The organism is Synechococcus sp. JA-2-3B'a(2-13), from assembly GCF_000013225.1.
In the GTDB taxonomy this organism is placed as follows: Bacteria; Cyanobacteriota; Cyanobacteriia; order Thermostichales; family Thermostichaceae; genus Thermostichus.
The window spans coordinates 2617369-2674850 of the sequence record NC_007776.1 but is presented as its reverse complement, the minus strand read 5'-3'; the positions used below and the strand labels follow the sequence as shown (position 1 = coordinate 2674850).

Here is a 57482-nt window from a genome sequence, read left to right as displayed (position 1 = left end):
GGCTCATGTCGGAAATGCCTCCTGGAGCTGTGCCCAAGATGGCAGTCAAGCGCTCGATCCCCAGCCAACGGGAGATCAGGTACCCCGACAAGACCCCTGTGCTCACCGCAATCACCGTACAGAGCAGGGCCGGTCGCCACAGATCTTTTAGGGCCAGAAGCGTATCGGCAGTGAGCTTAGTACCCAAAAGAATGCCCAACACCACCTGCATGGCAAAACGGATCCCGGCTGGGGGAGCGGGAATTGGGATCGCCCCCCAGACATTCACCAAACCCACCGCCACCATGGAGCCCACCAGTGCTCCCGCCGGAAGCCTCAGCTTGACCCCGATCAGGGCGCCGGCCAGCCCGATCAACACCGTCCAGAGATAGCTCATCATTTGGGCTTAGCTTTGAGAAAAGAGGAACGCCGTGAGTCCGGGCTTGGCCCAACCCCTCTACGGCACTGGGCACAGACGCCGTAGAAGTCAAGCACATGGTACTCGATCGCGAATTGGTACTGACTGGAAAGCTGTGCCTCCAAATCTTCCACCGGACAATCGGGCAAAGGCACCACCCGCCGACATTCGGTGCAGATCAGGTGGTGGCGGTTGTGGCCATTGCTGGGCAGAACCTGGTAGTAGGTCTGCTGGTCTCCCAAGTTGACCGCTTGCAGCTTGCCCTCATTGCGCAGAGCATCCAAAACTCGATAAACCGTGGCCAGACCGACGGTGTGGTTGGCATTGCGCAACTCCAGAAAGATCTCTTGCGCCGAAAGGGGCTGCGACTGCTGCTCTAGCACCTCCAGAATCAATTTCTGGTTGCGGGTCTGGCGGGAAGAAGACATGATCCTTCGTGTAGGTCGTTCTTGGGGGTCAACGCTCAGCGTCTGCCTCAGCTTTCATGCGCTCTAGGGTCTGGTGCATCTGGTCAAACATTTGGGTCAGGGAGAGCCCAAACCCCCCAAGCTGAGTTTGCAGTTGTTTGATGGTCATTTGAGCCATAAAGTCGTCGGAGAGTTCCAGCCGCTTCATGAAAATGCGCTGGCGCTCCAGCAACTCCTCCATCTGCTCGATGAAGATTTTTTTGCCTTCCCGGTCGAATTGGCCGTACCGTTGACCAAGCTGCATCAGGTTTTGGAAATCCTGAAACAGTTGCTTGGCTTCCTCTTGGACGATCTCAGAGTCGAAGAAGCTCATGGCCTTCCGTTTGCCCTGAATAAACTGCATTGGGTATACCCATCCTATCCGAATCCGATTGCCTCAGCAGGAGGCAACCCCTCCTGCGAGTACGGGATCCCGCCCTTCTGGCTCAGGATAGACTCTGGCTTGTTTGCCTCGGTGTCCGGTATGCTTCCGTTTCCTTGCGTTAAGGCTTACACTCAGCCGGCTGTGGCCCGGCGGTGGTGCGAACGGGTGCAGGGATCCCGACCTCTGTTTCTGGCCTGCTTGGGGTTTACCGAAACGGCTCTTGTTCCGGGCATTTCGGCTGCCGGCGCTACCCCCTCCTTGCGTCGCTACACAGCTCTTGCCGATGGGGAAGTGTTGCTGGCGGGCCATTCTCACCGCTTGCCCACCTCTCCGGATGGCTATCCTTCCCCAGTGGTGATCAGCTGCGCCATCCTGAGGGAGTTGGGGATCCCGTGCCGAGTGTTCGATTGTGGCTTGCCGGAACCTTTGCCGGGGGCAGAAATGGTGAGCTCTGGGGGAGTGGCCCGCTGCTTGAGCACAGGACAGGCTCTGTCTTTGGAGCAGGTGGGATCCCTTTGGCAAGAAGGGTACGACCGCGGATCCCGGCTGGAGCAAGGCTACTGTGTGATTGGGGAGTGTGTGGCAGGGGGCACCACCACGGCGCTGGCGGTGTTGTTGGGACTGGGGTGGGCAGCAGAGGGCATGGTAAACAGCAGCCACCCGGTCTGCAACCACGCCCAAAAGCTGGCCTTGGCCCGGCAGGGATTGGCCCGTCTGCCAAGGGGAGCTTCTGCTGCTGAGGTGGTGGCGGCAGTGGGGGATCCCATGCAGCCCTTTGTGGCCGGGTTGGCGATGGGCGCAGCGCAGCGGGGAGCGGTGCTGCTGGCGGGGGGAACCCAAATGTTGGCGGTGCTGGCCTTGATGCAGCGCTGGGGGGAAGAGCAGGGGATCCCTTGGCCCCCAGAGAACGTGGTGGTGGGAACCACCCGCTGGGTGGCAGAGGATCCCTCGGGCAATACGGTGGCCTTGGCAGAGTTGTTGGGGGTTGCTCCCCTTTTGGCCACCCAACTGAGCTTTGCCAATAGCCGCTATCTGCCTCTACAGGCTTACGAGCGGGGCTATGTCAAGGAAGGGGTGGGGGCGGGTGGGCTGGCCATTGCCAGCAGCCTTTACGCCGGTTGGGGCCAAGCGGAGCTGTTGGCAGCAGTTGAGCGCAGCTACGAACGCCTGGTGCTTCAGGCCGGCTCCAAGGGGGCCATGGTCAACCCCTCCCGCAGCAATTGCTGATGGTAGAGCTCCGCCTGTTCTTGAGGGCCGACCCAAACAACTGCTTGCCCTTCGGCATCCACCTGCACGGTCAGTTGCCGCGCTAGGGGCAAAGTCATGCCGGGGATGTATTTCAGCAGACATTCCGTAACGTGCTGAAAGGTATTGAAATCGTCATCCAAGACGATCACCTTGAAGTGGGGGTAGGGCTGGCGAACCTGGGTTCTCGAGGGCGAGAACTGCTGAGCAGGTCGAGTTGGAGCTTCCGTAGTCATAGCAGAAGAGATCGACACAACTACCGAGTAACTTGGGTCTCTCAGGGGTGAGAAACCGGTCGCTTCTGATGATCTATCTCTATCTAGTTTCTAGTCTAATTGGCATCTTGTTGGCAGCTTGTGTCTGTATTCGGATCCCTTGTCGGTCGTTGGCGTCAGCGATAGAGCATGGTTCCTCTAAAGCTCTTCCCGCAGCGGGCGGCGGGGCTTTTGCCCGCCGAAGTGGCGCTCGAAATACAGGGCAGTGGCCCGGCGTAGAATCCCGGCTTGGGCAAGGGCCTGACACAGGGATCCCCCTGGCGGCAGGTGCTTCTGGATCTGTTCGATTTGGGCGGCGCTGACCAACCCAGAAGCCTTGAGGTAATCGGCCACGTGGCGTCCCCCCGCCAGTTGAACAGAGTAGCCCCCTTCGCTGAAAAATTTGACGGTCTCCGGCTTGAGGCCGCTGTGGTGGGCTAGCACATCCGTGAAGGTGCCCCCTTCCTTTTCCCAAGCGTGAATGACGGTTTCGATGCCGGCATTGTCGATTAGGCCAGCCGCCCGCAATTGGGTCAATACCCGCTGTACCCAGGGGGTAGCCCGCTGTAGAGCTTCCAAGTCCTCTTCCCCCAAATACTGCTGCGGGGGCAATTCGCTTTCTGGGGCACTCAGCTCCGCTGCCCAGTCGGCTACGGTCAGGGCCTTGAGATCCTCTGCCTCTGGCCGGGCTTTCTCCGAAGCTGGGGTCGGTGCGGCTGCAGGTGGGGAAGTTCGTCGGGCTTCGGCTACCGCTGCGGCTAGAGCACGGTTTTCCGCTTGGGCCGCCTGCAGTTGGGCCTGGAGCTGGCTCACTTGGGCTTGGGCTTGCTGCAAGCGATCTTGAGTTTCTCGCAGTTGGGCTTGGGTTTCTTGGAGCTGCACTTGCAGGCGGTGGGTGGCCTCGGCAGCTTCTTGGCGAACGTGGGCCAGGTCGGCAGTTAAGCGCTGTTTCGTGGACTGGGCCAGTTGGAGTTGGTGTTGGTGCTCCTGCAGCGACTGGTTCAGGGCAGCCACTTGGGCTTCCATTTGCTGCAGAGTATGACGCAGGTGGGCCTGCTCTTGGAGCTGCTGTGCCTGATCCTGCTGTATCTTCTGCTGCTCCTGCAGTTGGGATCCCAGCTCTTGCAGCTTGTGTTTGGCTTGAGATTGCCATTCTGTCAGCTCGTGGCAGCGGCGCCGCAGGGTCTCCAGCTCTGCTTGGGCGGCTTGCAGTTGCGCGGATCCCTGAGTTTGCTGGGCTTGGAGTTGCTCCTCCAGTTCCCGAATGCGCTGTTGGGCAGCCTTTTGTTGTTCTGTCTCCTGTTGAATTTGGGCTTCCAATTGGGCAATGCGCTGCTGCTGTTCCTGCTGGCGGGCTTGATGGTCGGCAACCTGCTGCAGCGATTGTTCGACCAGGAGCTGTTGCTGCTGCCGCTGCTGCTCCAGTTGCGCTTCTAAGATGGCAATTTGCTCTTGGTAGCGCTCCAGCTGGGCTTTGTATTGCTGGGTAACTCTGTAGGTCTCTTGGGCTACCTGTAGAGGGGAGACATAAAGAGGGGGCTGATCGGGAATGGTGGACCACTGCTCCACCATCACTTCCCAACTGTTGGCAGCTCCTTTCTGGCGCCGCAGCCGCTGTTGCTTGTCCAAGGCCCATTCCAACCAGTGGGGTTGCACCCAGCCCTGCTGCACCAAGATCTCCCCCAGCTTGCGCTCCGGGTGCTGCCGCTGCTGAATCAGAGCCTGATGGATGTGCTCCAGCTCCAGATACCCATGCAGCATCAAGATCTCGCCGATACGCACCAGTTCGACCGGGATCAACGGATAGAGATCTTGGGGGGCAATCCAGCTGTGCTGCATACACAGCTCCCCCAACATCAAGGGGTTGTCGGCCTTTTCCCACATGGCCTGAGCCAGTTGGGCGGGGGTGAGCAGTCCTGCTCGATTGAGGGCTTCTCCCAAGCGGATCTCAAACTTTTCCTGCTCGATGGCGGTTGGGGTGGGGCTGGTCGGCGGATTCATTGGGCCTCTCGGACGGGAAGAGTAAGCTCTGCTACAACTATCGTAGTGGAAAATCCTTAGAGAAGTAGCATGCCGCAACCGAAACGCATTTTGTCAAGCCGAGGATCCACGGATTTTGCCGGAAGGTCGCTTTTTAAGTCCTAAGAGGGGCGCTGTTCTTGGCTTTGGGCAAACTGTTGCAGCCGCCGCAGCATCAGCAATTGTCCCAAGCCCAAGGGCAGGAGAGAGACGGCCTCTACCCGCAACTGCACCCAGCCGTTCCCCCACAGCCAGTCACAGTAGCCATCGGCTCCTCCCCACATCAGCAGGCGCAGCCGTTCCGGCAGCAGGGTTTCCACCTGGTGCATGATCGAGAGGGGGCCCCATTGGGCGGCAAAGGTGCTGCCCAGCTCCAGCCTTTCGGGAAGGGATCCCTGCAGTTGCTGGGGCCAGATCCACTGCTGCAGCAACCCCACTTCTGTCAGACAGCGCTGCATCGTCGATGCACTGGCCTCGACTTCAACCCGGATGGTGGAGGATTGAAATGTCCCTAGCATATCCATTCCGCGTGGGCGCTCTGGTGACCGGTGCCACGGTTCCCCCGGCGATGCCTGACTCTATTCTGGTCAATTTGTAGGGTTTGCCCACCCTTTCTCAGCAATCTTGTCTTTGAATCGTCCCCATTTGGTAGCTATCTTTGCCCAGAGCTTGGATGGAAAGATCGCAGCCCATCGAGCGCAGAGGCCCTCCTTCAGCAGCCCTGAGGACTATCGGCACTTGGAAACCCAAGCTGCCCAGCAACAGGCTTTGATCATGGGGGCCGCCACTCTGCGGGCCTACGGCACCAGTCTGCGTATTCGGGATCCCGAGTTGATCCAACGCAGAACCGCTCAGGGCCTCTCTCCCCAGCCCCTGACGATCATCTGTTCCGACAGCGGGGATATTCCTGAGGATTTGCCGTTTTTTCGCCAGCCCCTCACCCGTTGGCTGTGGACAACTCCCAAGGGATCCCAAATTTGGCAGAACCGAACCGGCTTTGAGGATATCTGGGTGGCTGCCGATTGGGATCTGCCGGCACGGCTGGCGCGCCTGCGCAGCTTGGGCATTGAACGGGTGGGGTTGTTGGGCGGGGGGCGGCTTTTGGGGGCATTTCTCCAGGCAGGGGCCTTGGATGAGCTGTGGGTTACCCTCGCTCCGGTGCTGCTGAGTGGATATGCCGATGCGCCTGCCAGCATTGAGGGTTGGCAAGTGCAGGGATCCCTGCCCCAGTTGGAGCTGCTGGAATGCCGCCGCGGTTCCAAGGAGCTGTTTTTGCGCTACCGAGTCGAGTGGCCCTGAGAAATGCTCTATACAAACACAAAAATTTTTGGACAAATTCAGATTTCCCAAAAATCCACAGGTTTTCCCCAGACTTTCCACAGGCGGGTGGGCTGTTTTCCACAGGGCCTTTCCCTCAGGGGGCGGCATCGGGGGTTTCTGTGGAAAAGTTGAGGTCGGTAAGGTTCAGGCAATTACACCCTGAGAAACGTAACGGGATCGCGCCGTTTTTTCCGATCCCATCAAGGCCAATGGAGAGCTTTTGTCCTGTTGGATCCCTGGCTTGGGATTGACATCCCCCATAGGGCAGAGGGCAGAATAGCCCCACCTGAGGGCGAGTGGTGTGGAGATTTTCCCGAGCGCTCTCCTTAGAAAGAAAAGACTTCATCTGTTCTACGGCCCACGACAGGCTTAGGAACAGTTGTGAATGCCCTCCCTCCCATCCGCTGGGATAGGGGCAAGCTATGAACCTATATTGCTTGCTTTTCTGCTTGCGAGCCTGCTGAGGCTCTTGGCCTATCTAGGTTGGGTTTTGATGTTGCGGGTTCGCTCTGTTCGAGCTGCCCAAGTTCTGGCTGTGGCCGCAGGTTTTGCGGGATGCCGTTTTCTCCCCTCTTGACCCCGAGTGAGTGGTTGGACTATGAGTTCTCACAGCGTTAGCATTTTGAGTGAAATTCCCGAGGAGCTGCATGACACCCTCCAAAACTACCTCTCCCGCCATCCCGACTGGGATCAGGATCGGGTGGTGACGGCAGCGCTCTCGTTATTCCTGCTCCAAAGCGGGGAGAGCGACCGGCGGGCGGCGCGCATCTACTTGGACAGCCTGTTTCGCCGCAACTGAGCCCCAAGGATGGCCCGTGAAAACCGGGGCAGTGGGAACCTTTTGTTAGCCTGGGTAGGGATCCTGTCCCACTGCTGTCATTTGGACACTGGGGGGAGGGCGCTAAGAAGTGAAAAGGATCTCAAAAGAGGCAAAAAAGAGCATGACTCTAGTCAATAATAAGCTCAACTATACTGAAAATAATGTATAATATGTTCAGTACGGATTACTACCAGTTGATCTTTCTGTTTACTTTCGAGTCTGCCAACATGGTAGCCAAAGCAAAGCAGAAAATTGGTAGTAAGACGACACGGAAACTGCGCTTTGGGTATTCTACTCAAAGCTTTGCGGGATACCGCCACTCTGTTTGGAAACAAACAGAATGCTATCGCTGCATAGTTGAACAGTGATGTTCAGCAGTGTTCAGCGTAAATGTATCAGGCAAAGACGTGCCACGGGGCTTTGGGCGAGGGAAAGACAATCGGCAAGCGGCTAAGTCACAGAATCCAGAGCGGGGATCCGAGATCCCATCCTCTTCGCAGGCGGCTCTGGCGTTGGTTCAACGCTACCGACAGGCGGGGGATCTGAAGACTGCTCTGCACCTCTGCCGGCAGCTTACCCGCACCCAGCCGCGTTTGTTCGCTGCTCAGGCGTTGCTGGGATCCCTTTATCTCCAGATGGGGGATCCCCGCCAAGCTTTGACCCCCTTGCAACTGGCTCTGCACCTGCGGGGGGATTGGGTGCCGGCCTGGCAGGATCTGGGCGATGCCTGGATGCAGCTTGGCAACCCAGAGGAAGCGGCGCGAGCCTACGAACAGGGCCTGGCCTTTGCCCCCGGTGATGGGCAATTGCTTTTCCGATTGGGCAGTTGTTGGCTCACCCTGGGGAAATTGGCCCAGGCAATTGAGGTGTTGCAACAGGCAGCAGCAGCCCAGCCTCCCCAGGTCTATGCCTTGGCAGCTTTGGGGAATGCCCTGATGCTCGATGGCCAAGCTGGGGAAGCCGAAAGCTGGTTTCGCCAAGCTCTTGCCCTCGCACCCCAGGAGGGGCGAATTCTCGTTAACCTCGGCCATTGCCTGCACCTGCAAGATCGCTTGGAGGAGGCCGCCGATTGTCTGCAACGGGCCATCTCGCTGTTGCCGAGGGATGCCCAGCCCCACAACAACTTGGGCACCATCTTGCAGGAACAAAACCGGTTGGAAGCGGCCATTGAAGCCTATCGGCGCAGCTTACAACTGGCCCCCCACTGGCCGGAGATCCACTACAACCTGGGCACGGCTTTGCTGACCCTGGGCCGCTACGAGGAGGGGTGGCGGGAATACGAATGGCGGCTGCAGCGACAAGAGGCGGCCTACCCGCGCTTTCTTTCGCCTCTGTGGACGGGATCCCCCCTGAGCCATCAGACCCTGCTGATCTACGCCGAACAAGGGTTGGGGGACACGATTCAGTTTGTGCGCTACTTGCCGCTGCTGGCCGAGGCCCATCCCCAAGCGCAAATCTGCCTTCGCTGCCAGGGATCCCTCGTGGAGCTGTTCAGAGGGTGCTTCCCCCTTCCCCAGGTGCAGGTGATCTCGGAAACGGATCCCTTGCCCTCTTTCGATTGCCATCTGCCCTTGCTCAGCTTGCCACAGCGGTTGGGTACCACCCTGGAGACGATCCCGGCCCGCATCCCCTATCTTGTCTATCCCGTTCATGCCGGCGGGCCGCAGATCCCTTTGAGCCTCTCCTGGCGGGAAGACTGGCCGGAGCTTTCCCAGGAGCGGATGAAGGTGGGGCTGGTGTGGGCCAGCGGTCGGCGTGCCCATCCTGAGCTCAACCGCGTACAAAGGCTGAAAAGTTGTCCTCTGGATCTGCTGCTCCAGCACTTGCATGGGCCTTCCATCCAGTGGGTTAGCCTGCAGGTGGGGGAAGATCTGTCCGCGCCACTCGGACAGAGTCCTCACCCGGTGGGAGCCTTATTGGAGCAGTACCAGGTGGTGGAGCTGGGATCCCGTTTCCGCAGTTTTGTCGATACAGCCGCAGCCGTTGCCCAGTTGGATCTGGTGATCAGCGTTGATACAGCCGTTGCTCATTTGGCCGGGGCGATGGGCAAGCCGGTATGGGTGCTGCTCCCCTTTGCCGCCGATTGGCGCTGGCTGCTCCATCGAGAAGATAGCCCCTGGTACCCTGGGGTGATGCGCTTGTTTCGACAAAACACACCGGGAGACTGGGTTGGCGTGTTGAGGCGGGTGCAGGCCGCTCTTGAAGAGAGGTTGCGAGGGATCCCCTCTCAAGACCGTGCCTGTTCCTCCCCCTGAACGATGCGCTGAAACAGATAGCCGGTGCCTCGGGCCGTCAGGATCAGCTCTGGGTTGCTGGGGTCATCCTCCAGCTTGGCCCGCAGCCGCGAGATGTGGACATCCACCACCCGCGTATCCACATGGCGCTCCGGGGTATAGCCCCACACCTCTTGCAAAATCTCGGAGCGGGAAAAAGGCTCCCCCGACCGACTGACCAGCAGCTCCAGCAGACTAAACTCCATCCCCGTCAGGCGAATGCGCTCGTCCCGTTTGTAGACCTGCCGCTTGTTGGTATCGATGCGGATGTCCCCCACTTGAATCACCCCGGAACTGGGGATCCCATCGTGGGCCGACCGCGCCACCCGGCGCAACACCGACCGAATGCGAGCTTCCAGCTCCTTGGGCGAAAAGGGCTTGACCACATAGTCGTCTGCCCCCAGCTCCAGCCCTGTGATACGGTCGGCTACATCTCCCAGCGCCGTCAGCATGATGATGGGGATGTCCGATTCTTTGCGCAGCTCCTGGCAGACCCCATAGCCATCCAGCTTCGGCATCATCACATCCAGCACCACCAGGTCGGGATCCTGCTTGTGGAAAACCTCCAGCGCCTCCTCGCCGTCCGAAGCTGTGACCACGTCGTATCCAATCATGGACAGACGGGTTTCCAAGATGCGTCGAATGCTGGCCTCATCATCGACCACCAGAATCCGTTCCTTACGCTGTGCTTCCACGGTGCTGCAACTCCTGAACTTCTAACGGTACTCGGTAAAAGAGAAATCTGAAAAAGAACTGAGGTGGGCGCTAACTTGAGTTGGGCGGATACAGGAACCTCAGGGGCTGCTCCTCAGTTAGGCAGACTCACCGAGTGAAATTGAACACTCACAAGCAATCATCTGCAATTAACCAAAGCCGCACCCCAGGGATGCAGCTCCGGGAAACAAGCACCAAGCAGAAGGCCCTCTCAGCAGTCGATTCAATCTTGTTAAAAGCTCCAACTTCAATCCCACCTGATGATGCTGTCCAGTACCTGGTGCAAGGCACTCCTCCCCCCAAACCATTGCTCAAACCTGAGAGGCCTTCGTAAGAAGTTACTTTCCATAACCTAATTTATCATCCAAAATCGGCTGCCAACCCGCCTCGATGCTCTATTTTGCGGCTATTGGGCCGGACTTGATACATACCTTCACAACTTTTTCAGGCCGATGCCCATTTTTCGGGATGTCCCTCAGGAAAAGCTGGGGATCCTTGACCGTTTGCGGTGGGAACAGCGTAGCAACTGGCCAATAGCTCGGCGGAACGGATTTCTCGATCCGTATGATGCTCCAAAACACGCCGCAACAGACGTTCTGCCTCCAGCCAAGCAGCCAAAGGCAGGGAATCCTCCGGCAGAGGCAGTGTGGAGCTGGGCAGGGATCCCAAGGCACGCAAGGCAGAGGCTGAGACCCAGGCAATCGGGCTGGGCCGCTGGGCCACCCGGCAGGGATCACAGATCAAGCCACCCCATTGGGGGCTGAAAAAAACGCTGCCGACCAACCCCCCTTGACAGAAGTAACAAGCCTGCACCTGAGGGGCGAACCCCGCCAACGCCAGGAGGTGGTACAACCCGTGGGTGAGCAAGGGCAGAACGGCCTGTTCCGAAGCAGCCCGCTCGATGCGTTCCAAGTGTTCGACCAACACCACAAACAGCTCTTCCTGGGCTTGATCGGGCAAGGCCAACAGCAAGGCCACCTCCGCCAAATACTGCGCTGCTGTGAGATGGGCTAAGCTGCGGCTGAGGCGGGGAAAAGTCTGGAGGGTTTCCGCTTGGACGATGCGCTGTAGACGCTGGGAAGTCTCTGTTTGGGCAGACCAACGCCCCCGCACCATCAGCAAGTCGTTGATGACAAAAGGCTCCATCCGCCCGCCCAGCTTGGAAGGCTGCTTACGGGATCCCTTGGCCACCGCCCGGATCAACCCTTGCTCGCGGGTCAAGATGGTTACAATCCGATCCGCCTCTCCCAGTGGGATCCCTTTCAGGTTGATGCCCGTAACCCGGTAGGTGCGGCCACTCATGGGGTTCCTCTGGCTTTCAGCTCTTGCATCAGCTCCAGCCCCCAAGAGGTGCCAATACGGCTGGCCCCCGCCTGGATCATGGCCTCTGCTTGAGCCACTGTGCGAATGCCGCCCGACGCTTTCACCCCCACTTTGCCGCGGCTGAGTTGCCACAACAGTTGCACATCTGCCGGCGTCGCCCCCCCCATCCAGCCGGTGGAAGTCATCAGAAAAGCCGCCCCCGCATCGATACAAATCTCCCCGGCCAGCTTTTTCTCCTCCTCGGTCAGCAGAGCCGTTTCCAAAATGGCCTTGACGCAAACCCCCGTTTCTTCCACCAGTTGGGCAATCTCGGCATGGAGGCGATCCAGCTCTCCCGCCTTGAGCCAAGCCAAGTTGATGCGGACATCCAGCTCCCGGCACCCCTGCTCCACCGCCAGTTGGGCCTCGTAAAGCTTGGCCTCTGCAGTGGTTGTGCCCAGGGGAAACCCCACCACCGTGCTCACCTTGACCGGGGATCCGTGCAGCCGCTCCACCACCCGCGGCACGTAGCAAGGAGGAACACAAAAAGTGGGGAAGCCATAGCGCAAGGCAATCTCACACCCCTGGTCAATCTGTTCTGGAGTAACCATCGGCAACAGCAGAGTATGGTCGATGTACTCCGCCAAATTGAGCGAGCTATCCGCTATGCCCTTGCGCTCCAGAGAGAGCATTGGTCGATCCCCCAGCACCCATCTTTACTCTAGCTTCAGCTAGAAATCGCAGGAGCCCCGCACTGTACCCGTAGGGTCAGTGCCGGGAGGAATGCGGAAGTTATGATAGAACCATGACCCAAGTCCTGACCGTATCCTGCAAGCTCAAGGCGTCCCAGTCGCAGGCCGCCAAATTGGACGCGACTTTGGAGGCTTTTGGCCAAGCCTTGAACTGGGTCAACCAGAACACGCCGGAGAAAGTCGCCAACGCCGTTAAGCTCCAGTCTCTGTGCTACCGCGAAATCCGCGCCCGGTTCGGCTTATCCAGTAACTTGGCTCAGCAGGTCTGCAGGCGGCTGGCCGGCGCCCGTAAAGTTGCCCAACAGAAAAACCGCCCCGTCAAAGCGTTCAAGGGTGGCTTCGCTACCTACGACGCTCGTATCTTTTCGTTCCGCGAGAAAGACTGGACGGTGTCGCTGACCACGGTGGAGGGTCGGGAGCGCTTTGAGCTGGCGATTGGCCGCTACCAGAGAGAACGGCTGGCGGGCTCCAATCCCAAATCTGCCACTCTGGTCAAGCGTAAAGACGGCTCCTACTCCATTCAAATCTGTGTGGAAGCGGAGCCATCCCCACCGCAACGCACGGGTAGAGTGCTGGGGGTGGACTTGGGAAGGACAGATATTGCCCATACGTCAGAAGGGGATAACTGGAATGGACAGCAGTTGAACCGAATCCGAGACCACTACTCCAAGCTGAGGGCGGCACTCCAACGCAAAGCCAGTAAGGGCACACGCAGTTCGCGGCGCAGATGCCGTCAACTGTTGCAACGGCTGTCTGGCAAGGAGAGACGCTTTCAGTCGCGTCAGCGTTGCGTAGCAAAAACGTGGGTCAATCATCGCATCTCCAAAGCTATTGTCTCTAGGGCAAAGACCACAAACAGCGCTATTGCCCTGGAAGACTTGACAGGGATACGGGAAAGGGTCAATCAACAACCCCGCAGCAAAACCGAAAGGCGCAGGGCCAACAGTTGGGCGTTCTACCAACTACGTCAGTTTCTGGAGTACAAGGCGAGGGTTGCAGGGGTTTCTCTGATTCTTGTGCCGCCTGCTTACACGTCGCAGACCTGTCACAAGTGTTTACACATCCATCCCGATCCTGCGCAATCCTACCGCAGTGGTAAGTCGTTCAAGTGTGGGCACTGTGGATGGGAAGGGGATGCGGATTTGAATGGTGCGAATGTGATTGCGCTCTTGGGGGCTGTCGTAAACCAGCCTAGAGGTTCGGGCCTGTTTTGTTCTCTGGTAGGGCAGAGCAGGCTCAGGGCTACTGAAAGCCCGCTCCGTACCGCTTAGCGGTCGGAGTCGGGTAGTTTACGCACAAATGCGGGGCAAAGGTGCAGGCGCCGAGGTCACCTGCAGCAATCGGGGGATGCGGCTGCTGTCGTAGATGCGAAATTCTTTTTCCAAGATGGCTTTTTCGTCGCGCACCGCCTGGTTCAATACGATGGATCCCTCTGGATTGGAGACGGAACGGTGAAAAGTGCCGGGAGGAATGCGCAAAATGCCTCGGTTCGCTTCCAGGCGCACAATATGGAAGGGATCCCTCCAGCTAAAATTCACCAGGTAAAACGTCCGTCCGCCCCATAGAGCCAGTAGGTTGTCCTCTTGGTGTGGATGCATATAAAACTGCCAATAGCCCTGAGGATTATTGGGGGGACTGATGGCCGGCCCATCGTGGTAAACCAAATCGCGGGCGTTGGATCGCGCAACCGTGATGTCAAAAAAACGCACGCCGGGAGTATCTCGAAATTGATGGAATGGCAGCAGGGCAAACATGGATCTCGACATAGGGACACTTGACCAACGACAGGAAGATAAAGAGGTTTTCACACTGTTTCCCGCTGTTTCGCAGTGTGAAGGGGAAGCTATGTCGTAGTTTAGTCAGGTGCGGCGGAGGGTTCAAACCTGAGATAGCATCACATCTATGCGCAGATCGAATAGATGGGATCCATGAACATCTCGCAACTGCAAACCCTGGTGGCTGTGGTGGAGCGGGGAAATTTCAGCGATGCCGCTCTGCAATTGCACATTTCCCAGTCGGCGGTGAGCCGGGCCATTGCCAGCCTAGAGGAAGAATTGGGGGTGACTCTACTGGTGCGCGGTCGCTTTGGGGCGCGCCTGACGCCGGTGGGGGAGCGACTGCTGCGCCATGTTCGCAAAATGCTGCAACTGCGGGAACAAATGGATTATGAGGCCAACCTGGAAAAAGGGTTGCGGGGGGGAAATGTGCGAGTTGCCGCTTTTCGCAGTGCTGCAACCCATTTGCTGCCGCCGGTGATCGCCCGCTTCCGCCAACAATTTCCCCAGATTACCCTCACCCTTACAGAGGAAGATCCGGCCACTGTTGAACATCTGTTGCGATCGGGCCAGGTGGATATTGGTCTATTGCCTCTGCCGCGGGCTGGTGAGGATCTACAGACGTGGGAGATTGCCCGCGATGAGTTCATTGTGTTGGTTCCGCTGAGTTTTGGGCCCCTGCCGGAAACCCTGACCTGGGAGGATCTTTCCCGTTTTTCCTACATTCTCTACAACTACGCCGAATGCACCACCGCGGTGCGGAACCACTGGGAAGCCGCTCACCAAACCCTCAAGGTGGCCTACTTGGTGAAGGAAGACTCCACCATTGTGAACATGGTGGCACAGGGTCTGGGGGCTGCCATCTTGCCCCGCTTGGCCGCCATTCCCATTCCCGAAGGGATCCAGATCCGCCGGCTGCCGATCCCACTGGAGCGGGTGATCGGGGCTGCCGTTCTGGCCTCTGCGCTGCACCCGCCTGCAGTATTTGCCTTCCTGGAAGCCTTGCGGGGAAACCCATCCCAGTTGCCAAGTTAACATTGCATCGGGAGTACAAGGCAGCTTTGTTGACACCACGCTCATCCATCCAGTGACGCAAGCATTGGTTGCGGACAAACTGGGCAGGGCCTCATCCAAGGCTTGGTATGGCGCTGGAGCGGCGTTGAGGAGTTTGGCTTCCCTGACCAGCATGGGTTTATTTCATTGCAGGTCTATATCATTAGGGCAAAAACTGTCCTGGAAGGACGGGGCTTTAGACCCAGTTTTTGGGTAACGCAGTGAAAATCGGCGGCCAATGTACGTTGGGGCAAGGCCAGCAGATCCTCCCCCGCCAATTTTTGAAAAGACTTGCCCACCCCAGTTACCTTGCCCTTCAAGTGCGATCACTACCCTATCTCCAATCGCGCCGAGGAGATAGAGTTCTCCAGCCGTTGAAAGGGGTGGCGGGAATTACAACGGTTTTTTGCCCAAACCACTTTCTATTGCCCAGCGGGCCAGTTCTGTGCGGTTGTGCAGGCCGGTTTTGCCCAGCATGTTGCTGACGTGGCTTTCAACGGTGCGCTGGCTCACCCCAAGAACTTCGGCAATCTCGCGGTTGGACAGGCCCCTGGCCACGTACTGGATCACCTTGGTTTCTGTTGGCGTCAGCTCAATTTCCCGATCCAGTTTTATGACCGGCTGAATGCCCACATTCTGCACTTGTAACAGGCGCTCGGTATGTTTGAGAGAAGATTCCACCTGCGCCACCAATTCTTCCGGCTCAAAGGGCTTGACCATGTAAACATCTGCCCCTGTGGTCAGGCCGCGCACCCGATCCGCCGTCTGCCCACGCGCCGACAGAAAAATCACAGGTATCCAGTCTGTAGCACTGTTGGAGCGAATGGTTTCCACAAAGGTATAGCCATCCATCTCCGGCATCATCACATCGCAGATGATCAGGTCTGGAGTGAAATGGCGCATCGCTTCCAACCCCTCCAGACCGTTGCTTGCCGCCACCACTTCGTAGCCGCGAAACTCTAGGTAGTCCTTGGCCAGCAGGATTAAGTTCGGATCGTCATCGATGAGCAACAGTCGCTTCGGGTTGTCCACAGCTCACCTTTTGAGTGCTAAAAAGTTGAGTGCTAAGAAGCTCTAGGGAAAAAACACAACCCCTCCTGCTTTGAGGATCTTCACCGCAGGAAAACAATCCGTAAGTGCCCGATTCTTGTTCGCTAGATCAGGCAGCAGTCCGTGATAACTGTGCCTTACCCCTAGTCTCTAGGATATCACACATGGAAGTGGAAGCACATACTTGGGAAACGTTGGCAATAGTATCTCTACGCAATTTAGGGACTTCAGTTGGTAACCTCATCCCAGGAACTTGGCAGAGCTGGCCTCTGCTTGAGACTCGCAGTACCCAATACATAGCCGTAATCTACCTGAGAACCCGTATCTCATCTATATGTCATATATCTATATGCTTAAGTACCCATGTATCTGACATCTGCTACCTGTTCATAGTGTCCGTATGTCTTCTGGCCGGGGTTTCCACGTAGGCAGGCGGGCAGAGCTGATGGAGAATGGAAGAAAGCCTGCGCTTTAACGACAGCCGACATGGGGAGAACGGGTGGAAAAGGGCACACTGGTGGAGTTTCGTTACAATAACGACCGTGTGTTGGCAGTGGTTCAGGGCACCGAGGGCAAGAAGAACCTACTGCTGGGGGTGCCTTCTGGGCAGGTTCACAGTGTTCACCCTCGCCAGATTACCTTTGCTTTGAACGGGGGATCCAGCTTCACGGCTTCCGACATTCCCGGCTTTTGGCAGGCGGTGCAAGCAAAGTTGGATCCCGAAAGCTTGGCGCTGGCCTGGGAACTGGTGCAGGAGGAGCGGCGGTCTCTGAGCTTGGCCGAAATGGCTCAGCTGTTGTTTTCTGATGATTCCCCGGTCTCCACCTATGCCGCCTACCGCCTCTTGAGCGAGGATCGCACCTACTTCAAGCAAAAGGGGGAAAGCTACGAACCCCGCACTCCGGCTCAGGTGAAGGAGATCCTCCATCAAATGGCCGTCGCCCAACAACGGCAGCAGGAACAAGCAGAGTTTGAGGCCCACCTGCGGGAGGCTCTGGCTCATCCCGGTCAAGGGTATCCCTGGACTCCTGCCGAACGGGCCCGTTTGGAGTTGCTGGAGCGCCTGGCCCTGCAGGGAGCAGCAGCAGCCATTCGCAGCCACGAGGATCTCTCTTCCAATCTCAACCCGTCGGATCGGGAACGGGCCTCGCAACTACTGGAGCTGATGGGGTTTCCTGACACTCCGCAGGGGGCTTTTGAAGCTTTGGTGGCCCTGGGCCTGTGGAGCCGCCACGAGAACCTGGCCCTGCGCCTCACCGGGATCCCAACCCAGTTCCCGAAGGCGGTGGAGCGATACACCCAAGCCCTGCTCAGCCAGCCTCCCTCTTTCTGGGATCCCCACCTGCGGCAGGATCTCACCCACCTCCACACCTACACCATCGATGATGCCAGCACCCGCGACATTGACGATGCCCTCAGCGTCGAGTTCTGGTCGGATGACGCGGTGAAGCTCTGGATCCACATCGCTGATCCCAGTTGTTGGGTGCAGTGGGGGGATCCCCTCGATTTGGAAGCCCGCAAGCGTGGCACCAGCGTCTATTTGCCGGAGCGGGTGATCCCGATGTTCCCACCGGAGTTGTCCACCGGCCCGATGAGCTTGGTGCAGGGAGAGGTGCGGCCTGCCCTTAGCTTTGGCATTCTACTGGGATCCGACGGCCAGATCCGGGATTCCGAAATTTGCCTCAGCCAGATCAAAGTCACCTACCGCCTCACCTACGAAGATGCCGATGAAATGTTGGAGTTGGGGGCAGAGGCTCAACTGACAGCCATTGCCCGGGCAGCCCAGTGGCGTTATGGGTGGCGCATGGCTCAGGGGGCCATTCAGATCGGCCTGCCGGAGCAAGATATCAAGGTCATCGACGAGATCCCCCACCTCCGGGTAATCGAGGATACTCCTGCGCGGCAGATGGTGGCGGAAATGATGGTGCTCACCGGCGAGGTGGCGGCTCGCTTCGCCAGCCAAAATGGGATCCCGGTGCCCTATCGTCTGCAGCCGGCTCCCGACTTACCCCCACCCGAAGTGCTGGATAGGTATCCCCAGGGGCCAGTTCGGTCTTTTGCCATCATGCGCTGTCTATCGCGGGCGGAAGTGGCCACCCAACCTGGGCGACATACGGGGCTGGGTCTCGATGCCTACTGTCAGGTTACCTCCCCGATTCGGCGCTACCTGGATTTGGTGGCCCATTACCAGATCAAGGCTTTCCTGCGTGGGGATCCCTTGCCGTTGACGGAGGCGGATGTGCAGCAGCTGCTGCTGGGGATTGAGCCGGGCACCGCTGAGGCCAACCAGGTGGAGCGGAAATCCAAGCGCTATTGGAGCATCGAATACCTGCGCCTGCGACCGGGGCAAACTTGGCGGGCCTTGGTCTTGGGCTACCTGCGCGAGCAGGAAAACTTGGTGCTGGCCATGCTGGATGAGATCGCCTTTCGGGTGCCGGTGCGCCTAGAACGCCAGATTCCTCTGGGGGCTTGGATCGAGTTGGAAGTTGTGCAGGCGGATCCCCGTGCGGACGTAATTGAGCTGCGCGAGGTGGGACGAGAGGCGGCCATGTGCGGATAGATGCACCTTAACCTGCTGCTCACCCAATCTGCGCGGATAGCTGATACAACAGAGGGGGGAGTCTCAAAAGTCTGGATCGTGAATTTTCTTTAGGGGGGATCCCATGACTGCACGACCTTCCGGCCCACCTCCAATCGTTTACATTCTTTTGTTCGCGATACTGGGAGGCGGCGGCTGGTATGCCTATCGTTCCGGCCTGTTGGACTCGCTGCTCAATCGCTCCACTCCCACCCAAGCAGGGATCCCGGTCGCCCAGCCCCAAGCCCCAACAGCGCCCAACCCCCCTCAGGCCCAGGTACCCAACCCGCCTGCCAACGCCGTTAATCTGGATACTTCTCTGCCCAACCCAGCAGTGCTCCAGATGGATGGCAGCGTCACGATGATCCGGCTCGTCTTGGCCCTGAAGGGAGGCTACACCCAGCGCAACCCCGGCATTCCCCTCGCCTATGGGATCCCGGATGGCAAGCCCAATGGATCCAATGCCGGCCTGAAGGCCCTGATGGAAGGTCGCATCCAGATGGCCGCTAGCTCCCGCCCCCTCAATGCCAGCGAAGTGCAGGCGGGTCTACAGGCGATCCCGGTGGCCAAAGATGCCCTGGCGGTGGCGGTGGGGGTGAACAACCCCTACAAAGGAGGACTGACGCTGCAGCAATTGGCCGATATCTTCCAGGGTCGGATCACCAATTGGAGCCAGGTGGGCGGCCCGGATCGGCGGATTCGGGTCCTCAATCGCGCCCCCCAGAGCGGCACCTACAGCGTTTTCCAAGAGCTGGTGTTATTGGGGTCGCCCTTTGCTCCCGATAACCCTCCCTACTTCACCACCGCCACAGAAGATGTCACCACCCCGCTGCTGCGGGCTTTGGGAGAAGATGGCATCACCTACAGCACTGTCGATCAGGTGCAAAACCAGCAAACGGTGCGGATTGTGCCCATCGACGGCCAGATGCCCACCCGTGAGGCCATCCAGAGGGGCAGCTACCCCTTGGCGCGGACTGTGTTTTTGGTGGCACCTCAAAGAACCAGCCCTGTGGTGGCCGACTTCATCAACTATGCTCTTTCGGATCAAGGCCAGCAAATCATTGGCCGCACTGAGTTCATCCCCCTCCGATAGCAACCCAAAAATAGCATCTGAGATAGCCGCCGACAGCAAGCGCAGCGATATCTCTGGGCTTTTCCAGAAGACGCCTTCCACCTGCTCCTATTCAAGGCACTTAGTCGTTTCAGGTTAGAGTAAGGCGCCTGAGCTATTGAGAAAAGCCTTTGGCCACGTGCGTTCAACGTTTTAGGGGTGGGTGCAGCGTCCTAGTTTGAATCCAAATGACCCTAGATGTTAGAGAGGGGGCCCTAATTTTCACCAAAGTTCAATTTTTCAGTTCTCTCGGCGCACAGCGCTCTCATGCCACTTGCCCAACACCCTGTCGGATAGAGCACTCAAGGAAATGAAGATCAGGATCCCCAAGCCGGTGACCAAGATCAAGGCCGCAAACATGCGGGGCACCTGCAGGTTGAAGCTGGAGATCAAGATCTGGTAAGCAATCCCGGCCCGTTGCCCACCGGTACCGGCAACAAACTCCGCCACCACCGCCCCAATCAAAGAGAGGCCACCGCTGATGCGCAGGCCCCCCATGAAATAGGGCATGGCACTGGGCAGCCGCAAGTAGATCAACGTTTGCCAGCGGTTGGCCTTGTACAGTTGGAACAGGTTGAGCAGGTTGTGATCGACGCTGTTCAGCCCCAGAGTGGTGTTGGAAAGAATCGGGAAAAAAGCCACAATCCAGGCGCACACCACCATCGCGGCAAAGGTGTTGTTGCGCAGCCAAATGATGATCAGCGGGGCGATGGAGACAATGGGCATCGTCTGTAAAATCACCGCATAGGGGAAAAAGCTGCGCTCAATCCACTTGCTCTGGGTGAACACAATCGCGACCAAAAGCCCCGACACTGTGGCAGCCAAAAAGGCCACCACCGTAATTTGCACAGTGATCAACAGGGAAGGAAAAAGCGTTCCCCAGTCGCGGATGAGGGTTTGCACCACCAAAATCGGCCCCGGCAAGAGGTAGTGGGGCACTCCCGTTACCCGCACCGCCACTTCCCAGCCCACCAAGAAGAGGATCCCGACGAGGACGGGGGCAATCACTTCCAGGTTGAACCAACGGCCCAGATTCAACCCCTTCGCGGGCACCCCTGAGCCGGCACTCGGTATGTCTGCCTCATCCGTGGGTTGGGGTCTGAGCTTTTCTTCAACCGCGCCGGTCAGCTTGGGCAGAGACCAATCTGGCCAATGGAGAGGCCAGCTCTCCCCCAAGCCAACAAGGGATCCCAGCCAACGGCGCCATGGCTCGAGAAGGTGGACAAACGGGTCGAACATATCGTGAAGTTGAGATACGCAATAGAGAGTCAAGGGAGCACTGTCAAGCAAGGGATCCCGTCAGCGCAAACGTCCGGCAGAGAGGGGGCGCAAATAAGGATCCTGAGCTGAGCCGTGCATGGCCTCGTGCAGACGGGCCGACACTTCACGGCAGTAGTTGTTGTAAAGGGAAGAGGTGCGAAAGTCTTCCGAGCGGGGATAGGGCGCATCGATGGGAATATCGGCTATCACCCGCCCTGGGCGAGCCGCCATCACCACCACGCGGTTGGACAGGTAGACGGCCTCGTAAATGTTGTGGGTAACAAAGATCACCGTCCAGCGCTTTTCTTGCCACAGCTCCAACAGGTCGCTGTTCAACTTGCTGCGGGTGATTTCATCCAGAGCTCCGAAGGGTTCATCCATCAGCAACACCTGCGGCTTGGTTACCAGGGCGCGAGCAATGGAAACCCGCATGCGCATGCCGCCCGATAGCTCGCGGGGAAAACTGCGCTCAAACCCCCGCAGGCCCACCAGTTGCAGAGCTTCCAAGACATCTCGATCGGCTTTTGGCTTGGGCTCACCTGCCAACTTCAAGGGCAGACGCACATTGTCCATCACCGTTGCCCAAGGCATAAGGGCCGGTTCCTGAAACACAAAGGCCAACTTGGGTTCCCCTTGGAGAGCATCCTTCTCAAGATTTTGCCCCCATTCGATAAAGCCTGTGGTCAGATGCCCCAGACCTGCCACCAACCGTAGCACTGTGCTTTTCCCACAGCCGGATGGCCCCACCAAGCTAACGAACTGCCCTTCTTGGATGGTCATATTCATGTCCTGCAAAGCCACCGTGCCATTGGAATAGACCTTGCTGACATGGTTGAGGGTGATGACAGGGGTGGGCATGGCTGGCAACTCCCGGAGCAGAGGAAGCACACACTTTCAAAATAACCCTCTCTGCCGCCTCTGCTTGGTAGGCGTAACTACAACTCTTTCCCTCAGAACCGGTTTCCAGAGAGTTTCTCACGGAAAGCTTGCGATGACCCAAATCGGAGCAGCAAGTCGGTATGATGTTGCCGACCACCCTCTGGCCAAGGAACACATGGGATCCCCATTTAAACCGGTTGCAGGTGCTGTTACAGCCCCGCGAGGATTTCGAGCCGCTGGAGTGGCCGCTGGCCTCAAGCCCTCAGGAGCTGCGGATCTGGCTTTGATCGTTTCCGAGTGCGATGCGGTTGGGGCAGGCGTTTTCACCACCAATCAGGTCAAAGCAGCCTGTGTCACCTACAACCAAGGGATCCTTTCCCAGCAGCAGCCGGTGCGGGCCATTCTCTGCAATGCTGGGCAAGCCAACGCCTGTACCGGAGAAGAAGGGGAGCGCAACAATGCCCAACTGGCCCTCTGGGTGGGAGAACGGTTGGGGATCCCGGCCCATCAGGTGCTCACGGCCTCCACAGGGGTCATCGGGCGACAACTGGAAATGCCGAAAATCCAAGCAGCCCTGCCTGGCCTTATCGACAGCCTCTCTCCAGAGGGGGGGGAGAGCGCCGCCCGCGCCATCATCACCACCGACTTGGTGACCAAAAGCGTTGCCCTGCAAGCTGAGATCGACGGGTACACCGTCAGGGTCGGGGGCATTGCCAAGGGATCCGGCATGATCCACCCCAACTTGGCCACGATGCTGGCTTTTTTAACCTGCGACGCGGCTGTGGATCCCCGCCTGTGGCAGCAGATCCTCAAGCAAGCTGCCGACCTCAGCTTTAACCAAATCACGGTGGATGGGGATACCAGCACCAACGACATGCTCTTGGCCCTGGCCAACGGCCAAAGTGGGATCCCAACCCTGCAAGCCGGCACAGAAGCTGCCCAGACTTTGGCGGAGATGGTCAACCAAGTTTGCATTCATCTGGCTAAGGCCATTGCCCGCGATGGGGAAGGAGCTACCAAGCTGCTGGAAATTCGGGTGTGTGGGGCTGTGGATGATGGGGCAGCCCGGCATATGGCCCGTGTGATCGCCAGCTCTCCCTTGGTGAAGGCGGCAGCTTTTGGCAACGATCCCAACTGGGGACGGGTGGCAGCCGCCGCCGGACGGGCCGGGATCCCCTTCGACAGCCGCCGGTTGGATATCCGTCTGGGGGATTTTCTGCTCATGCAGGCGGGAATGCCCCTGGCTTTCGATCGCAAGGCAGCCTCTGAGTACTTGAAAGGGGATCCGGTGACCTTTACCGTGGATCTCCATCAGGGATCCGGCCAGGGCGTGGCCTGGGGCTGCGATCTCAGCTACAATTACGTGCGCATCAACGCCGAATACACCACCTAACGGGGGATCCCAGCCATGACCACCGAATCGAACGCAAATAACGGCTTTTCCACCGAAGCCCAAGCGGCTTTGGCCAAAGAAGCGAGGCTTTCCCTATCCGGCTGGCAACAATGAGTCGAGGCTTAGCCTTGGTTTCATGCCACCAACATCCGCAACGCACCGGCCCACAACCTGGTGCAACTGGGCATTGGTGGCTGGCAAGTGCCACGGCAAGGGGTGAAGGTGTGCCGGGAGCGGGCCACCCACGTCCTCACCGTTACCGACATCACCGAAATGGGCTTGGATGCAGCCGCCGATTTCGCCCTCGAAAAAGCCCTAGACGGCACCGATTGTGTGTACATCAGCTTCGATATCGACTGCATCGATGCCGGCTTTGTACCCGGTACAGGCTGGCCAGAGCCGGGTGGGCTGCTGCCGCGGGAAGCGCTCTACTTGCTCAAGCGCATTGTGCGGGAAGCACCGATCTGTGGCCTGGAGGTGGTGGAAGTCTCTCCCCCCTACGACATTAGCGATATCACAGCTCTAATGGCCACCCGAGTTATTTGCGATACGCTGGCCCATTTGGTGGTATCTGGGCAACTGCCGCGCCGAGAGAAGCCCGCCTACATCCACCCGGAGGCGACGCCAGAAATGGCCGGCGACTGGAGGTAAGAGATGCACGAGACCGACATGACCCGCGCCTTGATCCAAACACTACGTGACTGGTGGCAAAGTCAGCCGGGACAGCCTCAGATCGCTCGGGTGCACCTGGTGGTAGGACAGTTTACCTGTGTAGAGCCGGCCAGCCTAACCTTTGCCTATGCCGCACAAACCCAGGGTACTTTCCTACAGGGATCCCAGTTGGTCATCCGGGAAACGCCGCTCATTGCCTATTGCCATCCCTGCGGCCAAGAATACAAGCCAGAAATAGGCCGGCGCTATGCTTGCCCCAACTGTGGATCCCCGATGGAAGAGATTCGCTCGGGCCGAGAGCTGAAAATTGACTACATCGAAATTGACTACATCGAATGTTCAACAAACTTCACCCCACCGGCGCAACCAGAAGTCGCCTAGGCCGCTCCAAAGCTAAGTCCCAGAAGGACAGCTGCTCCCAAGCTGAGGATGAACATCAAGCCGGCAGGCATTAACGTTCGGGTTTTGCGGTAGCGCAGGGCGAATACGATAGATCCCAGCACTGTCGTCCCCAGGCCCAAGCCCAGCCCCCAGCGGGGATCCACCCCCAGCAGCCCATAGCTGACTCCGCTGAGGGCGGCCCCAACCAGCCCCCCGATGAGAGACTTGGAGCTTTTGCCTTTGCTATAGCCGATTGCTCCGCCCACCAAAAGCAGTGCCCCGTAGACCAGCAAGGTGATTTGTGCGGCCAGCATGATGGGAAAACCTTGTCCTCTCCGGGCTTAATCCACAAGGATATCGCGAATCAAGGGCAAGCGAATGCTGATGTAGCGATTGAGAATTGAGGCATCGACACTGCTGAGGGCGTGTTTTTTCTGACAGGCGCTCAGAAGCAGGTTCACCAAGTCATCGTCACGCTTTGTGAGCCAATCTGGCCTGCCAATCTCGCTGACCAAAGACCAAAACTGGCGTACCATTTCAGGAGTCATGGCATCCATTTTGTGGAGATAGGGGCTGAACTGCAAAAGAATGGTCTAGGCCATCGATTCGATTCTAGAAAAAAGACCTCATCCCCGAGGACAATATTTCAGCTCCGTCACAACTTAGGATAAGATGTTATGCTTTCCCACAAAGCTCAGCAAGCAGTGCCCCTTCTGGCTTTGTGAGGATCTTAGGAAGGTAAACTGGCAACTCCTGACATATATCAACATTAGGCGTTAAAAAACGATGATTCCTGTCAAAATCTCGACATCAGCATCAGAAGGTTCACAAGCCCCCTTATCCAAGCTGTAAGACAGGGAATCTGGGCGAGCAGGGGCTAGCGCAAGGCGTACTGTAACCTATAGGCTCCTTCTTCTCGTGGCTTATGGGTGTTGGCCCGCAGGGTATAAGTGCCGGTGCGGGGCAGAAAGGCAATCATCAGAGCATCGGTTCCACCCCCTTGGTCATCATCCCAAGCCCTGACTTCTCCACTGGGATCCAGCAGCTGCAAAAAGGCATCGAAATCGGAGCTGGTCATGGAAGCGATCAGGATCTGGCCGGCGCGGGCGGCAATGGGATATTCGTCCATCCAACTGCCATCCTCGGGATGCTGAAGGGATCCCTCCTGCAGACGGCCCGATAGGCTTTCCTGCCAATCTACCTGGGTGAGGATATAGGTGAGCCGGTAGTTGCCGGTGGATTCCGGCTCAAAGCTGGTGGCCCGCAGGGTATAGGTGCCTCCCTCCGGCAGACGCACTGCCAACAGGGCATTCACATCCAGGCCAGAGTCATCGTCAAAGCCAATCACCCGCCCTTGACCGTCCACCAGCTCCAGATAAGCATCAAAATCTTCGCTCTCTAGGGCCGCAATCAAAATCTGTCCCGGCTCAGCGGTGACGGGGATCCCATCCCAAAAGCTGCCGTACTGGCGGCTGACTTGATCTCCCACCTCCAGCGCTCCCGCCACGGTTTGGCTGCCTCTCCACAGAGCAGAACGGGTCAGCGCAGATCCCACCGGCAAGCCTCTCTCTCCCACCCGATCCAGCAGCCGACAGCCGCCGGCCAACCCCAATGCCACCAGAGCCAGAGTCAAACGGGATCCCCAACGGCGAGGAGATGCGCAAGAACGATACCAGCTCAACATCGGAAGGGATCCCTTTCTAAAGAATGGCAACTGTAGACTGATCCTACCCCCTGATTGATTGAGCGAAAAGTTGGTCAGCCGAGAGCAAACTGTTGGCCTACAGGGTTTCCCAAGCTTGCAAGACGGCTTCTAGGGCCAGCCGCCCATGGTAGAGATGGGTTCCCCCCTGCAAGTAGACGGTGTAGGGATCCCGCATCGGCCCATCGGCAGACAGCTCGGCGCTGCTCCCGGCAATAAAGGTGCCTGCTGCCATCACCACCGGGTCTGCATAACCGGGCATCACCTCCGGAACTGGGGTGAGGTAGGAATCCACAGGAGAACTGTTTTGAATGGCGTGGCAAAAGGCCTGCAGCTTTTGCGGGGATCCCAATTGAATGGCCTGGATGATATCGGTGCGAGGAGCTTGAGGCAGAGGCGAGACCGGGTAGCCCAGATCAGAAAACACCTGCGCCGCCAGATGGGCGATCTTCACCGCTTCGGCCACCATCTGCGGGGCCAAGAACAAGCCTTGAAACAGAAGGCGGTTGAGATCTAGAGTTGCCCCCCCCTCCGAACCAATGCCCGGAGCCGTTAACCGACAAGCGGCTTGCTCCACCAGCTCTGCCCGCCCGGCCACATAGCCCCCTGCGGGAACGAGGGTGCCCCCCGGATTTTTGATCAGGGATCCGGCAATCAGATCTGCGCCCACATGGGTTGGCTCCTGGGTTTCCACAAATTCGCCGTAGCAATTGTCCACAAAAACCACAACTTCGGGGTTTTGCGCTTTGACCATTTGGATCATCTCGGCAATCTGGGCAATGGAAAAGCTGGGCCGCCAATCGTAGCCACAGGACCGCTGAATGTGAACCAAGCGGGTTTGCGGTCTGAGGGCGGTTTTCAGGGCCTGCCAATCGACAGTTCCCTCCCGCAAATCCAACTGGCGGTAACCGATGCCAAACTCCCGTAGGGATCCCCGCCCGGAACCCCGCAGACCGATGACCTCTTCAAGGGTGTCGTAAGGGGGGCCGGTAATCGCCAGCAGCTCATCCCCCGGACGCAGCACCCCAAACAAAGCACAGGCGATGGCATGGGTACCAGACACCATCTGCAGCCGCACCACTGCTGCCTCACAGCCCATAATCTGGGCAAACACCCGATCCAAAACCTGCCGCCCCTGGTCGTCGTGGCCATACCCCGACACCCCGGCAAAGTGATGGGATCCCACCCGCTGGTCGCGAAAGGCCCGCAGCACCCGCGCCAGGTTCTCTCTGAGGGTCTTCTCCACCGCCTGAAACTGCTCCTGTAGAGCCTCTTCTGCTCTGTCTAAAAGCTCTGCCGCCTTCAACGGGATCCCTCCGCCCACCCAGTCTGCCCCACCTTTTGCACACCAAGCTGGTTTCGAGGGTAGCATTTCAGCCACCCCGGAAAGAGTTGGCCTTCTCCCCACCGCTCCTCAAGGTGACTGCAGCGGCAGAACCGAGTTCCAAGTTCTTATGTACTTATGTAGCTCTCCGATAGAAACCTTACAGCATGGAACAGTGAACGACAGGCTTGTCAAAGCTAATACCGACAACAACACCATCTCTCAAGTCGAAAGCCTCATATTGATAAAAAATCGATAAAAAGCTTAATTTATATCAATATCCCTTCATTTTTGCTGTCAATGGCTATCGAATCAAGATGCTGCTAGGCTGTAGGATAATACCAACATACTCTGGAGGAAAGCTGAAGCATCTGGATTGCCGAGCTTATGGGCAATACGGCCCACGTTTAGTCTCTCAAAAACAGGTCAGAGTTAGAGACATTGTTTAACCAACTCAGAATCCAGCTCAGGAAGATTTTTAGCAGGCTAGATCTGTCTATGGGTTTGATGATAGATTTGGCTTTTGACTGAGGAACTTGCAACTTAAACTCTAAAAAACCTTTCCCAAAGACACTCAACACAGCCAATAGAAGTGCATGTCTTGCAGGGCGGGGATCCCGCTTCTCTACAGAGCTCCTGCGATTCGGGAAAATCTGGAATTCAACATCTCTGAAACATTAAGAGAGCCTAAATTTATTCTTAACCTCTGGCAGAGATCCTTGAGCGAGATGTTAACCTAGACTTAACCCAAGAGGTTAGTGCCACTCCCAAAGCCGATCTGCTCACCCTTGATGACAGGGCTCCATTTTTGCCAATTAAAGGGCTGACGTCGCCTGTGAGCTGGGATCGCTTTCCAGAGTTAGAGGGATCCCAGGTGGGGATGAGGCGCTATCTCAGGTATAAACCGACATGACTGGGAGAGTCCTCATGACTAAGCTTGTGATCCAAGGGAAAAACGTCGAGATTACCGACGCCATCCGCAGCTACGTTCAAGAAAAAATTGAGCGTGCTGTCAGTCATTTTGCCCAGATCACCAGTGAGGTTGATGTCAATCTATCGGTAGCCCGCAACCCCCGTATCAGTGCCAGCCAATCTGCCGAAGTGACCGTCTACGCCAATGGCACCGTGATCCGGGCGGAAGAAAGCAGCGAAAACCTCTATGCCAGCATCGACCGTGTGGCCGACAAGCTGGCCCGCAAGTTGCGCAAATACAAAGAACGGAACGGCATTCACCGCGTCCGCCACACCCCCAAAACCTCCGTGGCAGTGGCCCAGCAGCCCGTCACCGATCCGCTAAATACGGAACGGCAAGCGGAGTTACCCGCAGAGGTGGTGCGCACCAAATACTTCGCCATGCCACCCATGACGGTTCAGGAAGCGTTGCACCAGTTGGAGCTGGTGGATCACGACTTCTACGTTTTCCGCAATATCGAAAATGGCGAGATCAACGTTATCTACGTCCGCAACCATGGCGGCTATGGCCTGATCCGCCCCCGCTAAGGCTTGGTGAAGATGCGTGGTGAGCTCTCCTCCCAACTTACTTCTCCAGGATCCAGCGGCACTTTCTATCTGTTGCTACAGCTCACCGATTCTGCCCTGCCGATTGGGGCTTATTCCCACTCCTGGGGCTTGGAAGCTGCCGTTCAAGCGGGTCAACTTCGCGATCGGGCTGGGGTGCAGCAGTACCTGTTGGGGGTTTTGCACATGGGCTTAGCCCCCACCGAGGGCAGAGCCTGTGCCTTGGCCCATCGTCTATCCCGATTGGGATCCGAGTCGGGAGTGGAGAAGCTGCAGCAACAGCTGCAAGCAACCCGTTGGGCGGCAGAGCCGCGCCAAGCCAGCCTAGATTTGGGGAAACGCCTAGCTCAACTGGCAGAACGCACCTGGGGAATCTCTGTCCCCAAGGCAGAGGGGGATCCACTGCATCATTCCGTGGTGTTTGGCTGGATCTGCGCTCAGGCGGGCATTGGGTTGGAAGATACCCTGCGTGCCTTCTTGTTCTCCTCCCTCACTGGGCTGGTCTCGGCAGCGGTGCGTCTGGTACCTTTGGGGCATACCGAGGGGCAAAGCCTATTGGCTCAGTTGTACGAGCCCATCGAGGCAGTGGTACACCAAGAGATCCTGCCGGTTGTGAAGCGGGCCGAAAGGCCAAACCTCTCCCCCAGCTGGCCGGCTTTGGGCAGCTTCACCCTCCTACAAGAACGCGATTGTCAAGTCCACCAACAGCTCTATTCCCGCCTTTTTCAATCTTGAAAGCCGTCAACCCTCACCCCTAAACCCTTCTCCCAGAGGGAGAGGGGAGTTCAGCTAGAAATCGCAGGAGCCCCGCACTGTACCCGTAGGGTCACTGCCGGGAGGAATGCGCTTTGATGAAGTACAATGAACTTATGAGCCAAGTCCTGACCGTCTCCTGTAAGCTCAAGGCGTCCCAGTCACAAGCCGCCAAATTGGACGCGACTTTGGAGGCTTTTGGCCAAGCCTTGAACTGGGTCAACCAGAACACGCCGGAGAAGATCGTCAACGCGGTCAAACTGCAATCCCTTTGCTACTACGAGATTCGAGCCCGGTTTGGCTTGTCCAGTAACTTGGCTCAACAGGTGTGCAGACGGGTAGCGGGTTCCCGCAAAGTGGCTAAGCAGAAAAAGCGTCCCGTCAAGGAGTTTAAGAGCGGCTTTGTTACCTACGACGCTCGCATCTTTTCGTTCCGTCAAAAAGACTGGACGGTGTCGCTGACCACGGTTGAAGGGAGAGAACGCTTTGAACTGGCCATTGGCAACTACCAGCGTGGGATGCTGGCTGGTTCCAACCCCAAATCTGCCACCCTGGTCAAGCGCAAAGATGGCTCCTACTATATCCAGATTTGCGTAGAGAAAAAGCCACCCAAGCAACAAGATACCGACAAGGTGATCGGGGTGGACTTGGGGAGGACGGATATTGCCCATACGTCAGAGGGGGACAACTGGAATGGACAGCAGTTGAACAGAGTCCGAGACCACTACTCCCGACTGAGGGCGGTACTCCAACGCAAAGCCAGTAAGGGCACACGCAGTTCGCGGCGCAGATGCCGTCAACTGTTGCAACGGCTGTCTGGAAAGGAGAGACGCTTTCAAGTGTGGGTCAATCATCGCATCTCCAAAGCTATTGTCTCTAGGGCAAAAGCTACCAACAGCGCTATTGCTCTGGAAGACCTGACAGGGATCCGGGAAAGGGTCAATCAACAGCCACGCAGCAAAGCCGAGCGGCGTAGGACCAACAGTTGGGCGTTCTACCAACTACGTCAGTTTCTGGAGTACAAGGCGAGGGTTGCAGGGGTTTCTCTGATTCTTGTGCCGCCTGCCTACACGTCGCAGACCTGCCACCGGTGTTTGCATATCCATCCCGACCCTGCGCAATCCTACCGCAGTGGCAAGTCGTTCAAGTGTGGGCACTGTGGATGGGAAGGGGATGCGGATTTGAATGGTGCGAATGTGATTGCGCTCTTGGGGGCTGCCGTAAACCAGCCTAGAGGTTCGGGCCTGTTTTGTTCTCTGGTAGAGCAGAACAGGCTCAGGGCTACTGAAAGCCCGCTCCGTACCGCTTAGCGGTCGGAGCCGGGTAGTTTACGGCTTCGTCGTCCATCCAGGAAGGGGGTACAGGTCGGCATCCATAGCTGGAATCCGAGCCATCGTAGCTGCGGGGATCCCGCTGGTACTCCATCAAGGCTTGAAGGGTATCTCGGGGTGGAGTGGCACCGCGCAAGTCCTTCAAAGAGAGGGAAATGTTGGGAGCCGGCAAAGTGGCACCGCCCACATGACAATTCAAACAGGCGGACTGAAAACGATTTTTGCCGTCCGTGAGCTGCTCTGGGGTAAAGGTGAGGGTATGCCCTGCGGCATCTAGAGGCAATTCCACAGGGCCACTCACCCGCAAATACTGGTTCACGTAAGGATCAATGCGGGCAGCCACCGGACTGGCCAGCCCCAGCCACAACAAAGCTAGGATCCCGACCCAGGCCCAGAGGCGAGACGGGATCCGCCATCTCATAGGCAACTTCTGATCCAGATGCGGCATTAGAGATAGGCTGATAGGTCGCTGTGGCTTTCGTTCTTGGTACCACCCCAGCCGGGAACGGTCTTGGCCTGCACCAGAATGTAGCCCGCAATCAGCTTCAGATCCTCGTCGGTGAGGTTGCGCAGACGTGGATACTCACTGGTGAGCTGGGTGTTGGGGTGATACTCCAACAGAGACTCCACCCCGTCATAGGTGACTGGATTCTTGATGTAATCCACAATCGCCAGCACATTATCCCGTGGGGGAGTTGCCCCCTCCAGATCCGAAAGCTTCAAGCTCACATCCGGGTTGGGATAGGTCTGGCCGCCCACATGGCACTGGGCGCATGCGGTGTTGAATAGCTTCTTCCCTTTGGCCAACTGGGCTTCGGTAAAGGTAATAGACTCAGTTGGCGACAGAGCCACTGCAGGAATATCCCTAGCTGCAAACACTGGAGCCAGACCCCAGCCAAACCCAGCCATCAACGCAGCCAACAGCAGGACAAGCAACCGACGACGCGCTGGCGCAAACACCTTCTGAAAAGAAAAAGCTTTGCTAAACATGGTTCTCCGTAGATCAGCCTAGAAAGAGGAGAGGTGGGCTCCACTCCAGCCACAAACCCGACAACAGGATCAAGAATAGACCATTAAGAGATCATTTGCAGATGGGATCCGGGATAGTTTCCCAATGGTTCCATTTGCCTTTGGTGTTAAGTTTGATTACGGAGCTATGGCCTGTTGGGAGTCTGTTGGCCGAGAGCTGACTTGGCCACAGCCCAGTCGAGAGAACTGAGCAGGTAATGAGCAGGTAATGCAGGTAATATAGAGCTTGGCTTGCTTGCCTGGCAACCTCAGAGCAGGAGAATACGGCAGACTCCGTTCCAGGTTTTCCCCATGTCCTCTATCCAATTCCAGCCGTTGCGGGTGGCTTTCACCTGTGCGGATCCCAGTCAAGTGCAAATGCCCGTTGCCGATTTGCTGGCGGCCTTGCCGGCCTCACCGCTTCTGACCTACACAGACCCGGAAGCAGCGGACTTGCGGGTAGAGCTGTTGCCCGATGCCACTTATCACTTTTACCGGCGGGGGGAAGAGGTGGCTCTGGCGGCCTTCCGGATCCCGGTGAAGAAGCTACTGGCCCTGCCTCGCAAGCTGGTGCGGCTGTTGGAGCACGTGGCTGCTTTTGGTAATCTTTTGAACCTGCAACCTGCCAGCGATGCGCTGAGCAGCATCTTGGAAGTGGAATTTCTCCAACTGGAAACCCCGGCCAGCAGCTCTGCCCCTGCCGAAGTGAGCCCCCTGCCGCGGGATCCCCAAGGGAAAGTGCAAATCCAAGCAGGCCGCAACCTGGCCATTGCCTTGAGAAACAGAGCCCCCACTCCAGTGCATGTTTATGTCACCGTCTTTGACGAGCGGCGGTACAGCGTGGATTTGGTTTACCCCTATCAACCAGATCTGCCTGCCCGTTTACGCCCCAACGAGAGCCTGCTGATTGGCTCTGGCCCCCGCTACCTGCTGCAGATGCAGCTGCCAGAAGGAACAGACGTAGCGGTGGATCGCTTCAAAATCTGGGTCAGCGGCACCAGCATGCAGCCGGGCATTATGGTGATGCCCCCTCTGGGGCAACGGCTGGAACCTCCCTCAGAAGATCCCTACGGGGCCGGATCCCGCCTGGATCGGGAAGTCCGGCTGGCCATTCTGGGCAAAGCAGGCAGCACTCCCATGCCAGCTTTTGCGGAGGATCCCTGGTGGTGTATGGAGCAAGCCGTCAAGATTGTGGCCTGAGCCGATGCTCTTGGGGACTTTTTCAGACTTTCAGAGATGGCTTTTCAGGATCCCATCAAAGGTAGACTCAACCTCATCGACGCCAATCACTGACAGGTGATAGAGGGAAGATAGACTACTTTTTGTATCTTGACTAACATCAGTTAAAACTATGAAAGCTTGGCTTCCCTGAAGACCGAGTTCATCAGCGATTCTGGAGTATTTTTGTATTTTATCTTGGTACCCACCTGTCCTCGATTCCACCCAGTAGAATTTATCATTGATATGGAAGAAAAGATCCATCTCAAAATCGGCTCTATTCGATAAAGTAACTTGGGCATTCGCGACGTAAGAGAAACTGATCTTTTTGGTGTGAGCCGCAACAAGGCGGATCAGCGTGCCCCTAACATATCTTTCCAGCCAGTTCCCTGCCAGAAAATTCAGCGCCTGAGGCGACCTACTGGGTCTCGCTACCAAAAGGCATCTGGGCGCCTTAGAGTATCTGTACTCTTCCAAAAATGCGATGTCGTGTAACTCCTTAGCAACTTGGCAAGTTGAACTGACTACTTGTTGAGGTTCGTCTCTAAGGTTTAGGGAGAAAGAACTGCCGCTCTTCATGTTTGATTTAACCATTCCATAAAATCTCTTGATAAAAGAGTATCGGCTGCCCATAAAGGCGGCTATTTGATCTAGCTTTTCCTCTTTTTCTTCCGCAGCTATGCTTTTTATCTTTATGTTTTTTGAGTTTAAGAACGACTCTATCTTTGATATATCAACAGTAGCTGTCCCATCCTTGTCTCTTAGTACTTCGTCTGGTGTCTCAGGATCTGGTGCTTTACCAATGACCTGAGTAACCTGCTCATTCTGGGAGTCCTGATTTGCAGTTGGGCATATCTCGGATCCATGAGAACTTTGAATAGTAACCCGTAGTTGCCGATAAATATCTTTGGCCTCTTCCACTAGATTTTCCAGAATGGCTAGCTGATTGTTCAGTTGCTGGCCATGTTCGGCCAACTTTACAGATATAGCTTGTAGAAAGTCTCTGCCCCAGTCCTGTAGCAAGCTTTGCTGGCTGTCAGCAAGGCGAAATTTAAACTCTTCAAGGGTAGCTTGGACGGCCTGTAACTTTTCCTGTAACTTTTGAGAAATCTTGTCTACCAATCCTTCGCTCAACTTGATGAGTGCTTTGTCCGGGTTGTTGAGTTCTTGGCTGCGTTGGCTTAGCTGCGAAGATATATCTCTGATAATCTCTCGTTTCCAGATTTCCAGTTTAGGACTGGCCCCATACTGGCGAGCAACGTAAATGCCTACCGAGAAACCAACAGCTGCCCCAATCAATAAAACCAAAACTAAGTCCATCAGATACTCCTGTCCTCTGCTGCTGTTACTTTTCTTTCCAGTTAACTGGATTACCTGCTTGATTACCTGCTTGCCTCAACATGCTAGGAGGAGATAGGTGAATTTTCAAGCAGATGGGGACCTGCCTCTGACCGAAGCTGGGCGCCGACAAGGGATCCCAGCCAGCCTTGCTGAAGAGCTTCTTGAGCAGGAGTCAGTTCAGGCAACACCTCCAACGTGTAGACATCGGGCCGAGGGGGATCCAACGGGATCCAAAAGTGTTTCAACTGGTCCGCTTGAAAAACGCTCAAACAAATGATCTGGTGGGGCTGATAGGCTGTCAAGCGTTCTGTCAGGTTGGCGGCGCTCACCCTGAACCCATCCAGGGCCACCAGCTCATCGCCGGCCCAGATGCCTGCTTTTTGCGCCGGGGATCCCATCTCCACTGCGCTGATGCGATTGCCCTCGCCGTTGAAATTGAGGCCCAGGTATGGGATGGGGTTGGGGCGGCTGAAGTGGGCTTTAAGGGTGAGGCCAAGGGGGTGTAGGTAAGTGTTGTAGTCTAGCTCTTCCGTGCCTTCCACATAGGCTGCGAAAAACCGGCCAAGATCGGCACCGGCTGCCCGCTCAAACGCCTCCCGCAAGTCTTGGTCGCTGTAGCCCTTCTCTGACCGACCAAAGCGCTGCCACAGATCCTGCAAAGCCGTATCCAGGGATCCCTGACCGCCGGAAAGGTGACGGATGTGCAGATCCAGCAGCCAACAGACCAAAGCCCCTTTTAAGTAATAAGAAACCTGGCTGTTGAGGGTGTTTTCGTGGGGGCGGTAGAGTTTGATCCAGGTGTCGAAGCTGGATTCCCGTAGCGATTGCACGGCCCGGCCCGGAGTACGCTGCAAGCGACCAATCTGTTCGGAAAGAACTTTTAAAAAATCGCCGGCACTGAGGATCCCTGCCCTCAACAAGATGACATTTTCGTAGTAGCTGGTCGCTCCCTCACAAAACCACAGGCATTCCAGATAGTTTTCTTGGTTGTAATCGATCTTTTCCAATGCCAGAGGACGCAGACGCTTGACATTCCAGGCATGAAACAACTCGTGGGCCAGCAAAGACAAAAACCGACGATAGGACTCCGGCTGATGCAGCTCCAGCCCAGAGTAAAGAAGGGTGGTGCTGTACTTGTGCTCAAGGCCACCAAATCCTCCCGGCGACAAATGCACAATGAACCAGTAGCGGTCATAGGGTAGCCCACCGAAAAACGCGGCTGTGGTTTTGACAATCGCCTTAGCATCAGCGACAGCCCGATCGACATCCAGAGTGCCCGACCCCCAAACCACAAGGTAATGCGGGATCCCTTCCACCTCAAACGATTGCACTCGATGTGGACCCACCTCCACCGGGCTATCCACCAGCTCGTCGTAGTCTTCCGCCACAAAAGACTGGCCGGAAGTGGGATCCTCAGAAGGAGAGGTCAAGGGCCGCAAACTGGTGGCGATGTGCCAATCCGGCTTGGGGGGGATCACCGTCAAAGTGTAGGGTTCCCGCTCGCGACCGGGCACGTAGAGGAAGAGCGCTGCCCCGTTGAAATAGGCGTGGGTCAAATCCAGATGGTTTGTGCGCACCGTCAGCTCATAGGCATAGACCCGGTAGCACACCTTCACGGCAGAACAGCCCGGCGGATCGATCTGCCAGGTGTTCTTGTCCACCTTCCGCCAGGCCAAAGGGATCCCTTGCTCAGTTGCCGCCTGAAACTCCTGCACATGACGGGCATACTCCCGCACCAAGTAGGATCCCGGCGTCCACACCGGCAGTCGCAGCCGCAAAGGCACCTCTGGATCCACCTCTTGGATCTGCAGTTCCACCTCCAGCAGGTGATTGGCCGGATCCGGCATCCGCACTGTGAAATGCTGGCGGCTCAGTTGAGAAGGTGCAGCAATGATAACCTCTGGGATCCCCATAGATAGGTAGATAGAATGTTCCAACCCACTCCACTCTCTACCGCCAAGGGCCGACGCAACCCCCAGCGACAATGGCTCTTATCCTAACCCCTGCTTTCGGTTGGGGATCCCTTTCTGGGGCAAAAACGAGACTCAAAAATGTAGCACGTGCTACAAAGATGCCTGGGCAGAACCTTCTACTTTAGGGTAAATCTTGGTATCATCATCGATTCTGAAGTCAAGGGGTTGCAACCTAGCCTAATGCTTCTAGATTGATCTTAATAGGTTGATCTTAGGTATAAACTGACCTTAAAAGGTTGATGAGTATGGCGGTGGCCGTAGCGGAAAAATCTCTGATCACAGCCTTCAAGCAATTGGGAGGCCCTCACCATCCTCCGGTTATCGAAACGTTCGAGCGCGGGAAGACCATTTTTTTTCCAGGGGATCCGGCGGAGCGGGTTTACTTTTTGGTGAAGGGAGCCGTTAAGCTCTCGCGGGTCTACGAAATGGGGGAGGAAATCACCGTTGCCCTCCTGCGCGAAAACAGCATCTTCGGCGTGCTCTCCTTTATCACGGGACAGCGCTCCGACCGCTTTTATCACTCGGTGGCTTTTACACCTACTGAGTTGCTCTCTCTGCCGATCGAGCAGGTGGAGAAATCCCTACAGGAGAACGCCGAACTGGCCATGTTGCTGGTTAAAAGCCTGTCGTCTCGTATCTTGCAAACGGAGATGATGATCGAGACGCTGGCTCATCGCGACATGGGATCCCGTCTGGTCAGCTTTTTGTTGATTCTCTGTCGCGATTTCGGGGTGCCTGGCCCAGATGGGGTCACCATCGATCTCAAGCTGTCTCACCAGGCCATTGCCGAGGCTATTGGCTCAACCCGCGTCACCATCACCCGCCTGTTGGGAGAGCTGCGCAAGAAGAAGTACATCTCCATTCACAAGAAGAAGATCACCGTACACGACCCGATGCGGCTGAGCCATCGCTTTGCCTAGAAGGAAGAGGAGAACACCTCCTGAGCAGCACCCTGCCTAGGCAAACCCCGCTCGATGGTTGGTTGAAGCTCTACCCGGCTTATGTTCAGTCTACTGCTGCAGCCTTGAAGAATCTCTGTGCCCGAAGGACAGACTTAAAGTTTTCTGGAAGCTGACCGGATCGCGGGCAAGAATCTACTAGTCTATGGGGGGATCTGGCTTTGGCCAGAGCTATCTAGCCAATTGCTGAGGTGTAACTGTGGAAACAGCCATCGAGTGGATTACCGCCCATGAGATCCTCGACTCGCGAGGGCGTCCCACCCTAGAAGCCCTGGTGGGTCTAGCCAATGGAGCAACGGGCTTGGCGCAGGTTCCCAGCGGTGCCTCGACCGGTACCTTCGAGGCCCATGAGCTGCGGGATGGGGATCCCAAACGCTACGGCGGTAAGGGTGTGCTGAGGGCGGTGGAAAACATCCTTGGCCCCATCCAGTCGGAGCTGCAGGGAGAAGATGCCCTCAACCAAGCCCGTATTGACCAGTTGCTGATCGACCTGGACGGCACCCCCAACAAGTCCCGCCTGGGGGCCAACGCTATTTTGGCAGTTTCTCTGGCGACAGCCAAAGCGGCTGCGGAAGCAGTGGGCTTGCCTCTTTACAAATACCTGGGGGGGCCCTTTGCCAACCTGCTGCCGGTGCCGCTGATGAACGTGCTCAACGGCGGCGCCCACGCCGACAACAACGTCGATATTCAAGAATTTATGCTTGTGCCCATTGGAGCGGCCAGCTTTCGCGAGGCGCTGCGCTACGGGGCTGAGGTGTTTGCGGTACTAAAACAAGTGCTGCAGCAGAAGGGGCTGTCCACCGGTGTGGGGGATGAAGGGGGGTTTGCTCCTGATCTCGACTCCAATGCGGCGGCTTTGGATCTGCTGATGACGGCTATTGAACAGGCAGGCTACAAACCGGGAGCAGATATCGCCTTGGCCTTGGATGTGGCCGCCAACGAGCTGCTGCAGGATGGGCAATATCACTTTGAGGGCAAAGCCCACAGCGCGGCTGATATGGTGGCTTACTACCAGCAACTGCTGGCCAACTATCCCATCCTTTCCATTGAAGATGGGCTAGCGGAAGAAGACTGGGCCGGTTGGCAAGCCATGACCGCTCAACTGGGATCCCGGGTACAGCTGGTGGGAGATGACCTGTTTGTAACCAACCTGACCCGCCTGCAAAAGGGTATCGACAGCGCCGCCGCCAACGCCATTTTGATCAAGCCCAACCAAATCGGCACCCTGACGGAGACCGTCTCGGCCATCCAATTGGCAGTTCAAGCCGGCTTTCGCACCATCATCAGCCACCGCTCTGGCGAGACGGAAGACACCACCATTGCCGACTTGGCGGTGGCCACCCGTGCCGGGCAGATCAAAACCGGATCCCTCTGCCGCAGCGAGCGCATTGCCAAGTACAACCAACTGCTGCGCATCGAAGACGAGCTGGGGGAAGCGGCAGTTTATGCCGGTCGGGTGGGCCTGGGTCCTAGAGCTCGCTAACTTCCCGTTCCGTCCCAGGGGATCCCTAGCACCTGCACCAAAAAGGCCCAGCGGTCGGCAGCTTCCTCAATCAGCTTGCTGGTGGGCTTGCCGGCCCCGTGCCCTGCCTTGGTGTCGATGCGGATGAGGATGGGCTGGGATCCCCCCTGGGCTACCTGCAGGGCAGCGGCAAACTTGAAGCTGTGGGCGGGCACCACCCGGTCGTCGTGATCTGCGGTGGTGATCAGGGTGGCGGGATAGGCAGTGCCGGGCTTGAGGTTGTGCAGAGGGGAATAGGCGTAGAGGGCCTTGAATTCCTCCGGGTTCTCCGGGGATCCGTACTCGGAGATCCAGGCCCAGCCGATGGTGAACTTATGAAAGCGCAGCATGTCGAACACCCCCACTGCCGGCAGGGCCGCTGCAAACAGCTCCGGCCTCTGAACCAGGCAGGCCCCCACCAGCAGGCCGCCGTTGCTGCCGCCGGAGATGGCCAACTTGGCGGGGTTGGTGTAGCCATGGGCTATCAGCCACTCGGCAGCGGCAATAAAGTCGTCGAACACCTTTTGCTTGTTGAGCTTGGTGCCCGCCTGGTGCCACTCTTCTCCGTACTCGCCGCCGCCGCGCAAATTGGGCTGGGCGTAAACCCCTCCCATTTCCAGCCAGGCCACCAGACCCACTGAAAAGCTGGGGGTAAGTGAGATGCCAAAGCCACCGTAGCCATACAGCAGGGTGGGGTGATCCCCTGTCCGAGTCAGGCCGCGGCGGTGGACGAGAAACATGGGGATGCGGGTGCCATCTTTGCTGGTGTAGAACACCTGCTGCACCTCGTAGGCCTGGGGATCGAAATCCACCTGGGGCTGACGGAACAGGGTGCTGGTGCCGCTGGTGAAATCGTAGCGGTAGATGGTGGGCGGGGTGGTGAAGCTGGTGAAGGTGTAGAAGGTCTCGGTGTCGTAGCGCTTGCCGCCAAAGCCGCTGGCGGATCCCAGCCCGGGCAGCGGGATTTCTCCTAGGTAGGTGCCGTCTAAAGCAAAGGTCTTGATCTGGGTGTGGGCGTCTTTGAGGTAGAAGGCCACAAACTGATTGTTGATCAAGCTAACCCCCTGCAGGGTCTCCTCCGCCTCGGGGATCACCTCCTGCACCCGGTCAGGCTGCTCCAAGTCGATGGCCACCAGTCGCCGCCGAGGAGCTTGGCAGTCCGTCAACAGCCAAAAGCGGGATCCGTCGTTGCCCACGAAGCTGTATTCGGCCTCAAACTCGCGGATGAGCTCTACTACAGGAGACTGGGGATCCCGCAAGTCTTTGTAGAAGATGAGGTTTTTGGGATCCGTGCCCCGCCAGACGGAGATGATGAGGTAATTCCCATCTTCAGTAACCCCGCCGGCAAAGCCCCACTCTTTTTGGTCGGGGCGGTGATAGACCAAAACATCTTCTGACTGGGAGGTGCCCAGGCGGTGGTAGTAGAGCTTCTGGAAGTAGTTGACGCTTTCGTATTCGCTGCCGGGGGCCGGTTCGTCGTAGCGGCTGTAGAAAAATCCTTGCCCATCCAGCGTCCAGCTCGCCCCGGAAAACTTGACCCAGCGGAGGTGATCCGGCAAATCCTCGCCGGTTTCGATGTCCCGCACCTTCCATTCTTGCCAGTCGGAGCCGGAGCGGGAGAGACCATAGGCCAGATACCGCCCATCACGGCTGATGGCAATGCCCGCTAGAGCCACCGTACCGTCTTCGGAGAAGGTGTTGGGATCCAGCAAGACCCTGGCCTCAGCCTCCAGGCTTTCTTGGGTATAGAGAACACTTTGGTTTTGCAGGCCGTCGTTCTTGAAATAGAAGTAGCGGCCCCCTTCTTTGAAGGGCTGGCTGTATTTTTCATAGTTCCAGAGCTGGGTCAGGCGTTCTCGGATCCGCTGCCGGGCTGGGATCTGCTGCAAGTAGTTAAAGGTAAGGTGGTTTTGCGCCTCAATCCAGGCCCGCGTCTGCTCCGAATCTAGATCCTCTAGCCAGCGGTAGGGATCCGGTACCGCCTGCCCGTGGTAGATGTCGACAACGGTGGGATCCGGATAGCTGGGCGGGTAGTTGAGCATGAGACCTAAGCGCTAGAGACCCATTCCACTATGGCAGAGGAGAAGCCAAAAACCCACTCTCCGGCCTTTGCCAGGCATGCTCGCTATAGTGGAAGCCGAGTTGCGGGATAGATTCTGTGTTGCAGGCTTCTCCTTTCTTCCAGGCCGGGCGGATGGGCGCCTATCCCCTGGGCTCAGGCTGCTATCACTTCTCGGTGTGGGCGCCCTTGGTTGAGCAGGTGGAGCTGAAGCTGCTCAGCCCTGTCCAACGTTGCTTTACTCTAGTGCGGGATGAGCAGGGCTATTGGCAGGGGGAGGTGGACGGGATCCCACCTGGGCCAGTGGACTACCTCTACCGCCTGCACACCTCAGCAGGGGTAGTGGAGCGGCCGGATCCCGCTTCCCGCTGCCAGCCCTACGGCGTCCACGGCCCTTCGCGGGTGGTGGATCCCCACTTCGACTGGCAGGATCAGGGGTGGAAGGGGATCCCCCTGTCTCAGTGGATCCTCTACGAGCTGCATGTAGGCACCTTTACCCTCGAGGGCACCTTTGCTGCTCTGATCCCTCGCCTGCCGGAGTTGGTGGAGTTGGGGGTAAACGTGCTGGAGCTGATGCCGGTGGCCCAGTTTCCAGGAGAGCGCAACTGGGGCTACGACGGCGTCTACCCCTACGCGGTGCAGACCAGCTATGGAGGAGCGGCAGGCTTCAAAGCCCTAGTCAATGCCTGCCACCAACTGGGTTTGGCCGTCATCTTGGATGTGGTCTACAACCACCTGGGGCCGGAGGGGAACTACCTGCGGGATTTTGGCCCCTACTTCACCGACAAGTACCACACCCCTTGGGGGGATGCCCTCAACTTCGACGACCGCTATTCTGACGGCGTGCGAGAGTTTTTCCTACAAAACGCCGAGTACTGGCTGGAGGAGTTTCATCTCGATGGGCTGCGGCTGGACGCGGTGCATGCCATCTACGACTTCAGCGCCTACCCCTTCTTGCAGGAATTGGCAGAGCAGGTGGATGCCCTAGAAGCTCGCACTGGCCGGCCCAGGGTTCTCATTGCCGAAAGCGACCTCAACGATGTCCGCCTCATCACCCCCCGAGAGCAAGGGGGCTACGGGCTAGATGCCCAGTGGTGCGATGACTTCCACCACTCACTTCACACCCTGCTTACCGGGGAAAAGACAGGCTACTACCAGGACTTTGGCGAATTGGAGCACCTGGCCAAGGCTTACCGGGAGAGCTACGTTTATTCTGGCCAGTACTCCTGCTACCGCGCCAGGCGTCACGGCAACTCCGCTGTTGGGCGACCGGGATCCCAATTTGTTGTCTGCATTCAAAACCACGATCAAATCGGCAACCGCATGTTGGGAGAGCGCCTCAGCCAGCTCACCTCTTTCGAGGGCCTCAAGTTGGCTGCCGCTGCCCTGCTGTTGGCTCCCATGCTGCCGCTGCTGTTTATGGGGGAAGAATACGGGGAGGTGGCCCCCTTTCTGTATTTTGTCAGCCACGGGGATCCCGATTTGGTGGAAGCGGTACGACAGGGACGCCGCCGCGAGTTCAGCGCCTTTGCCTGGCAGGGAGAGCCGCCGGATCCCCAAGCTGAAGAGACTTTCTTGCGCTCCAAGCTCAATTGGGAGTTGAAAAAGGCCGGTCACCACCAGGTTCTCTGGAAGTGGTACCAGGCCCTGATCCGGCTGCGCAAAACCCAACCGGCCCTCCAGCACTTGGAGCGGGATGGAGTGGAAGTGGAGCTCTTTTCCAACTCTGGCCTAGCTCTGCACCGCCGCCAGGGATCCCAGGCTTTGCTTGCCCTTTTCAATTTCAGCCCCGATCAGCCAGTCACCTATACCCAATGGCCCAGCGGCACCTGGGAAAAACTTTTGGACAGCCATGAGACCCAGTGGTTGGGCAAGGGATCCTCTCTGCCCGCCGGAAGCCAAGGAGATCTTGTGGAGGTACCGCCCTATGGGGTGGCGGTGTACGGTCAGAACCCCTAAAAGAGGTAATCCCGGCCGCAGCCGTAGCGCCAAGCCTCGCGGCGCCGTCTCCAGAAGTAGTCCTGGGGGTTGGTTTCCGGCTCCGGGCGATCTGTTAGCCTTTGCAGCAGCTCGTAGAGGCCAAGGGCGCCAAAGTGGCCCGCCCATTCCACCAACTCCGGCAACCCCAACCGGGGCAAAAGTCCGGCCACCAACCGAGGATCCCGACTCATCGCCCCCCACAGGGCCTGGGCCAAGCCGCCGAACTGCACTACATCCTGCAAAAAGGGCTTCACCACCTGGGGGCCGGCGGCAAACATGGCCGCAAACACCCTGCTCAACAGGCGGTTAATGCTATTGGGATCCCAACTTTTGTTCTGCAGAGGGGGAATCATGGCCTTCTGAAATAGCCAGGTCACGGCCAAGTTGGGCTGGTAGGGTTGCAGCAGGGCCAGGGCTGCCTGGTTCAACTGCCGTTGCGCCAGGGCCTCGTGGATCCCCTGCTGTAGGCGATCCAGGTGGCGCAACATGGCGCCAAAGCCGCCAAAGCTTAGAGGCGACTGGCTGCCACTGCTATCCCCCACCGCCAATAGGCGATCCCAGGGCAGTTGCAGCGGGCTGCGGCGGTAGGCGGGGAAAACGCCACATAGCTTGCGCACCCAGCGGATCTGGGCCAGCTCCACCCCCTGGTAGGCTGGCAGCAGCCGGCAGTAATCCCGCCAGAGCTGCTCTAGACTAGGCCGCCGGGGATCCCGGTCGCAGTAGGTAAAAAGATAGGTGGTGCGCCCATCGCGGGCAGGGAAAGCTTCCCAAAAGGGCTGGTAGCCATTCTGGGCTGGGGTAAAGCTGTAGAAGAGATCTCCCGTGGGTTGGTCGGGCAGCCCCTGGGCACAGGATCCCACCACCAGACAGACGCTATCTGGCGGCTGCCCTTGGCGAGCCTGGGCCGCGATGGGCGAGCGGTGCCCCATGGCATCCACCAGCAGTTGAGCACGGATCTGTCCCTTGGTGGTCTGGAGGCAGATCCCATCGGGGTGAACGGTGGCACTTTGAAAGGCAGTCTGCTCCCACACTTGGCCCCCCCAGGCCAGGAAATGCTGCTTGAGGAACTCCAGGAGGCTGACTGGATCCACGCCCACATTCAGCACTCCCTCCACCCACCAGTGGGGGCCCTCCCCAAAGCCAATCCGCCCCCTCGGGTAGTGGGTAACCTGGACTGCCTCCCACTCGGGCGGGGTAAGCAGCTCCAGCTCTAACAACACCTGCAGCTCCTGGTGTGAGGTGTTCCACTCCTGCTCCCGCCCCCGCAGGATCCCGCGCTCCAGCAGGATCACCCGCCAGCCCCGCTTGGCCAAAGCCGCCCCCAGAAGGATCCCCAAGGTGCCGCCGGCAATCACCACATCGGCATCCCAGGATTGGCTGCCCAAACGAGCGGAAGAAGGGTGAACCACTGCCGGGGGCAGTTCCGCCTGCGGCTGCCGCAGGGATCCCCACCAGCGATCCAAGGTGGGCAGGGCTTCTGGCGGGGGGACGAATTCAGCCATCGGCAGGAGGAACTTCACTCTAGACCAAGCCCCGACTTTTGAGGCGACGATGAATCAAAACCAGCGTATCCACCTCGCCGACATTGCCCGGAAACAACACCACCGGCAGGTTGGGAAAGCGGGGATGATCGGACGGGGTGATCACCATCGAGATCCCAGGGTAGACTTGCCCCAGCAGACGCACCGCCGGCAAGTCGAGGCCAGTGCTGAGGGTGTCGTTGGAGGTGATGCCGCCCTTGCTGATGAGATAGCCGATCCCTTCTGGCAGCCCCTGCACCACGCCCATCAACAACCGCGAAACCTTCTGTCCAAAAGCCAGGCGCATTTCTACGGCGTCCTTTTCAAAAGTCAGTTCCTCTCGGCTGGTGTAGACCACCGGCGTCAGACCCTGCTCATAGGCGCTGTGAACTTGGGCCAGGATCCCAGGCAGCAGCTCCGCGTCGGGATCCAATAGTCGCCTCACCTCCACCTCGATGCCTTGGGTTTCAGGCTCCTGCAGAAGGCGGGCCAACTGCTGGCTGGACTTTTGCACATGGGATCCCACAATCACCACCCCTGGCCGATCTGAGCGGACAAACCGCCCCATCTGCTCTGGCAGAACCGGCTGTGGCGGCAATTGGGCCAAAGCCGTCAAGAGGCTGGCGGCGCTGCGGAACAAAAAGCGCTTCCCCTGCTCTATAGCCGCCCAAACATCCTGGGCAAAGCGATCCAAATCCGCTTGAGTTTCTCCATCCACTACACAGCAGACATTCCCCTCCAGACTCAAAAGCCGCTCCAGACAGCCGGCGCGAATCTGCTCTAGGGTCAATCGCTCCACCTGCTCAGCCCGGATCCGCCCCTGGGTTTTCTCCTGCACATAGTCCGGCAAATAGCTGTGGTGGTAGCCAAACACCGCATCCCGAGCAAACTCCGTCTCATGCACCGGCACCCAGCGCTCCCCCACCCGTAGGTAGTGGACACTGTTGCGGGTGATGCGCCCTCCCTCAAAAAAGGCCGGCACCAGAAAATGGGCATCAAAAGGCCCCAGCTCTGCTGCCATCACATCCGTTTCCAGGGGGTAATGCCCCCGCAGCGTCGAGTCGGAGCGGCTGACGAAAATAGCCTGCTCACATCCCAGCTCCGCCATCACCTCCTTCAACGCCCCACATACCGACCGCGTCACCTCCGCTGCCTTCGCCGGGGGCAAAGCCCGAGTATTGGTGAGGATAAAGCGAATTGGCGAGCTATCCTGCAACCCCAGCTTCAAAGTCTGCGGATCCCAGCGGGTGAGGAGCAAGCAACTGTGAACGGTTTGGGATCCGGTGGGATCATCGTCCAACACAACGATAGGGGGGAGAGCCATGAGACCGTCTCAATGACAAAGCAACCCGAGAACTCCAGACAGACGAATCCCCCTCAAAGGGCAACCGCTATTTTCATCTTCCCCCAAGTTGGCCATCTTCCCTGCCCCTATTCCAGGCGAAGTTTGCCATGATTGAGATCAACTGGCTCTGTTGAATCCAAAACAACTGCAACCCTTCCCCCCCCTGCCCACATTCATGGGAGAAAGCCATGGGGCAAGCCGAGCTGCAACTTCACATCAAACGGGTACAGCAGGACGTGCTGCGCATGGGGGCGCTGGTGGAAAAGTCGGTGGTCTTGGCCCAGCAGGCCCTGTTTGAACAGAACTTGGCCGCCGCCGAACAGGTGATCGCCCAAGACAAGCAAATTGACCGTTTTTATCGTCAAATCGAGAAAGACTGTATTAATTTGATTGCCTTGCGCTCCCCGGTGGCGCGGGATCTGCGCTGGATCAGTACCCTGATGCAACTGGTACGCGATCTGGAGCGGATTGGCGACTACGCCAAAGACTTGGCCGAAGTGGCCCTGCGCTTGGTCATGTACCCGCCGCCTCCGGAGCTGGGTCGTATTCGCGTGATGATGCAGCGCTGCCAGAAAATGCTCAGCCACAGCCTGGTGGCCCTGACGGAATTGGACGCCGACCTGGGCCGACAACTGAAGCGGGAAGACGACGCCGTTGATGAAGATTACACTAGCCTTTACAATACGTTGGCGCAGCAGTCTGACATTCGCGGATCGGTCGAGCCTATTCTATTGATGTTGCTGGCGATCCGTTACCTGGAGCGTCTGGCCGACCACAGCACCAACATCGGCCAGCGGGTTGCCTTCATTGTCACCGGCCAGCGTGACTAATGCCAATGGGTTGGGTCTTGTGATGTCTTAACCCCTCTTCTTCTCTCCTCTTTTGCCAATACCCAAAATGGACTTCTCTCGAATTTTTCAGCATTTTCTCTCTCAGCCTCCCGATCAATTGACCGACAAAGATACTCTTCTTGCCCTCTTGCAGTCCCCCGACCCAGAAGCGCCGGAAATGCTCGAGATTGCCCTAGATGGCCTGGTGCGGGCCGGGTTTCTGGAACGACTAGGGGATCCCCCTCGCTATCGGCGCAAGCCGGACGAATCTTTGGTGGTGGGGCGTTTGCGCTGTTCCAGCAAAGGCTTTTGCTTCGCCATTCGGGACGAGCCGGGGGTGGAGGATGTGTACATCCACGGCAGCAACCTCAGCGGCGCCTGGAATGGGGATCAGGTGTTGGCGCGGGTCACCAAAGATGGCAACCGTCGCCGCAGCCCTGAGGGAGAGGTGGTGGCCGTTGTGGAGCGGGCCAATTCTGCCCTGGTGGGTCGCCTCAAACAGACGGAACAGGGTTTTCGGGTGGTGCCCTTGGACGACCGGCTGCTGTTCGAGCTGGCCCTGACGGAGGGATCCCCTGTCGAGCTGGCGGAAGGTCGGGTGGCCTATGTGGAGGTGAATCGCTACCCGCTGGGGGATCTGCCCCCAACCGGAACCATTCGCAAAATTTTGGGCGACGGCCCAGAGGCCTCCATCGATGCAGATTTGGTCTGTTGCAAGTACGACCTACCGCAGGAGTTTCCCGCTCCAGTGTTGGAGGCAGCAGCAGCTCTGCCCAAAAAGCTCAGCCGCTCTGACCAAAAGGGCCGCCGCGATCTGCGCGATTGGTTTTGCATCACTTTGGAGCCTTTGGATCTGCAGCATCCCCACGGCTTGGAACCCAACGTGGCTGTTTCCTTGCAGCGGCAAGAGAATGACCACTGGCTGCTGGGGATCCACATTGCCGACGTAGCCCACTGGCTGGATCCCGACCACCCCTTGGAGCAAGAGGCTCAGCAGCGGACGGCCACCGTCTACCTCGATACGATGGTGCTGCCTCTCTTTCCGCCGGAGGTGCACAACCGCCTGGCTCTGTTGCCACAGCAGGAGCGCTTGGCCTATTCACTGCTAGTGACCCTCGACCCAGAAGGGGTGGTACAAAACTTCGAGATTTACCCCAGCCTGGTGCAATCGCGGGCTCACCTGTCCTATGGTCAGGTGCAGGCTCTTTTGGCCACCACCGCCGACTTGGGCCCCGACGAAGAAGTGCCGGAGTTGATGGCCCTGCTGCAAAACCTGCTGCGCCTTAGCCAGATCCTACGGGCCAAACGTCACCAGGCGGGGGGATTTGACCTGCCCCTGTTGGATTTGCTCACTCCCCACTCTGCGGACGAAAGCGGCTACGGCCCCCTCTTGATCAGCGATCGCCTCGGCGCCCATGCCCTGATGACGGAAATTCTCCTGCTGGCCAACCAAATCCTGGGCCACCATTTGCGCCAGTTGGGGATCCCTTCTTTGGCCCGCGTGCAGCCTGCCCCTGCCGCCGAGGCCCTGCAGAGCTTTTTGCGCCTGGCCAATGCCATGAAGCTGGATCTGAATTTGCAAGATCCCGCTGTCGTAACTCTGGCGGACTGGCAGCGGATTTGTGCCCGCATCACCGCTCCCGATGTGTTGGCCTCTGGCGCGAGCCCGGCCTTGGTGGCGCAGATGCTGGCCACCTTGCCCCCGGTCGAGTATCGTCTCCAGCCTCTGGAAGAGCAACTCGGCCATTTTGGGTTGGGCCTCAAAGAACCCTACGCCACCTTTACGGCCCCCTTGCGCCGCTATGCCGACTTGCTCAATTTGCGTGCCCTGCACCTGGCCCTGAGCAAAGGACGCGAGCGCCGCAGCTCTCGCTCCAAAACCGTGGTGGATCTGCACGGCCCCAGCGGCTATGGCCAAATCGACTGGCAGGTGTTGCCGCCCAAGGTGCAGGAGGAATGGCAGGCGTTTCTCCAGGCGCAACTGCCCAAAATTCAGGAGGGGTACCGGATCCGGCAGCAGGCGGAGCGGGAGCTGATGGGCCTGAAGCGCTCTGAGTTCATGCAAAAGCACCTGGGAGAGGTGTTCCCCGGCCTAATCATCGGTGTCCAGAACTACGGCTTTTTTGTCCAGGTGGATCCCATCTTGGCGGAAGGCTTGGTGCGGGTCAGCACCCTGAAAAACGATTGGTACGAGTACCGCAGCCGTCAGCAGGCGCTGGTGGGACGCAAGAGTCGGCGCCAGTTTCGCCTGGGGGATCGGGTGGAGGTGCAGATTAAGAACGTGGATTACTACCGCCAACAAATTGACCTGGCGGTAATCGGGGAAGGCCGTCCCTACGAAGAAGAAGAATAAGGCGGGGATCCCTCCATGGATCGCAGCTGGAGAGGACGGTTGTTGCGAACTCTGGCTCTGGCAAAATAGGCGATACCTAGATCAGGAAGATCCTACCGGAGCTTCCGGCACCCAGCTCTACTGCCCCGAAAGAGTCCAGGGTGCTCCCTGTGTCTGTATTGCCTTCCTATACTGAGTAGCAAAGCTCTGCCGAACTCCTATGCAGCCCACCAATCCCAACCAATTTACCGAAAAAGCTTGGAGCGCCATTGTCCAATCCCAAGATGTGGCCCGGCGGCACCAGCAGCAACAGTTGGAAACCGAGCATTTGCTGATCTCCCTTCTGGATCAAGAGGGGGGGCTCACCCAAACCCTCCTGCAACGGGCAGGTATCGATCCAAAGCTGGTGCGGGATAAAGTGGAAAGCTTCATCAACCAGCAGCCCAAGTTGGCGCGGGTGGATCAGCTCTACTTGGGTCGCGGCCTGGAAACCACCCTGGATCGGGCCGAGGAGTTTCGCAAAGAGTACGGCGATGATTTCATCTCGGTGGAGCACTTGTTTTTGGGATCCCTGCAAGATGAGCGGGTGGGCAAGCGGGTCTTGGCACCCCTGGGCCTGACGGTAGAGCGCCTCAAACCGGTCATCAAAGAGGTGCGAGGCAAACAGCGGGTCACCGACAAAAACCCCGAATCCCGCTACGAAGCCCTGGAGCGCTATGGCCGCGATCTCACCCAGGCGGCCCGCGAAGGGAAGCTGGACCCGGTGATCGGGCGAGATGACGAGATCCGCCGCGTCATTCAGGTGCTCTCCCGCCGCACCAAAAACAACCCCGTCCTCATCGGCGAACCCGGCGTGGGGAAAACAGCCATTGTGGAGGGCCTAGCCCAGCGCATCAACCGGGGAGATGTGCCGGAGTCTCTGAAAAACCGGCGAGTCATTGCTCTGGACATGGGCGCTCTCATTGCCGGGGCCAAGTACCGCGGGGAATTTGAAGACCGCCTCAAAGCTGTGCTCAAAGAGGTCACTGAATCCGAAGGCCAGATCATCCTCTTCATCGACGAGTTGCACACCGTTGTCGGCGCCGGGGCCGGCGAAGGGGCCATGGATGCCGGCAACTTGCTCAAACCCATGCTGGCGCGGGGCGAGTTGCGCTGTATCGGCGCCACCACCCTGGATGAATACCGCAAGCACATCGAAAAAGATGCGGCCCTAGAACGCCGCTTTCAGCCGGTGTACGTGGATCAGCCTTCGGTGGAAGATACCATCTCCATCCTGCGCGGCCTCAAAGAGCGCTACGAGCTGCACCATGGGGTCAAAATCAGCGACTCCGCCTTGGTGGCGGCAGCGGTGCTCTCCAACCGCTACATCTCCGAGCGCTTCCTGCCCGACAAAGCCATCGACCTGGTGGACGAGGCGGCGGCCAAGCTGAAAATGGAAATCACCTCCAAGCCCGTCGAATTGGATGAAATTGACCGGCGCATCATGCAACTGCAGATGGAGGAGCTCTCCCTGAAAAAAGAAGATGATGCTGCCTCTAGAGATCGCCTCAGCAAAATTGAGCAGGAGCTGGCCAACCTGACGGAGCGACAACGGGAGTTGAATGCTCGCTGGCAATTTGAAAAAGAGGCTATCGAACGCCTGCAAAGCCTTAAAGCCGAGCGGGACGCCGTCAAGCTTCAAATCGAACAGGCTGAACAAAAATATGACCTCAACCGCGCTGCCGAGCTCAAGTACGGCAAGCTGATGGAATTGGAGCGGCAAATCCAAGAGCAGGAGGCTCACCTGGCCAAGCTGCAGACCAACGGCGAGCCGCTGCTGCGGGAGCAAGTGACTCCTGAAGATATCGCTGAGATCGTCTCCCGCTGGACCGGGATCCCAGTCACCAGCCTGATGGAGTCGGAAAAGCAGAAGCTGCTGCGCCTGGAAGCCCATTTGCACCAGCGGGTGGTGGGCCAAGACGAGGCGGTAGCCGCCGTAGCGGCAGCCATTCGGCGCGCCCGGGCCGGCATGAAGGATCCCAATCGCCCCATCGGCTCTTTCCTGTTCATGGGGCCCACTGGCGTGGGGAAAACCGAGCTGGCCCGTGCTTTGGCGGAGTTCCTCTTCGACACTTCCGAGGCGATGGTGCGCATCGACATGTCCGAGTACATGGAGAAGCACTCGGTCTCTCGTCTAATCGGAGCTCCTCCAGGCTACGTGGGCTACGAAGAAGGCGGGCAGCTCTCCGAGGCGGTGCGGCGACGCCCCTACTCGGTGGTGCTGTTTGACGAGGTGGAAAAAGCCCACCCGGATGTCTTCAACATCCTGCTGCAGGTGCTGGACGATGGCCGCATCACCGACTCCCAAGGGCGGACAGTGGACTTCAAAAACACCATCATCATCATGACCAGCAACATCGGCAGCGACCTCATCCTGGAAATTGGGGCCGATGAAAGCCGCTACGAGGAGATGAAAACTCAGGTGCTGGCCATGCTGCGGCACCACTTCCGACCGGAGTTCCTCAACCGGGTGGACGAGCTGATCATCTTCCACGCCCTCACCAAAGAGCAAATTCGCCAGATTGTCGGCCTGCAAATGCAGCGGGTGGAAAAGCTGCTGGCAGATCAGCAAATCGAGATCCTGCTCACCGAAGAAGCCAAAGACTACCTGGCAGAGGTGGGCTACGACCCCGTGTTCGGGGCCCGTCCGCTGAAGCGGGTGATCCAGCGGGAGATCGAAAACCCCATCGCCACCAAGCTGCTGGAGAACGAGTTCCTGCCCGGCGACCGCATTTTGGTGGATGTAGCCAACGAGCGGTTGATCTTCCGCAAGATCGGCTCTCAGCCCCGCCAGGAGCCGCCCGCTGCCGTAGCCGTCAGCTAGACCTGTTACAAGCTGATCACTTGGTCAGGTGGGTTGTCTTTCAAGGCCGCGTAGAGGTCGGGGAAGCAGCCCACCTGCACGCCTTTAACCACGTTTTTGGGAACGCAGTAGCCCGGCTCCTTGCGTCCACGTCCCTGGGCGTCGCACCACTTGGGTTCCCCTTCCGCCAGGTTGCGCTCCAGGGCGCACATGTCGCACATCATCAGCAAAATGTCTTGCGCTTCGGCAATCTTGGCTAGGCGCTCGCCGATGGGATCCCCCTGCCGCAAGACAAAGCAGTTGTCGTCGAAAAAGAACATGCCCACCACCTGCGCTCCATGCACCCCTGCTTCTAGCTGAGGCAGGATCATCTGGCCCAATTTGTAGGTGCCGCAGCGGGGATGGGTGAACACGTAGGCAACTTTCATGAGGCCCCCTTGCCGTTTTCAATTTTGATTATCAGTAATTATCATTTTCAGAGTAACACGAGTTTCTGGGCCAGAGTTGCCGGACCCAGCAGGCCGAGGTGTGTGGTGATCGGCAAACCAGCCTGAGACCGTTCCTGAGGCTTTTGCGCCATCCCGCCCTCAGGCCTGGCTTCTCTCCCACAAAGGGAGAGGGAAGCTAGGATAGGCTACTGCGCCACTTCTGTCCTGCTGCTATCGGAAGCCCTTGCGGGATAGCAGGGATCCCTGGCTAGCGCTGAAACTGAAGAGCCTTTCCCCGCACCGAGGGATCCACCTGGCCGTTTTGAAAGGCAATCTGTCCGCCCACGATCGTGACTAGGGGCCAGCCCACCAATTCCCAGCCCTCGAAGGGACTCCAGCCGCATTTGGTCAGCAGCTCTTCCCGCCGCACCGGTTTGGGTGTGTGGCGATCCACCAGCACCAGGTCGGCGTCGTAGCCCACCTGCAGCCGCCCTTTGTTGGGGATCCCGTAGAGGCGGGCCGGTGCCTCACACATCCACCGCACCACCTGCGCCAGCGTACAACGCCCCTGCTGGGCTGCCGTCAACATCAGAGGCAAAGCGGTTTCCACGCCGGGCATACCGGAAGGGGAGTGGGGATAGGGCTGAGCCTTTTCTTCCAGAGTATGGGGGGCATGGTCGGTGGCAATGCAATCCAGGATCCCGTCCTGCAGCCCCTGCCACAGTTGGGCCAGGTTAGCGGGATCCCGCAGGGGGGGGTTCATCTGGGCCAGGGATCCCAGACGAGCGTAATCGGCGGTGCTGAGCAGTAGGTGTTGGGGGGTCACCTCTGCCGTCACCCAGGCCGGCTTGTGCTGGCGCAGCAGCTCGACCTCTAGGCCGGTGGAAAGGTGCAAAATGTGTAGGCGATGGCGGTAGCGGGTGGCCAAGTCCAAAGCCCGCCGTGAGGCGATCAGGGCCGATTCCTCGTCCTGAATTTGCGAGTGAACAGCTACGTCTGTGCGTCCGGCAAACAGGGCCTTACGAGCTGTGATGCGAGACAAATCTTCGGCATGGACGGCAATTAAAAAGTTGGGATCCGTTTCCCCGAAAATCCGCTCCAGCGCCGCCTGATCATCCACCAACAGGGGCCCATGCATGGATCCCATGAAGATTTTGATGCCACAGGCTCCCTGCACCGTTTGCAACTCTTCTAAGTTATCGGCAGTGGCCCCGATAAAAAAGCCGTAATTGACCACACACTTGCTGGCCGCACGGGCCAGCTTGTCATCCAGCGTCGCTTGGTCAATCGTCAGCGGGTCGGTGTTGGGCATCTCCAAAAAGCTGGTCACCCCGCCCCGGGCACAGGCCCAGGATCCCGTCTGGAGGTCTTCTTTGTGCTCGCGGCCAGGCTCGCGAAAGTGAACTTGGGGATCGATAACCCCCGGCATCAGGGTATGGCCCTCGGCGTCGATGACCTTGGCCACCCCTTCTGGCGAGAGGTTTGGGCCGATTTGGGCAATGCGCCCCTCCCGCACCAGCACATCTCCCCGCCAGGGATCCCCTTCCGGCACCAGCAGCTCAGCATTTCGGATCAGCAAATCTCCAGACAAAGCTCCGCCCTCCCCCAAAGGCGCTCTCAAGATAAAGACTATTGACTTGGCTCCGCCAGCACAGCCGCATCTGGATCCAGTAAACTACCCGGCTCCGACCGCTAAGCGGTACGGAGCGGGCTTTCAGTAGCCCTGAGCCTGTTCTGCTCTACCAGAGAACAAAACAGGCCCGAACCTCTAGGCTGGTTTACGACAGCCCCCAAGAGCGCAATCACATTCGCACCATTCAAATCCGCATCCCCTTCCCATCCACAGTGCCCACACTTGAACGACTTGCCACTGCGGTAGGACTTGCCCTGCTCAGGGTGGATGTGTAAGCACCGGTGACAGGTCTGCGACGTGTAAGCAGGCGGCACAGGAATCAGAGAAACCCCTGCAACCCTCGCCTTGTATTCCAGAAACTGGCGTAGTTGGTAGAACGCCCAACTGTTGGCCCTGCGCCGCTCGGCTTTGCTGCGCGGCTGTTGATTGACTCTTTTCCGGATCCCTGTCAGGTCTTCCAGGGCGATAGCGCTGTTGGTAGCTTTTGCCCTAGAGACAATAGCTTTGGAGATGCGATGATTGACCCACGCCTGAAAGCGTCTCTCCTTGCCAGACAGCCGTTGCAACAGTTGACGGCATCTGCGCCGCGAACTGCGTGTGCCCTTACTGGCTTTGCGTTGGAGTACCGCCCTCAATCGGGAGTAGTGGTCTCGGACTCGGTTCAACTGCTGTCCATTCCAGTTGTCCCCCTCTGACGTATGGGCAATATCCGTCCTCCCCAAGTCCACCCCCAGCACTCTGCCCGTGCGTTGCGGCGGGGATGGCTCCGCTTCCACACAGATTTGAATGGAGTAGGAGCCGTCTTTACGCTTGACCAGGGTGGCAGATTTGGGGTTGGAACCAGCCAGCCGTTCTCTCTGGTAGCGGCCAATCGCCAGCTCAAAGCGCTCCCGACCCTCCACCGTGGTCAGCGACACCGTCCAGTCTTTCTCGCGGAACGAAAAGATACGAGCGTCGTAGGTAGCGAAGCCCCCTTTGAACGCTTTGACGGGGCGGTTTTTCTGTTGGGCAACTTTACGGGCGCCGGCCAGCCGTCTGCAGACCTGCTGAGCCAAGTTACTGGATAAGCCGAACCGGGCACGGATTTCGCGGTAGCACAGAGACTGGAGCTTAACGGCGTTGGCGACTTTCTCCGGCGTGTTCTGGTTGACCCAATTCAAGGCTTGGCCAAAAGCCTCCAAAGTCGCGTCCAATTTGGCGGCTTGCGACTGGGACGCCTTGAGCTTGCAGGATACGGTCAGGACTTGGGTCATAAGTTCATTGTACTTCATCAAAGCGCATTCCTCCCGGCACTGACCCTACGGGTACAGTGCGGGGCTCCTGCGATTTCTAGCTGACAGATGGGCGATCAGCCGATCCACCAACCGCGAGAGGGTTGCCTGTTCTTCTAGGCTGAGACAGCCGTAGGTTTGCTCCCGCAACTGCCAAATCAGAGGGGGTAAAACGTCTTTCAGCTCCTCCCCTGCAGGTGTGAGGTAGACCCGCCAAATCCGCCGATCCTCAGGATCTCGCTGCCGCCGGATCAGCTCCCGTTTTTCCATGCCATCCAACACCCCGGTCATGGTGCCCCCCAACTGCTGCAAGCGCTCACAAATAGTGGAAGTAGGGATCCCGTCTTCTTCCCAAAGGCAGCAGAGCACCACCCAATGGGAGATGGTCAGGCCAAAAGGCTCCAAATGAGACTGCAACTTCCGCCGCACCAATTGAGACAACAATCGAATGCGGTAGCCCAGGGAGTTGGGGGCGAGAATGTCATGCCACCGTTCCAGGAAAGCCTGCTTTTCCGATTGAACCATCTCCCCGGTTTGACTGTTTCCCATCGGCGGCCTGGAATGCTCGGAATCTAAATCGCCCTATTTTATCTTTTACTGAGGAGAAGGAGAGAAGGAGCTTACGGTTTGCCGAGAAGGTTGTGTGATCTGCAGTACGGCCTAGCCCTTGCACAGCCAACAGACGATCTGCGGCCATTACAGTTGCAAAAGATATCCATAAAGATATCCATCAGGCCACACAACATTTTTTGGCTACCCATCAGCTAGAAATTGCAGGAGCCCCGCACTGTACCCGTAGGGTCGGTGTCGGGAGGAATGCTATAATAATACTGCGGACACCAGAAACGGTTGTTTAAGGCACTGGTAACGGTCGATTGGGGGTGCTGTAAACCACCCCAGAGGCTCGTGGTTGGCTTGCTAACTGCAGGGCTACTAAAAGCCCGCTCCGTACCGCCTAGCGGTTGGTGTCGGGTAGTTTACGTCACAGCTGACTGGGATCCCTGACAAGCAAAAGATGGGCTTGCCTTGGCCGGAGTCGATAACGCTGGAAAAGGCTGGCACAGAGATTTGCCAAGGCAGTTCGGATGGCACTAGAGTAGCGTCAAGTCTTTTGCCAGCCCGTTGTCCTTTGCAAGTGTCTTTGTGAGGTCATCATGCCGCTTATCCCACAGGGGTTGCGCCCCCATCGTCGTCTCCTCTGGGCAGGGATCCCGTTAGCTGGTGCTTTGGCCTTGGGGGCCTGCTGGAGCAACCCCACAGGTGCTGAAGTCGAGTCTCCCACATTGACTCAGAATCCCTTCCCCCCCATCCCCACTCCACCGCCGCCGCTGCCTTCCCCAAGTGGGACGCCGGGCCTTCCCCCTTGGTGGCCCCGCGCCCAATCGCCGCAGTGGGAAGATTCTCCTTACGCTTCGGTCTTGTCCGGCTTTTTGCAAGGATTGGCGGCCCAAGGGGGAGCGCTCTCTCAACAGGGGATCCTGCTCTGGACGCCGGAAGGGGAGCTGTTGGCGGAGCATGGGCTGGATCGACCTTTGCCGGTGGGAGCCTTGGATCAGTTGGCCATCAGCTTGATGGCCCTGGAGACTTGGGGTTACGAGCATCGCTTTGAGACCCGCTTCTACACCACAGGCCATCGGTTGGGCCATCGCTTGACGGGAGATTTGATCCTGGTGGGTGGCGGGGATCCCTATTTCACGGAAGCGAATGTGGCAGAGCTGGCCCGCCATTTGCATAGCCTCAACATTCGCCAGATCGACGGGGATGTGAAGGTGTTGCCCCCCTTCCGTTTGCTGGGCCAACCCGATCCTTTGGGCGGCGCTCAGCGTTTGGCAGAACTCCTCAGCAATACTCAACAACCCCATCCGGTTGTCATTCGCGGCTCGGTGTCAGTCCTAACAGCCCTCCCCGCGGACGCCCACTGCCTGGCCAGCTACACCTCGCTACGGCTGGGATCCCTGTTGCAGATCCTCAATGGCAGCAACGACCGAGCCATGGCAGAAGCCCTGTTGGCGGAACTGGGGGGCGAAACAGCCCTGCTGGAGTACCTGCGGCAGCGGTTGGTGGCTCAGCCCATTTCCCGCCTGGATTCCCAAATGGCCCCCGCCGAGCAAGACATTCGCCTGGGGCAAAGAGGGCGAGCGCTGTACCTTTCCCCCCGCGCCCTAGCTCATCTCTGGGAACACCTGGTAGATTTCACAGATGGGGATCCGACTCGGATCTTGCCCAGAGCGGGCACTGGCCACAGCACCCTGCGGGCGCGCACCTTGCCCCCAGGCACGGCTGCTCAGGTGGGATCCGCTGCGGATCGGCTGATGACGATGGGGCAGCTGCCGAATGGCATCCACTTTGTCCTGCTCAACCAAGGTCCTGACCTGGGCATTTTGCGCCAGCAACAGGATCAGTTTCTGCAGGATGTGGTGGCCATTTCTGAGCCTCTCCGCCGCTAATGCTGACCTCAATTCGAACTTAATTTGAGATACAGCTCTCCCCCCACTTTCCCCATAGGAGGCGGAAGCTCAAGACCCCAGAGCCCCA

General features: G+C 58.1%; 49 protein-coding genes and 2 pseudogenes (1 of these 51 running past the window's edge). 23 read left to right on the top strand and 28 right to left on the bottom strand.

What is annotated here, in order from left to right:
• The 3 genes in view from CYB_RS12225 to CYB_RS12215 are tightly spaced (at most 28 nt apart) and all read right to left on the bottom strand, a layout consistent with a single transcriptional unit that may run on beyond the window.
• Positions 1-379, bottom strand: partial view of an AbrB family transcriptional regulator gene (locus tag CYB_RS12225; protein ID WP_238376799.1) — the 5' portion only. It extends 125 nt beyond the left edge of the window; 379 of the gene's 504 nt are visible here — the first part of the coding sequence; the start codon lies at positions 377-379; its stop codon lies off the left edge, out of view.
• Positions 376-825, bottom strand: a complete 450-nt coding sequence (locus CYB_RS12220; protein ID WP_011434129.1) for a Fur family transcriptional regulator — start codon at positions 823-825, stop codon at positions 376-378. Before CYB_RS12220 ends, CYB_RS12225 begins: the two co-directional genes overlap by 4 nt.
• A 28-nt stretch (positions 826-853) precedes the next feature.
• Entirely contained in the window at positions 854-1177 is a 324-nt protein-coding gene (locus tag CYB_RS12215) for a DUF1825 family protein (protein WP_011434128.1), read from the bottom strand.
• A gap of 150 nt (positions 1178-1327) precedes the next feature.
• Between CYB_RS12215 and cobT the strand changes: the two genes are divergently transcribed.
• Positions 1328-2455 (top strand): nicotinate mononucleotide-dependent phosphoribosyltransferase CobT, encoded by a 1128-nt coding sequence (cobT, locus tag CYB_RS12210; RefSeq protein ID WP_041436788.1) that lies wholly within the window; start codon positions 1328-1330, stop codon positions 2453-2455.
• Here cobT and clpS read toward each other — a convergent pair.
• The 3 genes from clpS to CYB_RS12195 all read right to left on the bottom strand — a co-directional run bounded on the left by clpS (position 2404) and on the right by CYB_RS12195 (position 5264).
• Positions 2404-2709 (bottom strand): ATP-dependent Clp protease adapter ClpS, encoded by a 306-nt coding sequence (clpS, locus tag CYB_RS12205; protein ID WP_011434126.1) that lies wholly within the window; start codon positions 2707-2709, stop codon positions 2404-2406. The genes cobT and clpS overlap by 52 nt on opposite strands.
• 177 nt (positions 2710-2886) lie before the next feature.
• Positions 2887-4728 carry a hypothetical protein gene (locus CYB_RS12200; RefSeq protein WP_238376798.1) on the bottom strand — a complete coding sequence of 614 codons (1842 nt, stop codon included), beginning with the start codon at positions 4726-4728 and terminating at the stop codon, positions 2887-2889.
• 140 nt (positions 4729-4868) lie between these two features.
• On the bottom strand, positions 4869-5264 hold the full coding sequence (locus CYB_RS12195; protein ID WP_011434124.1) for a hypothetical protein: 396 nt from the start codon (positions 5262-5264) through the stop codon (positions 4869-4871).
• Between the two features lie 112 nt (positions 5265-5376).
• Here CYB_RS12195 and CYB_RS12190 point away from each other — a divergent pair, with 112 nt between their 5' ends.
• From CYB_RS12190 to CYB_RS12180, 4 genes and pseudogenes are all read left to right on the top strand, one after another.
• Positions 5377-6045 (top strand): RibD family protein, encoded by a 669-nt coding sequence (locus CYB_RS12190; protein WP_238376797.1) that lies wholly within the window; start codon positions 5377-5379, stop codon positions 6043-6045.
• Between the two features lie 619 nt (positions 6046-6664).
• A complete protein-coding gene (locus CYB_RS12185) occupies positions 6665-6865 on the top strand; it encodes a DUF2811 domain-containing protein (RefSeq protein ID WP_041436785.1) in 201 nt (66 codons plus the stop codon).
• A 194-nt stretch (positions 6866-7059) separates the two neighbouring features.
• Positions 7060-7243: pseudogene (locus CYB_RS15730) on the top strand (hypothetical protein); the annotation flags it as partial.
• A 50-nt stretch (positions 7244-7293) separates the two neighbouring features.
• Positions 7294-9141, top strand: coding sequence for a tetratricopeptide repeat protein (locus tag CYB_RS12180; RefSeq protein WP_011434120.1), 1848 nt, complete (start codon positions 7294-7296; stop codon positions 9139-9141).
• Here the strand turns inward: CYB_RS12180 and rpaB are convergent.
• From rpaB to deoC, 3 genes are all read right to left on the bottom strand, one after another.
• The gene (gene rpaB, locus CYB_RS12175; RefSeq protein WP_011434119.1) at positions 9114-9854 is read right to left on the bottom strand and encodes a response regulator transcription factor RpaB; all 741 of its coding nucleotides are present in this window, start codon (positions 9852-9854) and stop codon (positions 9114-9116) included. The genes CYB_RS12180 and rpaB overlap by 28 nt on opposite strands.
• Before the next feature lie 463 nt (positions 9855-10317).
• Positions 10318-11175, bottom strand: coding sequence for a DNA repair protein RecO (recO, locus tag CYB_RS12170; RefSeq protein ID WP_011434118.1), 858 nt, complete (start codon positions 11173-11175; stop codon positions 10318-10320).
• Positions 11172-11867 carry a deoxyribose-phosphate aldolase gene (gene deoC / locus CYB_RS12165; protein WP_011434117.1) on the bottom strand — a complete coding sequence of 232 codons (696 nt, stop codon included), beginning with the start codon at positions 11865-11867 and terminating at the stop codon, positions 11172-11174. Before deoC ends, recO begins: the two co-directional genes overlap by 4 nt.
• Before the next feature lie 113 nt (positions 11868-11980).
• Between deoC and CYB_RS12160 the strand changes: the two genes are divergently transcribed.
• Entirely contained in the window at positions 11981-13198 is a 1218-nt protein-coding gene (locus CYB_RS12160) for an RNA-guided endonuclease InsQ/TnpB family protein (RefSeq protein WP_011434116.1), read from the top strand.
• An 18-nt stretch (positions 13199-13216) separates the two neighbouring features.
• On the opposite strand, the gene CYB_RS12155 is transcribed toward CYB_RS12160, so the two are convergent.
• Positions 13217-13681, bottom strand: coding sequence for a hypothetical protein (locus tag CYB_RS12155; protein WP_011434115.1), 465 nt, complete (start codon positions 13679-13681; stop codon positions 13217-13219).
• A 174-nt stretch (positions 13682-13855) separates the two neighbouring features.
• Between CYB_RS12155 and CYB_RS12150 the strand changes: the two genes are divergently transcribed.
• Entirely contained in the window at positions 13856-14737 is an 882-nt protein-coding gene (locus tag CYB_RS12150; RefSeq protein WP_011434114.1) for a LysR family transcriptional regulator, read from the top strand.
• Between the two features lie 411 nt (positions 14738-15148).
• Here CYB_RS12150 and CYB_RS12145 read toward each other — a convergent pair whose 3' ends face one another.
• On the bottom strand, positions 15149-15787 hold the full coding sequence (locus CYB_RS12145; RefSeq protein ID WP_011434112.1) for a response regulator transcription factor: 639 nt from the start codon (positions 15785-15787) through the stop codon (positions 15149-15151).
• Between the two features lie 517 nt (positions 15788-16304).
• Here CYB_RS12145 and CYB_RS12140 point away from each other — a divergent pair.
• The gene (locus CYB_RS12140; RefSeq protein WP_011434111.1) at positions 16305-18365 is read left to right on the top strand and encodes a ribonuclease catalytic domain-containing protein; all 2061 of its coding nucleotides are present in this window, start codon (positions 16305-16307) and stop codon (positions 18363-18365) included.
• Positions 18366-18468: 103 nt separating this feature from the next.
• Positions 18469-19476: a phosphate ABC transporter substrate-binding protein gene (locus tag CYB_RS12135; RefSeq protein ID WP_011434110.1), complete on the top strand. Its 1008-nt coding sequence runs from the start codon at positions 18469-18471 to the stop codon at positions 19474-19476.
• Between the two features lie 258 nt (positions 19477-19734).
• Here the strand turns inward: CYB_RS12135 and CYB_RS12130 are convergent, their stop codons facing one another.
• Together CYB_RS12130 and CYB_RS12125 are read right to left on the bottom strand one after the other, a co-directional pair.
• Positions 19735-20733 carry an ABC transporter permease gene (locus CYB_RS12130; protein WP_238376796.1) on the bottom strand — a complete coding sequence of 333 codons (999 nt, stop codon included), beginning with the start codon at positions 20731-20733 and terminating at the stop codon, positions 19735-19737.
• A 60-nt stretch (positions 20734-20793) separates the two neighbouring features.
• Positions 20794-21612, bottom strand: a complete 819-nt coding sequence (locus tag CYB_RS12125) for an ABC transporter ATP-binding protein (protein WP_011434108.1) — start codon at positions 21610-21612, stop codon at positions 20794-20796.
• Between the two features lie 196 nt (positions 21613-21808).
• Here CYB_RS12125 and argJ point away from each other — a divergent pair, with 196 nt between their 5' ends.
• The 3 genes and pseudogenes from argJ to hypA all read left to right on the top strand — a co-directional run bounded on the left by argJ (position 21809) and on the right by hypA (position 24079).
• Positions 21809-23026 carry a bifunctional glutamate N-acetyltransferase/amino-acid acetyltransferase ArgJ gene (gene argJ / locus CYB_RS12120; protein ID WP_011434107.1) on the top strand — a complete coding sequence of 406 codons (1218 nt, stop codon included), beginning with the start codon at positions 21809-21811 and terminating at the stop codon, positions 23024-23026.
• 126 nt (positions 23027-23152) lie between these two features.
• A pseudogene (locus tag CYB_RS12115) lies at positions 23153-23677 on the top strand (arginase family protein); the annotation flags it as partial.
• Positions 23678-23680: 3 nt separating this feature from the next.
• Positions 23681-24079 (top strand): hydrogenase maturation nickel metallochaperone HypA, encoded by a 399-nt coding sequence (gene hypA / locus CYB_RS12110; RefSeq protein ID WP_011434106.1) that lies wholly within the window; start codon positions 23681-23683, stop codon positions 24077-24079.
• Here the strand turns inward: hypA and CYB_RS12105 are convergent.
• The 4 genes from CYB_RS12105 to CYB_RS12090 all read right to left on the bottom strand — a co-directional run bounded on the left by CYB_RS12105 (position 24076) and on the right by CYB_RS12090 (position 27153).
• Positions 24076-24393 carry a TMEM14 family protein gene (locus tag CYB_RS12105; RefSeq protein WP_011434105.1) on the bottom strand — a complete coding sequence of 106 codons (318 nt, stop codon included), beginning with the start codon at positions 24391-24393 and terminating at the stop codon, positions 24076-24078. The two genes, hypA and CYB_RS12105, sit on opposite strands and share 4 nt — an antisense overlap.
• A 27-nt stretch (positions 24394-24420) precedes the next feature.
• On the bottom strand, positions 24421-24627 hold the full coding sequence (locus CYB_RS12100; RefSeq protein ID WP_238376795.1) for a hypothetical protein: 207 nt from the start codon (positions 24625-24627) through the stop codon (positions 24421-24423).
• Between the two features lie 329 nt (positions 24628-24956).
• Positions 24957-25763, bottom strand: a complete 807-nt coding sequence (locus CYB_RS12095) for a PPC domain-containing protein (RefSeq protein WP_011434103.1) — start codon at positions 25761-25763, stop codon at positions 24957-24959.
• A 97-nt stretch (positions 25764-25860) separates the two neighbouring features.
• A complete protein-coding gene (locus tag CYB_RS12090; protein ID WP_369791756.1) occupies positions 25861-27153 on the bottom strand; it encodes an aminotransferase class I/II-fold pyridoxal phosphate-dependent enzyme in 1293 nt (430 codons plus the stop codon).
• 879 nt (positions 27154-28032) lie between these two features.
• Between CYB_RS12090 and hpf the strand changes: the two genes are divergently transcribed.
• From hpf to CYB_RS12075, 3 genes are all read left to right on the top strand, one after another.
• Positions 28033-28605, top strand: a complete 573-nt coding sequence (gene hpf / locus CYB_RS12085; protein ID WP_011434101.1) for a ribosome hibernation-promoting factor, HPF/YfiA family — start codon at positions 28033-28035, stop codon at positions 28603-28605.
• A 12-nt stretch (positions 28606-28617) separates the two neighbouring features.
• Positions 28618-29358: an urease accessory protein UreF gene (locus CYB_RS12080; RefSeq protein ID WP_148202769.1), complete on the top strand. Its 741-nt coding sequence runs from the start codon at positions 28618-28620 to the stop codon at positions 29356-29358.
• A 134-nt stretch (positions 29359-29492) separates the two neighbouring features.
• Positions 29493-30686: an RNA-guided endonuclease InsQ/TnpB family protein gene (locus CYB_RS12075; RefSeq protein ID WP_011434099.1), complete on the top strand. Its 1194-nt coding sequence runs from the start codon at positions 29493-29495 to the stop codon at positions 30684-30686.
• Here CYB_RS12075 and psbV2 read toward each other — a convergent pair.
• Both psbV2 and psbV read right to left on the bottom strand, forming a co-directional pair.
• Positions 30658-31128 (bottom strand): photosystem II cytochrome PsbV2, encoded by a 471-nt coding sequence (gene psbV2 / locus CYB_RS12070; protein WP_238376794.1) that lies wholly within the window; start codon positions 31126-31128, stop codon positions 30658-30660. The two genes, CYB_RS12075 and psbV2, sit on opposite strands and share 29 nt — an antisense overlap.
• 26 nt (positions 31129-31154) lie before the next feature.
• The gene (gene psbV, locus CYB_RS12065; protein WP_011434097.1) at positions 31155-31697 is read right to left on the bottom strand and encodes a photosystem II cytochrome c-550; all 543 of its coding nucleotides are present in this window, start codon (positions 31695-31697) and stop codon (positions 31155-31157) included.
• 330 nt (positions 31698-32027) lie between these two features.
• Here psbV and CYB_RS12060 point away from each other — a divergent pair, with 330 nt between their 5' ends.
• Positions 32028-32915: a hypothetical protein gene (locus CYB_RS12060; RefSeq protein ID WP_011434096.1), complete on the top strand. Its 888-nt coding sequence runs from the start codon at positions 32028-32030 to the stop codon at positions 32913-32915.
• A 30-nt stretch (positions 32916-32945) separates the two neighbouring features.
• On the opposite strand, the gene CYB_RS12055 is transcribed toward CYB_RS12060, so the two are convergent.
• Both CYB_RS12055 and CYB_RS12050 read right to left on the bottom strand, forming a co-directional pair.
• Positions 32946-34253, bottom strand: a complete 1308-nt coding sequence (locus CYB_RS12055) for a hypothetical protein (protein WP_011434095.1) — start codon at positions 34251-34253, stop codon at positions 32946-32948.
• Between the two features lie 83 nt (positions 34254-34336).
• Positions 34337-36211 (bottom strand): M61 family metallopeptidase, encoded by a 1875-nt coding sequence (locus CYB_RS12050; RefSeq protein ID WP_238376793.1) that lies wholly within the window; start codon positions 36209-36211, stop codon positions 34337-34339.
• Between the two features lie 281 nt (positions 36212-36492).
• Here CYB_RS12050 and ntcA point away from each other — a divergent pair, with 281 nt between their 5' ends.
• Together ntcA and eno are read left to right on the top strand one after the other, a co-directional pair.
• A complete protein-coding gene (gene ntcA, locus CYB_RS12045) occupies positions 36493-37167 on the top strand; it encodes a global nitrogen regulator NtcA (RefSeq protein WP_011434093.1) in 675 nt (224 codons plus the stop codon).
• Between the two features lie 238 nt (positions 37168-37405).
• On the top strand, positions 37406-38689 hold the full coding sequence (gene eno, locus CYB_RS12040) for a phosphopyruvate hydratase (RefSeq protein WP_011434092.1): 1284 nt from the start codon (positions 37406-37408) through the stop codon (positions 38687-38689).
• On the opposite strand, the gene CYB_RS12035 is transcribed toward eno, so the two are convergent.
• Positions 38686-40749: a prolyl oligopeptidase family serine peptidase gene (locus CYB_RS12035; protein ID WP_011434091.1), complete on the bottom strand. Its 2064-nt coding sequence runs from the start codon at positions 40747-40749 to the stop codon at positions 38686-38688. The genes eno and CYB_RS12035 overlap by 4 nt on opposite strands.
• Before the next feature lie 116 nt (positions 40750-40865).
• On the opposite strand from CYB_RS12035, the gene treZ reads away from it, so the two are divergent.
• Entirely contained in the window at positions 40866-42725 is a 1860-nt protein-coding gene (gene treZ, locus CYB_RS12030; protein WP_238376792.1) for a malto-oligosyltrehalose trehalohydrolase, read from the top strand.
• Here the strand turns inward: treZ and CYB_RS12025 are convergent.
• Positions 42722-44248, bottom strand: coding sequence for an NAD(P)/FAD-dependent oxidoreductase (locus CYB_RS12025; protein WP_011434089.1), 1527 nt, complete (start codon positions 44246-44248; stop codon positions 42722-42724). The two genes, treZ and CYB_RS12025, sit on opposite strands and share 4 nt — an antisense overlap.
• A 19-nt stretch (positions 44249-44267) precedes the next feature.
• Positions 44268-45590, bottom strand: coding sequence for a four-carbon acid sugar kinase family protein (locus CYB_RS12020; protein WP_011434088.1), 1323 nt, complete (start codon positions 45588-45590; stop codon positions 44268-44270).
• Between the two features lie 209 nt (positions 45591-45799).
• Between CYB_RS12020 and phoU the strand changes: the two genes are divergently transcribed.
• The 3 genes from phoU to clpB all read left to right on the top strand — a co-directional run bounded on the left by phoU (position 45800) and on the right by clpB (position 51636).
• Positions 45800-46441, top strand: coding sequence for a phosphate signaling complex protein PhoU (gene phoU / locus CYB_RS12015; RefSeq protein WP_011434086.1), 642 nt, complete (start codon positions 45800-45802; stop codon positions 46439-46441).
• Between the two features lie 67 nt (positions 46442-46508).
• Entirely contained in the window at positions 46509-48794 is a 2286-nt protein-coding gene (locus tag CYB_RS12010) for a ribonuclease R family protein (RefSeq protein WP_041436776.1), read from the top strand.
• Between the two features lie 199 nt (positions 48795-48993).
• Positions 48994-51636 (top strand): ATP-dependent chaperone ClpB, encoded by a 2643-nt coding sequence (gene clpB, locus CYB_RS12005; RefSeq protein ID WP_011434084.1) that lies wholly within the window; start codon positions 48994-48996, stop codon positions 51634-51636.
• 5 nt (positions 51637-51641) lie between these two features.
• On the opposite strand, the gene CYB_RS12000 is transcribed toward clpB, so the two are convergent.
• From CYB_RS12000 to CYB_RS11985, 4 genes are all read right to left on the bottom strand, one after another.
• Entirely contained in the window at positions 51642-52043 is a 402-nt protein-coding gene (locus CYB_RS12000; RefSeq protein WP_011434083.1) for a SaoD/DsrE family protein, read from the bottom strand.
• Positions 52044-52311: 268 nt separating this feature from the next.
• On the bottom strand, positions 52312-53634 hold the full coding sequence (locus tag CYB_RS11995) for a dihydroorotase (protein ID WP_041437607.1): 1323 nt from the start codon (positions 53632-53634) through the stop codon (positions 52312-52314).
• Positions 53635-53735: 101 nt separating this feature from the next.
• Entirely contained in the window at positions 53736-54929 is a 1194-nt protein-coding gene (locus CYB_RS11990) for an RNA-guided endonuclease InsQ/TnpB family protein (RefSeq protein WP_011434081.1), read from the bottom strand.
• Between the two features lie 45 nt (positions 54930-54974).
• A complete protein-coding gene (locus CYB_RS11985) occupies positions 54975-55496 on the bottom strand; it encodes a MarR family winged helix-turn-helix transcriptional regulator (protein ID WP_238376791.1) in 522 nt (173 codons plus the stop codon).
• Positions 55497-56101: 605 nt separating this feature from the next.
• Here CYB_RS11985 and CYB_RS11980 point away from each other — a divergent pair.
• Positions 56102-57394, top strand: coding sequence for a D-alanyl-D-alanine carboxypeptidase (locus tag CYB_RS11980; RefSeq protein ID WP_071818173.1), 1293 nt, complete (start codon positions 56102-56104; stop codon positions 57392-57394).
• Positions 57395-57482 lie beyond the last annotated feature (88 nt).

Bases quoted from the DNA above. Each gene is read 5' to 3' on its own strand.
- CYB_RS12220 (WP_011434129.1), bottom strand. From the start codon at position 825: ATGTCTTCTTCCCGCCAGACCCGCAACCAGAAATTGATTCTGGAGGTG.
- CYB_RS12215 (WP_011434128.1), bottom strand. From the start codon at position 1,177: ATGAGCTTCTTCGACTCTGAGATCGTCCAAGAGGAAGCCAAGCAACTG.
- cobT (WP_041436788.1), top strand. From the start codon at position 1,328: ATGCTTCCGTTTCCTTGCGTTAAGGCTTACACTCAGCCGGCTGTGGCC.
- clpS (WP_011434126.1), bottom strand. From the start codon at position 2,709: ATGACTACGGAAGCTCCAACTCGACCTGCTCAGCAGTTCTCGCCCTCG.
- CYB_RS12200 (WP_238376798.1), bottom strand. From the start codon at position 4,728: ATGAATCCGCCGACCAGCCCCACCCCAACCGCCATCGAGCAGGAAAAG.
- CYB_RS12195 (WP_011434124.1), bottom strand. From the start codon at position 5,264: ATGCTAGGGACATTTCAATCCTCCACCATCCGGGTTGAAGTCGAGGCC.
- CYB_RS12185 (WP_041436785.1), top strand. From the start codon at position 6,665: ATGAGTTCTCACAGCGTTAGCATTTTGAGTGAAATTCCCGAGGAGCTG.
- recO (WP_011434118.1), bottom strand. From the start codon at position 11,175: ATGAGTGGCCGCACCTACCGGGTTACGGGCATCAACCTGAAAGGGATC.
- deoC (WP_011434117.1), bottom strand. From the start codon at position 11,867: ATGCTCTCTCTGGAGCGCAAGGGCATAGCGGATAGCTCGCTCAATTTG.
- CYB_RS12160 (WP_011434116.1), top strand. From the start codon at position 11,981: ATGACCCAAGTCCTGACCGTATCCTGCAAGCTCAAGGCGTCCCAGTCG.
- CYB_RS12155 (WP_011434115.1), bottom strand. From the start codon at position 13,681: ATGTTTGCCCTGCTGCCATTCCATCAATTTCGAGATACTCCCGGCGTG.
- CYB_RS12150 (WP_011434114.1), top strand. From the start codon at position 13,856: ATGAACATCTCGCAACTGCAAACCCTGGTGGCTGTGGTGGAGCGGGGA.
- CYB_RS12135 (WP_011434110.1), top strand. From the start codon at position 18,469: ATGACTGCACGACCTTCCGGCCCACCTCCAATCGTTTACATTCTTTTG.
- CYB_RS12130 (WP_238376796.1), bottom strand. From the start codon at position 20,733: ATGTTCGACCCGTTTGTCCACCTTCTCGAGCCATGGCGCCGTTGGCTG.
- CYB_RS12125 (WP_011434108.1), bottom strand. From the start codon at position 21,612: ATGCCCACCCCTGTCATCACCCTCAACCATGTCAGCAAGGTCTATTCC.
- argJ (WP_011434107.1), top strand. From the start codon at position 21,809: ATGGGATCCCCATTTAAACCGGTTGCAGGTGCTGTTACAGCCCCGCGA.
- hypA (WP_011434106.1), top strand. From the start codon at position 23,681: ATGCACGAGACCGACATGACCCGCGCCTTGATCCAAACACTACGTGAC.
- CYB_RS12105 (WP_011434105.1), bottom strand. From the start codon at position 24,393: ATGCTGGCCGCACAAATCACCTTGCTGGTCTACGGGGCACTGCTTTTG.
- CYB_RS12100 (WP_238376795.1), bottom strand. From the start codon at position 24,627: ATGACTCCTGAAATGGTACGCCAGTTTTGGTCTTTGGTCAGCGAGATT.
- CYB_RS12095 (WP_011434103.1), bottom strand. From the start codon at position 25,763: ATGTTGAGCTGGTATCGTTCTTGCGCATCTCCTCGCCGTTGGGGATCC.
- CYB_RS12090 (WP_369791756.1), bottom strand. From the start codon at position 27,153: ATGCTACCCTCGAAACCAGCTTGGTGTGCAAAAGGTGGGGCAGACTGG.
- hpf (WP_011434101.1), top strand. From the start codon at position 28,033: ATGACTAAGCTTGTGATCCAAGGGAAAAACGTCGAGATTACCGACGCC.
- CYB_RS12080 (WP_148202769.1), top strand. From the start codon at position 28,618: ATGCGTGGTGAGCTCTCCTCCCAACTTACTTCTCCAGGATCCAGCGGC.
- CYB_RS12075 (WP_011434099.1), top strand. From the start codon at position 29,493: ATGAGCCAAGTCCTGACCGTCTCCTGTAAGCTCAAGGCGTCCCAGTCA.
- psbV2 (WP_238376794.1), bottom strand. From the start codon at position 31,128: ATGAGATGGCGGATCCCGTCTCGCCTCTGGGCCTGGGTCGGGATCCTA.
- psbV (WP_011434097.1), bottom strand. From the start codon at position 31,697: ATGTTTAGCAAAGCTTTTTCTTTTCAGAAGGTGTTTGCGCCAGCGCGT.
- CYB_RS12060 (WP_011434096.1), top strand. From the start codon at position 32,028: ATGTCCTCTATCCAATTCCAGCCGTTGCGGGTGGCTTTCACCTGTGCG.
- CYB_RS12055 (WP_011434095.1), bottom strand. From the start codon at position 34,253: ATGGACTTAGTTTTGGTTTTATTGATTGGGGCAGCTGTTGGTTTCTCG.
- ntcA (WP_011434093.1), top strand. From the start codon at position 36,493: ATGGCGGTGGCCGTAGCGGAAAAATCTCTGATCACAGCCTTCAAGCAA.
- CYB_RS12035 (WP_011434091.1), bottom strand. From the start codon at position 40,749: ATGCTCAACTACCCGCCCAGCTATCCGGATCCCACCGTTGTCGACATC.
- CYB_RS12025 (WP_011434089.1), bottom strand. From the start codon at position 44,248: ATGGCTGAATTCGTCCCCCCGCCAGAAGCCCTGCCCACCTTGGATCGC.
- CYB_RS12020 (WP_011434088.1), bottom strand. From the start codon at position 45,590: ATGGCTCTCCCCCCTATCGTTGTGTTGGACGATGATCCCACCGGATCC.
- phoU (WP_011434086.1), top strand. From the start codon at position 45,800: ATGGGGCAAGCCGAGCTGCAACTTCACATCAAACGGGTACAGCAGGAC.
- CYB_RS12010 (WP_041436776.1), top strand. From the start codon at position 46,509: ATGGACTTCTCTCGAATTTTTCAGCATTTTCTCTCTCAGCCTCCCGAT.
- clpB (WP_011434084.1), top strand. From the start codon at position 48,994: ATGCAGCCCACCAATCCCAACCAATTTACCGAAAAAGCTTGGAGCGCC.
- CYB_RS12000 (WP_011434083.1), bottom strand. From the start codon at position 52,043: ATGAAAGTTGCCTACGTGTTCACCCATCCCCGCTGCGGCACCTACAAA.
- CYB_RS11990 (WP_011434081.1), bottom strand. From the start codon at position 54,929: ATGACCCAAGTCCTGACCGTATCCTGCAAGCTCAAGGCGTCCCAGTCG.
- CYB_RS11985 (WP_238376791.1), bottom strand. From the start codon at position 55,496: ATGGGAAACAGTCAAACCGGGGAGATGGTTCAATCGGAAAAGCAGGCT.
- CYB_RS11980 (WP_071818173.1), top strand. From the start codon at position 56,102: ATGCCGCTTATCCCACAGGGGTTGCGCCCCCATCGTCGTCTCCTCTGG.